Origin of the sequence: Methylobacterium sp. GXS13 (assembly GCF_001455965.1) — a bacterium.
GTDB lineage: Bacteria > Pseudomonadota > Alphaproteobacteria > Rhizobiales > Beijerinckiaceae > Methylobacterium.
The window spans coordinates 1-46,546 of the sequence record NZ_LKKO01000046.1; the positions used below are offsets into that span (position 1 = coordinate 1).

At 69.7% G+C, this 46,546-nt stretch carries 39 protein-coding genes and 2 pseudogenes; 21 read left to right on the forward strand and 20 right to left on the reverse strand.

Translation table 11 applies throughout. From position 1 onward, the window contains the following. Window positions 1-252 precede the first annotated feature (252 nt). Entirely contained in the window at window positions 253-1,005 is a 753-nt protein-coding gene (locus AO398_RS16815; RefSeq protein WP_058193269.1) for a TerB family tellurite resistance protein, read from the forward strand. Window positions 1,006-1,010: 5 nt separating this feature from the next. Here the strand turns inward: AO398_RS16815 and AO398_RS16820 are convergent, their stop codons facing one another. Continuing rightward, the gene (locus AO398_RS16820) at window positions 1,011-1,412 is read right to left on the reverse strand and encodes a type II toxin-antitoxin system VapC family toxin (protein WP_058193270.1); all 402 of its coding nucleotides are present in this window, start codon (window positions 1,410-1,412) and stop codon (window positions 1,011-1,013) included. Further along, entirely contained in the window at window positions 1,409-1,681 is a 273-nt protein-coding gene (locus tag AO398_RS16825; RefSeq protein ID WP_058193271.1) for a hypothetical protein, read from the reverse strand. Before AO398_RS16825 ends, AO398_RS16820 begins: the two co-directional genes overlap by 4 nt. Window positions 1,682-1,801: 120 nt before the next feature. On the opposite strand from AO398_RS16825, the gene AO398_RS16830 reads away from it, so the two are divergent. Then, window positions 1,802-2,560: an N-acetylmuramoyl-L-alanine amidase gene (locus tag AO398_RS16830; RefSeq protein ID WP_058193272.1), complete on the forward strand. Its 759-nt coding sequence runs from the start codon at window positions 1,802-1,804 to the stop codon at window positions 2,558-2,560. A gap of 114 nt (window positions 2,561-2,674) precedes the next feature. Here the strand turns inward: AO398_RS16830 and AO398_RS16835 are convergent, their stop codons facing one another. The 3 genes from AO398_RS16835 to AO398_RS16845 form a co-directional block, all read right to left on the reverse strand. Further along, the gene (locus tag AO398_RS16835) at window positions 2,675-3,706 is read right to left on the reverse strand and encodes a TerC family protein (RefSeq protein ID WP_058193300.1); all 1,032 of its coding nucleotides are present in this window, start codon (window positions 3,704-3,706) and stop codon (window positions 2,675-2,677) included. Window positions 3,707-3,864: 158 nt separating this feature from the next. Then, entirely contained in the window at window positions 3,865-4,185 is a 321-nt protein-coding gene (sugE, locus tag AO398_RS16840; RefSeq protein WP_058193273.1) for a quaternary ammonium compound efflux SMR transporter SugE, read from the reverse strand. Window positions 4,186-4,195: 10 nt separating this feature from the next. Continuing rightward, the gene (locus AO398_RS16845) at window positions 4,196-5,719 is read right to left on the reverse strand and encodes an MDR family MFS transporter (RefSeq protein ID WP_201025788.1); all 1,524 of its coding nucleotides are present in this window, start codon (window positions 5,717-5,719) and stop codon (window positions 4,196-4,198) included. A 272-nt stretch (window positions 5,720-5,991) separates the two neighbouring features. Here AO398_RS16845 and AO398_RS16850 point away from each other — a divergent pair, with 272 nt between their 5' ends. Beyond that, window positions 5,992-7,221, forward strand: coding sequence for a TIGR03862 family flavoprotein (locus AO398_RS16850; protein WP_058193274.1), 1,230 nt, complete (start codon window positions 5,992-5,994; stop codon window positions 7,219-7,221). A gap of 153 nt (window positions 7,222-7,374) precedes the next feature. Here the strand turns inward: AO398_RS16850 and AO398_RS16855 are convergent, their stop codons facing one another. Continuing rightward, entirely contained in the window at window positions 7,375-8,223 is an 849-nt protein-coding gene (locus tag AO398_RS16855) for a collagen-like protein (RefSeq protein ID WP_058193275.1), read from the reverse strand. 231 nt (window positions 8,224-8,454) lie between these two features. Between AO398_RS16855 and AO398_RS16860 the strand changes: the two genes are divergently transcribed. The 4 genes from AO398_RS16860 (at window position 8,455) to AO398_RS16875 (ending at window position 15,418) form a co-directional block, all read left to right on the forward strand. After that, window positions 8,455-9,234, forward strand: a complete 780-nt coding sequence (locus AO398_RS16860) for a hypothetical protein (RefSeq protein WP_058193276.1) — start codon at window positions 8,455-8,457, stop codon at window positions 9,232-9,234. Then, complete coding sequence (locus AO398_RS16865; protein WP_244498808.1) at window positions 9,161-10,714, forward strand: DUF6504 family protein; 1,554 nt, start codon at window positions 9,161-9,163, stop codon at window positions 10,712-10,714. Before AO398_RS16860 ends, AO398_RS16865 begins: the two co-directional genes overlap by 74 nt. Continuing rightward, complete coding sequence (locus tag AO398_RS16870) at window positions 10,711-14,028, forward strand: error-prone DNA polymerase (protein ID WP_058193278.1); 3,318 nt, start codon at window positions 10,711-10,713, stop codon at window positions 14,026-14,028. The genes AO398_RS16865 and AO398_RS16870 overlap by 4 nt, the downstream gene beginning before the upstream one ends. 370 nt (window positions 14,029-14,398) lie before the next feature. Beyond that, window positions 14,399-15,418, forward strand: coding sequence for a helix-turn-helix domain-containing protein (locus AO398_RS16875; protein ID WP_058193279.1), 1,020 nt, complete (start codon window positions 14,399-14,401; stop codon window positions 15,416-15,418). Between the two features lie 226 nt (window positions 15,419-15,644). Here the strand turns inward: AO398_RS16875 and AO398_RS16880 are convergent, their stop codons facing one another. After that, entirely contained in the window at window positions 15,645-16,010 is a 366-nt protein-coding gene (locus AO398_RS16880) for a helix-turn-helix domain-containing protein (protein WP_058193280.1), read from the reverse strand. 105 nt (window positions 16,011-16,115) lie between these two features. Here AO398_RS16880 and AO398_RS16885 point away from each other — a divergent pair, with 105 nt between their 5' ends. The 4 genes from AO398_RS16885 to AO398_RS16900 all read left to right on the forward strand — a co-directional run bounded on the left by AO398_RS16885 (window position 16,116) and on the right by AO398_RS16900 (window position 19,980). Continuing rightward, window positions 16,116-16,862 carry a glucose 1-dehydrogenase gene (locus AO398_RS16885; RefSeq protein WP_058193281.1) on the forward strand — a complete coding sequence of 249 codons (747 nt, stop codon included), beginning with the start codon at window positions 16,116-16,118 and terminating at the stop codon, window positions 16,860-16,862. A gap of 1,041 nt (window positions 16,863-17,903) precedes the next feature. Then, complete coding sequence (locus tag AO398_RS16890) at window positions 17,904-19,025, forward strand: histidine kinase dimerization/phosphoacceptor domain -containing protein (RefSeq protein WP_058193282.1); 1,122 nt, start codon at window positions 17,904-17,906, stop codon at window positions 19,023-19,025. Continuing rightward, window positions 19,022-19,471 carry a response regulator gene (locus AO398_RS16895; RefSeq protein WP_058193283.1) on the forward strand — a complete coding sequence of 150 codons (450 nt, stop codon included), beginning with the start codon at window positions 19,022-19,024 and terminating at the stop codon, window positions 19,469-19,471. The genes AO398_RS16890 and AO398_RS16895 overlap by 4 nt, the downstream gene beginning before the upstream one ends. 44 nt (window positions 19,472-19,515) lie before the next feature. Next, on the forward strand, window positions 19,516-19,980 hold the full coding sequence (locus AO398_RS16900) for a hypothetical protein (protein WP_058193284.1): 465 nt from the start codon (window positions 19,516-19,518) through the stop codon (window positions 19,978-19,980). Between the two features lie 200 nt (window positions 19,981-20,180). Here AO398_RS16900 and fae read toward each other — a convergent pair whose 3' ends face one another. Continuing rightward, window positions 20,181-20,720 carry a formaldehyde-activating enzyme gene (fae, locus tag AO398_RS16905; RefSeq protein WP_007560667.1) on the reverse strand — a complete coding sequence of 180 codons (540 nt, stop codon included), beginning with the start codon at window positions 20,718-20,720 and terminating at the stop codon, window positions 20,181-20,183. Between the two features lie 65 nt (window positions 20,721-20,785). After that, on the reverse strand, window positions 20,786-22,030 hold the full coding sequence (locus AO398_RS16910) for a divalent metal cation transporter (RefSeq protein ID WP_058193285.1): 1,245 nt from the start codon (window positions 22,028-22,030) through the stop codon (window positions 20,786-20,788). Between the two features lie 82 nt (window positions 22,031-22,112). On the opposite strand from AO398_RS16910, the gene AO398_RS16915 reads away from it, so the two are divergent. Continuing rightward, window positions 22,113-22,328: a hypothetical protein gene (locus AO398_RS16915; RefSeq protein WP_058193286.1), complete on the forward strand. Its 216-nt coding sequence runs from the start codon at window positions 22,113-22,115 to the stop codon at window positions 22,326-22,328. A 37-nt stretch (window positions 22,329-22,365) separates the two neighbouring features. On the opposite strand, the gene AO398_RS16920 is transcribed toward AO398_RS16915, so the two are convergent. Then, a complete protein-coding gene (locus tag AO398_RS16920) occupies window positions 22,366-22,818 on the reverse strand; it encodes a hypothetical protein (RefSeq protein WP_058193287.1) in 453 nt (150 codons plus the stop codon). A gap of 171 nt (window positions 22,819-22,989) precedes the next feature. Further along, complete coding sequence (locus AO398_RS16925; RefSeq protein ID WP_058193288.1) at window positions 22,990-23,586, reverse strand: biliverdin-producing heme oxygenase; 597 nt, start codon at window positions 23,584-23,586, stop codon at window positions 22,990-22,992. Between the two features lie 297 nt (window positions 23,587-23,883). On the opposite strand from AO398_RS16925, the gene lexA reads away from it, so the two are divergent. Next, the gene (gene lexA, locus AO398_RS16930; protein WP_058193289.1) at window positions 23,884-24,603 is read left to right on the forward strand and encodes a transcriptional repressor LexA; all 720 of its coding nucleotides are present in this window, start codon (window positions 23,884-23,886) and stop codon (window positions 24,601-24,603) included. Here lexA and AO398_RS16935 read toward each other — a convergent pair. Then, window positions 24,597-26,875, reverse strand: a pseudogene (locus AO398_RS16935) (ComEC/Rec2 family competence protein). The gene lexA and the pseudogene AO398_RS16935 sit on opposite strands and share 7 nt — an antisense overlap. Window positions 26,876-27,058: 183 nt before the next feature. On the opposite strand from AO398_RS16935, the gene gltX reads away from it, so the two are divergent. The 3 genes from gltX to AO398_RS16950 all read left to right on the forward strand — a co-directional run bounded on the left by gltX (window position 27,059) and on the right by AO398_RS16950 (window position 30,958). Further along, window positions 27,059-28,486 (forward strand): glutamate--tRNA ligase, encoded by a 1,428-nt coding sequence (gene gltX / locus AO398_RS16940; protein WP_058193290.1) that lies wholly within the window; start codon window positions 27,059-27,061, stop codon window positions 28,484-28,486. 226 nt (window positions 28,487-28,712) lie between these two features. Further along, window positions 28,713-30,002: a citrate synthase gene (gene gltA, locus AO398_RS16945; protein WP_058193291.1), complete on the forward strand. Its 1,290-nt coding sequence runs from the start codon at window positions 28,713-28,715 to the stop codon at window positions 30,000-30,002. Between the two features lie 74 nt (window positions 30,003-30,076). Beyond that, on the forward strand, window positions 30,077-30,958 hold the full coding sequence (locus AO398_RS16950) for an AlkA N-terminal domain-containing protein (protein ID WP_058193302.1): 882 nt from the start codon (window positions 30,077-30,079) through the stop codon (window positions 30,956-30,958). Window positions 30,959-31,509: 551 nt separating this feature from the next. On the opposite strand, the gene parC is transcribed toward AO398_RS16950, so the two are convergent. Next, entirely contained in the window at window positions 31,510-33,756 is a 2,247-nt protein-coding gene (gene parC / locus AO398_RS16960) for a DNA topoisomerase IV subunit A (RefSeq protein WP_058193293.1), read from the reverse strand. A gap of 209 nt (window positions 33,757-33,965) precedes the next feature. Continuing rightward, window positions 33,966-34,685, reverse strand: coding sequence for a DNA repair protein RecO (recO, locus tag AO398_RS16965; protein ID WP_058193294.1), 720 nt, complete (start codon window positions 34,683-34,685; stop codon window positions 33,966-33,968). Between the two features lie 578 nt (window positions 34,686-35,263). Between recO and AO398_RS16970 the strand changes: the two genes are divergently transcribed. Together AO398_RS16970 and AO398_RS16975 are read left to right on the forward strand one after the other, a co-directional pair. Further along, window positions 35,264-35,611, forward strand: a complete 348-nt coding sequence (locus tag AO398_RS16970; RefSeq protein WP_244498812.1) for a hypothetical protein — start codon at window positions 35,264-35,266, stop codon at window positions 35,609-35,611. 19 nt (window positions 35,612-35,630) lie between these two features. Continuing rightward, on the forward strand, window positions 35,631-36,326 hold the full coding sequence (locus tag AO398_RS16975) for a gamma-glutamylcyclotransferase (protein WP_201025789.1): 696 nt from the start codon (window positions 35,631-35,633) through the stop codon (window positions 36,324-36,326). Window positions 36,327-36,329: 3 nt separating this feature from the next. Here AO398_RS16975 and AO398_RS29075 read toward each other — a convergent pair whose 3' ends face one another. Beyond that, the gene (locus tag AO398_RS29075) at window positions 36,330-36,473 is read right to left on the reverse strand and encodes a hypothetical protein (protein ID WP_007560701.1); all 144 of its coding nucleotides are present in this window, start codon (window positions 36,471-36,473) and stop codon (window positions 36,330-36,332) included. Between the two features lie 175 nt (window positions 36,474-36,648). Between AO398_RS29075 and AO398_RS16980 the strand changes: the two genes are divergently transcribed. After that, a complete protein-coding gene (locus AO398_RS16980; protein WP_058193295.1) occupies window positions 36,649-37,278 on the forward strand; it encodes a hypothetical protein in 630 nt (209 codons plus the stop codon). A 51-nt stretch (window positions 37,279-37,329) separates the two neighbouring features. Here the strand turns inward: AO398_RS16980 and AO398_RS16985 are convergent, their stop codons facing one another. Next, window positions 37,330-38,244: a manganese catalase family protein gene (locus AO398_RS16985; RefSeq protein WP_058193296.1), complete on the reverse strand. Its 915-nt coding sequence runs from the start codon at window positions 38,242-38,244 to the stop codon at window positions 37,330-37,332. A 203-nt stretch (window positions 38,245-38,447) separates the two neighbouring features. Next, complete coding sequence (locus AO398_RS16990) at window positions 38,448-39,194, reverse strand: substrate binding domain-containing protein (RefSeq protein ID WP_244498809.1); 747 nt, start codon at window positions 39,192-39,194, stop codon at window positions 38,448-38,450. 27 nt (window positions 39,195-39,221) lie between these two features. Here AO398_RS16990 and AO398_RS16995 point away from each other — a divergent pair. Then, window positions 39,222-39,545: pseudogene (locus AO398_RS16995) on the forward strand (L,D-transpeptidase); the annotation flags it as partial. 210 nt (window positions 39,546-39,755) lie between these two features. Here AO398_RS16995 and dnaE read toward each other — a convergent pair. Beyond that, window positions 39,756-43,274, reverse strand: coding sequence for a DNA polymerase III subunit alpha (gene dnaE / locus AO398_RS17000; protein WP_058193297.1), 3,519 nt, complete (start codon window positions 43,272-43,274; stop codon window positions 39,756-39,758). 543 nt (window positions 43,275-43,817) lie between these two features. Between dnaE and AO398_RS17005 the strand changes: the two genes are divergently transcribed. Further along, entirely contained in the window at window positions 43,818-45,104 is a 1,287-nt protein-coding gene (locus tag AO398_RS17005) for a nucleotide disphospho-sugar-binding domain-containing protein (RefSeq protein ID WP_244498810.1), read from the forward strand. A gap of 104 nt (window positions 45,105-45,208) precedes the next feature. Here the strand turns inward: AO398_RS17005 and AO398_RS17010 are convergent, their stop codons facing one another. Together AO398_RS17010 and AO398_RS17015 are read right to left on the reverse strand one after the other, a co-directional pair. Continuing rightward, window positions 45,209-45,748, reverse strand: coding sequence for an AAA family ATPase (locus AO398_RS17010; RefSeq protein ID WP_058193299.1), 540 nt, complete (start codon window positions 45,746-45,748; stop codon window positions 45,209-45,211). 117 nt (window positions 45,749-45,865) lie between these two features. Further along, a partial coding sequence (locus AO398_RS17015; RefSeq protein WP_244498811.1) for an ABC transporter ATP-binding protein occupies window positions 45,866-46,546 on the reverse strand: 681 nt, incomplete at its 5' end.

A 46,546-nucleotide genomic window follows, 5' to 3' on the forward strand; every position in this document is an offset into this window, starting at 1 on the left:
CGGCGGCGCCGGCGGCGCCATCGCGGTCGGCTCGACCGCGCCGCGCTGCCCCTACGGCACCTACCGCGACGCCTACGGCAACATCTACTGCCGCTAAAGCGCCCAGAGCGGGGGCCGGGCACGTCCCGGCCCTTCCGCGCCGCCTGAGGAGCGGCTATCCCGGCCCCGGCCGGGCGCGTCCCCGGCGCGGGACGCAAAGCCGTCGACCATGATCGCACCGAGTCCACGATCCCATTCGGGATCGCCCCGCCCATGAGCCAGGAGGCCAAGCCGCAGGGCAAGCCTCAGGGGCCCTGGGGCAAGCTCGGGGGTGCCGAGCTCGGGCTCGCCGTCGGCGGTCCCCTCGGGGCGCTGATCGGCGGCGTCGCCGGCCATTTCCTGGTCGACCGAATCGGCGCACCCTTCGGGCCGACGCCCCGCGACGTGGTGTTCACGACCGGGCTGGTGGCCCTCGCCGCCAAGATGGCCAAGTCCGACGGCGTCGTGCTGCCCTCCGAGGTCGAAGCGTTCGGCCGGGTCGTTCACGTCGAAGACTCGGCGCGGGCTGGCGTCGAGCGCCTGTTCGATTTGGCGAAGAAAACCACCAGCGGCTTCGAAGCCTATGCCCGCCAACTCGCGGCGACCTTCGGCGAGGAGCCTGCCCTCCTCGAGGATGTACTCGACGGCCTGTTCCAGATCGCCGGCGCCGATGGGGCCCTCCACGAGGCCGAGGAGCGCTACCTGCGCGCCGTGTCGGGGATCTTCGGCTTCGACGAGACCGCCTTCCAACGCATCGCGGCTCGGCACGTGCGGCTGCCGGACGACCCCTACGCAGTGCTCGGGCTCGACCGCGACGCCGACGAGGCGGCCGTGAAGGCACGCCACCGGGCGCTGGTGGCCGAGCACCATCCCGACCGGGCGCTCGCCCGGGGCCTCCCGGCCGACGCGGTGACGATCGCCACCAGCCGCCTGGCCGCGATCAATGCGGCCTATGACCGGATCGTGCAGGAGCGGGGGCAGCGGTGAGCACCTCAGGCCGCAGGGTCGGAGCAGGTGACGAGCCGCACCGGATACCGGGGGGCATGCCGATCCTCGGAGACGAACGTCGCGTCTTCACTGATCGCCGGCGCGACGAGCAGGTGATCGAACGGATCGCGATGATCGGGGTGCTTCGGCAGGCTGCTGAGCACCGCAAGATGTGCTGGTTGAATGTCCAATCGGACGAACTGGTCCTGCACGAGGGCTGCATCGATCTCCGCGATATTGGCCTGCAGCTTGCCGATCCGGACCTTGACGACGATTTCCCAGAGCGTGGCGACGCTGACCAGCACGTCGTTGCCGGGATCCGCGATCAGTGCACGCGCTTGGTGCCCAAGAGCGTCGCTGTCACCGAGCCACCAGAGAAGCGCATGCGTGTCGAGCAGGAGCCTCACGGCTCCTCGCCCTGCATCGACGCCAGCACCTCCGGCGGGAGGGTGTCGAAATCGTGGGCCATGCGGATCCGGCCGCGGAGCGTCCCGGGCGTCCGGGCTGCCCGAATCGCTTCAGCGGGCGGTCGAATCTCGGCCAAGACCTCGCCGCGCGCCGTGATCAGGAACGTGTTGCCGTCCCGGGCCTCGCGCAGGAAAGCGTCGAGGTTGCCCCGAAACGTCTTCACGCCGATGCGCCGGGGCGCCGCCTTTTCCCGTACCGGGCCGGCCATCGTCGACCTCCGCTGTTGCCCTGCATGTGGGCGCATCGTCCGAACGCCGTCAATGACGCGTCCGCGCGATCCGGAACTTTCGACGGCGCATCCGGGCGTGAACCATGGCACAAACCGGCCATGACGCTGACCCCGGACAGCCCCCTCGCCCGCCGCGTCGCGCCCTCGCCGAATCATGGCGAGCGCCACGGCCCGCCCCCCAACATGCTGATCCTGCACTATACCGGCATGGAGAGTGGGGCCGCCGCCCTGGCGCGGCTGCGCGATCCGCTGAGCGAGGTTTCGGCCCACTATCTCGTGTTCGAGGATGGCGGCATCGTCCAGATGGTGCCCGAGGCGCGCCGCGCCTGGCACGCGGGCCGGGGCGCCTGGAAGGGCGTCACCGACCTCAATTCCCGTTCGATCGGGATCGAGATCGTCCATCCGGGCCATGCCGGCGGGCTGCCGCCCTACCCGGAGGCGCAGGTCGCCGCGGTGATCGCGCTCGCCCGGGACATCCTGGAACGCTGGCCGATCCCGCCCGAGCGGATCCTGGCCCATTCCGACGTGGCGCCCGAGCGCAAGGAGGATCCGGGCGAGACGTTTCCGTGGGACCGCCTCGCCGCGGAGGGCGTTGGCCACAGCGTGCCGCCGGCCAGCCTGCGGGACGGACGGTTCTTCGCGCAGGGCGATGCCGGACAGCCCGTGGAGGCGCTGCAGGCGATGTTCGCGCTCTACGGCTACGACCTGCCGCTGACCGGTGTCTTCGACGCGCGCACGCATGCGGTCGTCACGGCGTTCCAGCGCCATTTCCGCCAGGCACGGGTGGACGGGGTGGCCGACGCCTCGACCATCACCACCCTGCGCGACCTGATCGCCGCCCTGCCGACACGAGGCTGAAAATCCCGAGGTTTCCAAAGGGCTCTGCCCTTTTGCGGGGTTCGGGGGCGGAGCCCCGAGACACCAGGCTCTGCCCCGGACCCGCAAAGGTCTCGACCCTTTGAAACCTGGACCTCATGCGCGGTGGGCGCCCGCCTCCTGGCGTGCCGAGCCGGAGACCGCCGGGGCCGGGGCGGCGCGGGGGGTGCGCCACAGGCTGTAGAGCACGCCGATCGCCAGCAACGACAGGGTCACCACCAGGGAGACCCAGGGCTGCACGTGGATCAGCCCGAACGTGTCGGCGACCACGATCTTGGCGCCGATGAAGATCAGGATGAAGGCGAGCGCGGTCTTGAGATACGCGAAGCGGTCGACCATCGCGGCGAGCGCGAAATAGAGGGCGCGGAGCCCCAGGATCGCGAAGATGTTGGAGGTGTAGACCACGAACGTGTCGGTGGTGATCGCGAAGATCGCGGGCACACTGTCGACGGCGAAGATCACGTCGGCGCCGTTGACCAGCACCAGAGCAAGGGCCAACGGGGTGAACCACAGGGCCTTCCGGCCGGTGGCCGGATCGGGCCGGCGGATCGCGAAATGCTGGCCATGCAGCTCGGGCGTGACCCGGAAGGTCTTCTTGATCCAGCGCACGATCGCGCTGTTCTGAAAGTCGCCTTCCTCCTCGGGACCCGAGAACAGGATCTTCAGGCCGGCGAAGATCAGGAAGGCGGCAAACAGCGACAGCACCCAGTGGACCTGGTGGACCAGGGCCGCGCCGAGGCCGATCATCAGGCCCCGCAGGAGCACGGCGGCCAGGATCCCCCAGAGCAGGACCCGGTGCTGGGCGGCGCGGGGGATGCCGAGCGCGGCCAGAATCATGGCGATGACGAAGACGTTGTCCATGGACAGCGACTTCTCGACCACGAGGCCGGTGACGTACTCTTCACCCGCCTGAGGCCCGAGATACCACCAGATCCAGCCGCCGAAGGCGAGGCCGAGGGACAAGTAGAAGCCGGTCAGCAGCAGGCTCTCCCGCACGCCGATCTCATGCTCCTTGTCCCGGTGCAGCAGCCCGAGATCGAAGGCGAGCAGGCAGGCGATAAGAACGTGGAAGCCGAGCCACATCCACAATGGCTTGCCGAGCCATTCGACGGTGAGAACGTCCATCATGTGCGGGACCTGATGCTGATTCCGGAAGGAAAGCATCGGCTCCGACATCACGGGCGCTGAACAGCGCCCGCCAGAGGGGCCCGCAGCCGATGGGAGCGAATTAAGCGGGCGAACCGGGCGATTCAAGGGCACGGCCGTGGCGGCCGGCGGACTCCGGCTCAGCTTTCCCCGGAGAGCTTCATCAGTACCAGGCCCGAGACGATCAGCGCCGCCGCAGCGATCCGCAGCGGGCTCGCGCTCTCGCCGAGCATCAGGATGCCGAGCAGGAAGGCGCCGACCGCCCCGATACCGGTCCAGACCGTGTAGGCGGTGCCCAGCGGCAGGCTGCGCATCGCAAAGGCCAGCAGGACGAAGCTGCCGAGAGCGGCCACGACCGTCACGATGCTCGGGATGAGCGCTGTGAAGCCCGCGGAGCGCTTCATCGCGTAGGCCCAGACCACCTCCAGCAGGCCGGCCGCGAGCAGGATCACCCAAGCCAAGATTGGAGCCTCATGTCGGGATCTCGGCGGTCGGCGCGCGGCCGGGCCTCGCCGCGGGACGCTCGCCCAGCGGGCGTTCTTCCATGTAGGCGAGGAACCCGAAGGCCGCCACCAGGCCGAAGCAGGCGGCTAGGAATACCCAGCGGAAGGTCAGGGCGAGCTGCGCGGGATCGCCGCCGCGGATCAGGCTCTCGACATCGTGCCCGGTCCCGGTGGCGCCGCCCAGCACGATCGTCCCGAAGGCGGCCACGATCAGCGCGCCGCCGAGCGAGCGGAAGAAATTCATCGCCGCGGTCGCGATGCCGAGCTGGTGGGGCGCCACCGCGTTCTGGATCGCGATGGTGGAGAGCGGCAGGATCGTCCCGATCCCCATGGAGAGCAGGGCGAACAGCACCTCCATCAGCCAGAACGGCAGCGCCCGCCCCTCCAGGGCGATGACGGCGCAGCAGGCGATGCTGAGGCTCATCATGGCGAGCGGCAGGCGCTTGTAGTGCCGGAACAGCAGCATCGACCGGCCCGAGAGCGTGGCCCCCGTGACGGTGCCGACCATCAGCGGCACCAGGGCCACGCCGGACTCGCTGGCGGTGAGCCCGATCACGCCCTCCAGGAAGATGGGCACGTAGATGGTCAAGCCGATGAAGGTACCCATCGCGAAGCAGGCGGACAGGGTGGCGCTGTAGACCACTCGGTCCTTCAGCACCTCCGTGGGGATCAGCGGCTCGGCCGCCGTGGCGAGCCGGGCCGCGAACCCGCCGCCTAGCACGGCCGCCAGGGCAAGCAGGCCGAGCACCGGAGCGGAGCCCCAGGGATAGCGCACGCCGCCCCAGCTCAGGGCCAGCAACAGGGTGGTCGAGCTCAGCACCAGCAGGACCGCGCCGGGATAGTCCAGCGTGTGGCGGCGCTCGTTGCGCGGCAGCAGCTTCAGCTTGGCGTTGGTCAGCGCGAAGGCGAGAAAGCCGATCGGCAGGTTGATCCAGAAGATCAGCGACCAGTGCAGGTGCTGGGCGAAGAAGCCTCCGAGCAGGGGGCCGGCCACCGAGGCCGCGACGAACACGCCGGCGATCACCACCTGGTAGCGCGCCCGCTCCTTGGGCGCCATGATGTCGGCCAGGATGGTCTGCGACAGGGCGATCAGCCCGCCGCCGCCGATACCCTGGAGGCCCCGGGCGAGCGCTAGGGTCACCATGGTGGGGGCCACCGCGCAGGCGAGCGAGCCGAGCACGAAGGTCGCGATGGCGATCAGCAGCATGATCCGCCGGCCGTGGATGTCGGACAGCTTGCCGTAGAGCGGCGTGACCGCCGTGGAGGCCAGCAGGTAGGCCGTGACGATCCAGGGGAGGTTTGCGGCATCGCCGAGAGCGAGCCCGATGGTCGGCATCGCGGTGGCCACGATGGTCTGGTCGAGGGCCGCGAGCAGCATCGCGGTCATCAGGCCGAACACGATCGCGCGGATCTCGAGGGGGCTGAGGCGCTCCCGGGCGGCGGCGGGGGCTGGCTGCGCCTGGATCCCGGTGACGGCGATGGGAGGGCCCACGTATCTTGACCTTTGGTCCGAGCTGCACGGCCGTCCGCATCCGTGTGGAATGGACAACTCGGCGAGAGGGATAAGTGCGCCGACGGCCCTCGGATACGAAGGTCGTCCATCTCCGCGAGGCGGAGAACGGAGAAGAACCTATCTGTGTCGCATTTTGGTTCCTACAGCTTCACGGGTGAACCTGCACGGCGCGTAGCGCACGCCTTTGCGTCCCGCCTCCTCCCAGCCCTTCCGGCTTGACAGGCAGAGGCGGTCTGCCCCTCTCCAGACGGATGCCGGACGACACACACAACATCGCCCAAGAGGTGACCATCGTGGGCGGCGGGCCGGCCGGGCTGGCTGCGGCCGAGGTGCTGGCGCAGGCCGGCCGTGCGGTCACGGTCTATGACCGGATGCCGTCGGTGGGCCGCAAGCTGCTGATCGCCGGGCGCGGCGGCCTTAACCTCACCCACAGCGAGCCGCGCGCGGATTTCCTGGCCCGCTACCATCCCGCTGGCCATCTCGACGCGGCCATCGCGGCCTTCCCCCCGGAGGCGCTGCGGGATTGGTGCGCGGAACTCGGCGAGCCGACCTTTGTGGGGTCGAGCGGACGGGTGTTCCCGACGAGCTTCAAGGCGTCGCCGCTGCTGCGGGCCTGGCTGACGCGGCTCGACCGGCTCGGCGTCCGGATCCGCACCCGCCACCGGCTGACGGCGATCGCCGAGGGGTCTTTTCATTTCGAGACGCCCGATGGCGCGGTCGAGATCCGGCCCCGGGCAGCCCTGCTGGCGCTCGGTGGGGCGAGCTGGCCGCGGCTCGGCTCGGACGGGCGCTGGGTGCCGCTCCTCGAAGGCCTCGGCGTGGAAGTCGCGCCCTTGGAGCCGGCCAATGCCGGCTTCGCGGTGGCCTGGTCCGACCTGTTCCGCGGGCGGTTCGCCGGCGCGCCGCTCAAGCGGGTGGCACTCGCCTGCGACGGCACGGCCGTGCGGGGCGAGGCGGTGATCACCCAGACCGGGATCGAGGGCGGAGCGGTCTACGCCCTGTCGCGCGTCCTGCGCACGGCGATCACCGCGCGAGGAAGCGCCCGCCTGATCGTCGATCTGCGTCCCGACCTGACCCGGGACGCTCTGGCCCGCCGCCTCGCCGAGGCGCGGCCGGGGGATTCGACTGCGACCCGTCTGCGCAAGGCCGCGGGGCTCTCGCCGGTGGCCGCGGGCCTGCTGCGCGAGGCGGCCGGTGCCCTTCCGGCCGAGCCCGAGGCGCTGGCCGGGCTGATCAAGGCCGCGCCCCTCGACCTCGTCGGCTCGGCTCCGATCGAGCGGGCGATCTCGACGGCCGGCGGGGTGCGCCTCGACGCCCTCGACGGCCGCGCCATGCTGCGCGCCCGCCCGGGCCTGTTCCTGGCCGGCGAGATGCTCGACTGGGAGGCCCCGACCGGCGGCTACCTGCTCCAGGGCGCCTTCGCAGGCGGCCGGGCCGCCGCCGCCGGGATGCTGGACTGGCTGCACGGGCCCGGCGGCTGATCGGGGCCGCTCCTATCGGGTTTCCGATCGTTTGCACGGTGGCGCAGGCTTTAGCCTTCACTTGGGCGTGCAGGCGGAATTCCCCTCGCCCCGCTTGCGGGGAGAGGGGTGAGCCCACGGCCTTCGAGAGGAAGAACGTGCCACCCGCTGCCATCACGGCCGGGTGCAGAACCCGACGATCCCCGAGGCTTCCGCCGGGCAGGTGGCGCCCTCCCCGTCATAGACCGGGGTGCCGGCCTTCAGGCAGTGGGCGGTGACCAGAATCTCCTCGGCCGGGCATGTGACGGTGCAGCCGCCCGCGCAGTCGGACCTGCGCACGGCCCGGAGGGCGGACGCGCCGGCCTCGCCTTTTGGCCCTGCCGCGCCGACCGGGCCGGTCGCGCCCTTGATTCCGACATCGCCCTTGGGGCCTGGCTCACCCCTAGGTCCCGGCTCGCCCTGGACCCCGGCTTCGCCCTTGGGGCCCTGATCCCCTTTGGGACCCTGATCCCCCTTGGGGCCCGGGATGCCCGGAGCGCCCGGCTCACCCTTGGGGGCCTGATCGCCCTTCGGGCCCGGCTCACCCTTCAAACCCGCCTCCCCGGGCGGCCCCGCGGCACCCTGAGGGCCGGGCGGGCCCGGGGGACCCTCGGCGGCGCAGTTGGCGACCACGGCCTCGCGCTCGTCCGGCTCGGCCTTGAGGGTCACCACGCAGGTCGGCGGCCGGTAGGGCACCCGGAAGGTGAAGCGCCCGCGCCGGTCGGCCTGGATCGAGATGTCGTCGTCCAGGACCACGAACGCCCCGGGCTTGCGCACAGAGCCCGAGACTCGCAGGTCGCCGGCCTCGATCCGGGCGTCGTAGACCATGATCGGCTGGCTTGGGACCGGGGCCTGCCGGGGTCTCGGCCTGGCTTGGCGCGGGCGTGGCTCGGAGGATGGGGCGGGGCCGGGATCGGACGGCTGCTGGGCGAAGGCCGCTCCGGAGAGGGCGAGCAGGATCGTCAAGGCGAGGGCTGGGCGCATGCTCGGACCGTGTCCGCCGCGTCTGGCGCGCGGCCACCGACTTGTGGTCCCGGGCCGTGGAGATGGTCAACCGTGGCTTTGGTCGCGGACGGCCCGGCCGATTCCACAGGCGTCCACATTCATCCACAGGCCAAGCCGCTGCCCCAGCGTCCGATTCCGCGACCCCACGGAATCGGTTTGAACATGTTCCTGTTATGTTCCTATCGTCCGGCATGATCGGAGCACGCGGAGATGGGGCCGGACCCTGCGAACCAGACCGGGCGGGATCCCGCTTTGGGAAGCCCCCGGGAGCGGCTGGCGGCCCTGCGGGCGCGCCTCGCGGGTCCGGGCGGCCCGGCGGCGCCGCCCCCGGTCCTGCCGTTGGGACTGCCGGCGATCGACGCACACCTGCCCGGCGGCGGCCTGGCGCTCGGGCCGCCGCACGAGATTGCCCCGATGGAGCCTGCGGACGCCGTCGCGGCCCTGGGTTTCGCCCTGGCGCTCTGTGCCGGCCGGCTTGCCCGGACGCAAGGTGCGGCGCTGATCGCCGCGGCGCCGAACCAGTCCCTGCCCCACGGCCACGGATTGGCCGGTCTCGGCTTCGATCCGGCCCGGTTGCTGCTGCTGGAAGCGGGCGGCGACGCGGAGGTGTTTCGCGCGCTCGAGGCGGCGCTCCACGCCCGGGCCCTGCCGGTGCTGGTCGGCCTCCTGGCGGACGGCCTGCCGTTGAAGCCGGGCCGGCGCCTGCAACTCGCCGCCGAAGGCGACGCGCCGCCGCTCCTGCTGATCCTGCGGCCCGCCGAGGCCGAGCTGCCCAACGGCGCCGCCACCCGCTGGCGGATCGCCTCGGCTCCGGCCGCCCGGGACCGGTTCGGGACCCTGGACAACCCGCGCTGGCAGGCGCGGCTCGAGCGCTGCCGCAACGGCCGCGGCGGCGACTGGCTTCTGGAGTGGGACCATGCCGCGCATCGTCTGCGTCTGCCTGAGCCACTGGCCCGTGACGCGGCTGCGGCGGGCCGGTCTCGCGCCTGACCGGGGCCCGCTCGCGGTGGCGGCCGAGGGGCCCGGTGGCCTGCGGCTCCTTGCCGTCGATCCGGAGGCGTCCGCCCTGGGCTTGAGGCCCGGCGAGCTCCTGGGCCGGGTCCGGGCGCGGGTCGGCGTGCCGATCCAAGTCTACCCCGCCGATGCCGAATCCGATCGGTCCGCGCTCCTGCGGCTCTGCCGGTGGGCGGAGGGCTACGCCCCGGTGGTGGCACCGTTCGGGCCGGCCGAGGCGGCGGACGGGTTTTACGTCGACATCGCCGGGGCGAGCCACCTGCGCGGCGGCGAGGGGCCCCTCGTGTACGATCTGGCCGGGCGTCTGGCGCGGTCGAAGATCCCCGCCCGGATCGCGCTGGCCGACACCCCCGGCGGCGCCTTCGCGCTGGCCCGCTACGGAGCTGCCGACCGGGTGGTCGTGCCCCCCGGTGAGGCCGCCCAGGCCCTGGGGGGGCTGCCCGTGGAGGCCCTGCGCATCCATACCGGCACGGTCTCGGGCCTGCGGCGGCTCGGCCTGCGCCGGGTCGGCGAAGTCGATGCCCTGGCCCGGGGGCCGCTGGCCCGCCGCTTCGGCGAGGCCCTGCTGCTCCGCCTCGATCAGGCGATGGGCCGGCGGCCCGAGCCCGTGGCGCCGCTCACCGAGGAGGCCACGTACCGGGCCGCCCGGGGCTTCCTCGACCCGATCGGCCGGCAATCGGACATTGTGATCACCGCCCGGCTGCTGATGGCGGAGATCGCCCCCCGGCTGGAGCGGGACGGGGTCGGCGCCTTTGCGCTACGCCTCGTGCTGCACCGGGTCGACGGGGTGATGCGCGTCCTCGATCTCGGCCTGTCCCGGCCCGAGCGCTGTCCCGAGCGCGTCGCCGCCCTGGTCGCCCTGCGCCTCGACCAGGCCGGCGCCGGTCTCGATGCCGGCTTCGGCTTCGAGACCGTGGACCTGACCGTCACGGTGACCGGCGCCCTGTCGGCCCGCCAGACGGAGCTCGGCGCGTCGCCCCAAGGGGACGGGATCGGCTTCCTGGCCGATGCCCTGGCACAGCGTCTCGGCCGGCCGCTCCTGCGCCTCGGGGCACAGGCGCGCCACATCCCGGAGCGGGCCGTCCACACCCTCCCGTGGACCGCCGATCCGCCCCCCTGGCCGGACCACCTCCCCTCCCGGCCCCTGGTGCTGTTCCCCCGGGGCGAGGCCGCCCTCGACGTTCTCTCCACGGTGCCGGAGGGACCACCCCGGCGCTTCCTCTGGCGCGCCCGGATCCACCGGGTCGCCCATGCCGAGGGACCCGAGCGGATCGCGGCGGAGTGGTGGCGCGTGCCCGGAACGGCCGCCGATGGGGAGTCCGGCGGAGCCTCCCATCAAGCCCGGGACTATTACCGGGTCGAGTGCGAGGCCGGCCGCAGGCTCTGGCTGTACCGGGACGGGCCGCATGCCCCCGGCCGCCCAGCCGCCTGGTTCGTCCACGGGCTGTTTCCATGACCGGCTCCGCGGAGCCGGGACTCCGGTACGCCGAGCTCGCCCTCACCACGAATTTTTCGTTCCTGCGCGGCGCCTCGCATCCGCAGGAATACGTCGTGCAGGGCGCGGCCTACGGGCTTGCGGCGATCGGGATCGCCGACCGCAACACCGTGGCCGGGGTGGTGCGGGCGCATGCGGCGGCGCAGGCGCTGGAGGCGGAAGGCTTGAAGATCCGCGTCCTGCCCGGCGTGCGCCTCGTCACCGAGGACGGGTTCGAGGCCGTGACCTATCCCGCGGACCGGCAGGCCTGGGGCCGCCTCTGCCTGCTGCTCACCCGGGGCAACCGACGCAGCCGCAAGGGCGAATGCCGCTTCACCTTCGCCGAGATGCTGGAGGCGGCCGAGGGGCAGATGTTCATCGCGATCCCCCCCCCTTGGCCACCAGGCCGGCGCCTGCGCCCCCCGGACGGTTTTTTGGGCCGGCTCGAAGCCTTGGCCGCGGCCGCCCCAGGCCGGACCTGGCTCGGGGCGAGCCACGCGCGGCGCGGCGACGAGCGCCGCCGTCTCGGGTTCCTCGCCGAGCTGGGCGAGCGCCACGGGGCGCCCATGGTCGCGGTCTCGGACGCGCTCTACCACCATCCCGAACGGCGCCCGCTCCAGGACGTGGTGGCCTGCATCCGCGAGGGCTGCCGGATCACGCAAGCCGGCTACCGCCTGGAGGCCAATGCCGAGCGCCACCTGAAGCCGCCGGACGAGATGGCCCGGCTGTTCGCCGACCACCCGGAGGCGCTGGCGAGAACGGTCGAGATCGCCCAGAGCTGCAGCTTCTCCCTCGGGCAGCTGCACTACGAATATCCCGACGAGCCGGTGCCGCCGGGCCGCACGCCGCAGGCATACCTGGAGGAGAAGACTTGGGAGCGGGCGCTCTGGCGCTATGCCGGCGACATCCCGGCCGCGGTCGAGGCGACGCTCCATGAGGAGCTGCGGCTCATCGCAAAGATGGACTACGCCCGCTACTTCCTGACCCTGTTCGACGTGGTCGAGTTCGCCCGGAGCAAGGGGATCCTGTGCCAGGGCCGCGGCTCGGCGGCCAATTCCGCCGTGTGCTTCTGCCTCGGCATCACGGCCGTGGACCCGTCCAAGCACCGGCTGCTGTTCGCCCGGTTCATCTCCGAGAACCGGGGCGAGCCCCCCGACATCGACGTCGATTTCGAGCACGAGCGCCGCGAGGAGGTGATCCAGCACCTCTACGACCGCTACGGCCGGGACCGCGCCGCCCTCTGCGCCACGGTGATCCATTACCGCCCGCGCATGGCGATCCGCGAGGTCGGCAAGGTCCTGGGGCTCACCGAGGACGTGACCGCGGCGATCGCCGACACGGTCTGGGGCTCCTGGGGCAAGGACGTGCCGGACAAACACGTGCGCGAGGCCGGCCTCGACCCCGACAACCCGATGCTCCGGCAGGCCCTCGATCTCGCGCACCAGCTGATCGGCTTTCCCCGGCACCTGTCGCAGCATGTCGGCGGCTTCATCCTGACCCGCGGGCGCCTCGACGAGACCGTGCCGGTGGGCAACGGTGCCATGGCGGACCGCACCTTCATCGAGTGGGACAAGGACGACATCGACGCGATCGGCCTGATGAAGGTTGACGTGCTGGCGCTCGGCATGCTGACCTGCCTCAAGCGCGGCCTCGATTTCCTGGAACGGGACCACGGCGCCTTCTACGAGACCCTCGCCGACCTGCCCCGGGAGGATCCCGACACCTACGCGATGCTGGCGCGTGCCGATTCCGTCGGCGTGTTCCAGGTCGAGAGCCGGGCGCAGATGTCGATGCTGCCCCGCCTCAAGCCCAAGGAATTCTACGACCTCGTCGTGCAGGTGGCGATCGTGCGCCCCGGCCCGATCCAGGGCGACATGGTCCATCCCTACCTGCGGCGGCGGTCGGGACAGGAGCCGGTGGTCTATCCGGCCCCGCATCCGGATCACGGGCCGGCGGACGAGCTGCACGCGGTGCTGCACAAGACCTACGGGGTGCCGCTGTTCCAGGAGCACGCGATGCAGATCGCCATCACGGCCGCCGGCTTCACCCCGGCGGAGGCCGACGGGCTGCGCCGGGCGATGGCGACCTTCCGGCATGTCGGCTCGATCGGCGGCTTCGAGGAAAAATTCGTCGGCGGCATGACCGGCCGCGGCTACCCGGCGGATTTCGCCCAGCGCTGCTTCGCGCAGATCAAGGGCTTCTCCACCTACGGCTTTCCGGAGAGCCACGCGGCGAGCTTCGCGCTCCTGGTCTACGCCTCCGCCTGGATGAAGTGCCGGCACCCGGACGTGTTCCTGGCCGCGATCCTCAACGCCCAGCCGATGGGCTTCTACCAGCCGGCCCAGCTGGTGCGCGACGCCCGCGCCCACGGGGTCGAGGTGCGGGGCGTCTGCGTCAATGCCAGCGCCTGGGACTGCACCCTGGAGCCGGCCGGGGATCCGAAGCGGCACGCGGTGCGCCTCGGCTTGCGACAGGTGAGCGGCCTGCCCGAGGCCGCGATGCACCGGCTCGTCCGGCTGCGCGCCAACGGCTATGCCAGCATCGAGGGCCTGCAGGCGGCCCTGGCCTTGCCGCGCAACGCCCTGGAGCGCCTGGCCGAGGCGGACGCGTTCCGGTCGCTGGGCCTCGACCGGCGCGCCGCCCTGTGGATGGTGCGCACGCTGGAGGGCACCTCCTCCCGCAAGGCCGCCAAGGCGGACGGGACCGAGCGCCGCGGCCATCTCCTCGACGCGCCGCTGCCGCTCTTCGCCTGGCACGCCGATGACGGCCTGTTCCGGCACGAGCCGCAGGTCGACCTGCCGTCCCTGCCCCTGTCCGAGGCGGTGGCCGAGGATTACGCCGCCACCGGCCTGTCGCTCCAGGGGCCCCCGGTCGCGTTCTTCCGGGGCCGGCTGGCCCGGATCGGCGCGATCCCGGCCCGGGCCCATTGCGACCCGGCCCTGCCCCAGGGCGCCCGGGTCACGGTGGCGGGCCTCGTGCTGATCCGCCAGCGGCCGGGCACCGCCAAGGGCGTGGTGTTCCTGACCCTGGAGGACGAGACCGGCATCGCCAACGTGATCATCTGGAAGACGGTGTTCGAGGCCAACCGCCGGGCCGCCATGCAGGCCCGCTTTCTCGCCGTGCGTGGTCGGGTCCAGCGGGCCGAGGGGGTGGTCCATCTGGTCGCCGAGGGGTTTCGCGACCTCACGGAGTCCTTGCGCGACCTGCGCGCCGCCGGGATGCGGCTGCCCCCCGAGACCACGGATTTCGGCGCGCCCCCGGACCGGCGGATGTATCCGAGCCGGGATTTCCATTGAGCGGCCTGCGGGAGGGGCCTCACCGTCCGTACACGTGCCGCGAAGCGATCCGGTGGACGAAATCCGGCGCCTGGTCCCATCCGGTGCCGACCCAACTCGGTCGCTCCAGCGACGGCACGCGCATCCTGAAAGCAGTCCGGCCACGATGCAGGCAACCCCGCCTCGCACCGCGGCCCAGCCGCCCGTCCGTGGTCATGTCGATCGACGTCGGCGCGTTAAAGGCTCATCTGGGGGGCCAAAGCGGTCATTCGCTTCGCTTGCGACGTTTTCGCACTTGGCAGACCGCACAGACGCATTTGGGTTGCCCTATCAAGGTGCCCCTATACAATACTCGTCCTTGAATAAGCTGGCTGATTCAGGATTTGGCTCGTTGAGTGCGGATGACACGACGGCTGAAAAAGGCCTGCCGTACTTCTTTCTGAAGACCTCAGGCCTGCCCCCCGGAGAAGCCTTCGAGCGATGGCGCACGCTCTGTGCGCCGATGTACGAGATCAGTCCGACCACACCATCCGCCCCGCTGCCGTTCGGCAGCAACATCACCTACCAGATCGGCGATCTCGTCACCCAGCGTTCGCTCCTTTCGACCCAGCGGATCCGGCGGGACCGCCGACGCGTCGACGCCGGTCCCGACCACTACATGGTCCAACTCTACCGATCCGGCCGTTTCCAGGGCGATGTCGGCGCCAAAGCGCTCTCGGCGACGCGGGGCACCGTAACCTTCATCGGTCGCCGTCAAGTGCTCGACGGCATGATCGACCGAGCCGACTTCATTGGCATCGCCGTACCCCGCACGCGCCTCCACGGGCTGCCCGTGGAGAAGCAAGACCTGCTCTTCGATGCGGCCCGAAACCGGCTCCTGGCCGCACGCATTCTGGACATCTACCGCCAATTGCCGACGACACGCGCTGATGCGGCTCCCGCTCTCGCCGATGCGTTCGTGGCCCTCCTGCACCGCGTCCTCGATACCTCGCAGGCCTCGGATGTGCTGGAAGGCCGCGAACTCGACGGCGGCCTGTTCGCGCTGGCCAGGACGATCGTGCAGGAACACCTGTCGCGGCCCACCCTATCGCCCGAGTTCATCGCCGGGCGGATGCAGATCTCCCGGACCACACTCTACCGGCTGTTCGAGCCGGAGGGTGGCGTGATGCACTTCGTGCAAGGCCAGCGCTTGGAGGCGGTGCGGGACGCCCTTGCCGATCCGATGGAGAAGCGCACGATCAGCCGGTTGGCCGAGGTGTTCGCTTTCAACACGATCTCGCAGCTCAGCCGCAGCTTCCGCAACCGCTACGGCGTCCCACCCCGGGCTTGGCGCGGTGAGCGCCGGGTGGCCCAACGGATCGGCGCTCAGGGGACGGAGCAACATGTCTGGAAGTGGCTGCGCGAAACGTGATGACCGCATCCGGGTATGACTGACAGGCGCCAGGAGCCGACGCGCGAGGCTGCTCCCGAGATCGGCCAAAGGTCATGACAGTGCGTTGCGCGACGTCCGCTTCGAACCCTTTGGTGCTGGCAAGCGGACCGTCCTGAACCCCCCCGAGCCGCCATGCCGGAAGCGACCCAACCCGGTCGCCGTCGGTGGATCGGAGCATTCTCGGAAGCGGACCTAGGTCGCGTCTTTATCGAGAAGTGCTCGTCTCCGCAGCACGCAAGTCGGGGCCGACGTCTGAAGCATAGGCATTGATGATCCCGGCCAGCAGACCGGGAAAGCGTGCCTCCACCTCGATCCAGCGGGAATGGTTGCGCACCTCGACGCCGTGACGTTCGCTGCGGATCAAACCGGCCTCGCGCAGAACCTTGAAGTGGTTGGACAACGAGGATTTTGGGATGACCCGGTCCCCGACGGCCGAGACGGCTGAACAGGCCTCGACACAGCCAGCCTGCATGATTTTGGCGAAGATGGCCGCGCGGCTCGGATCGGCGAGCGCGTGCAGGATCGCCTCTGGACGCACGTCTTCGATAGCTGGGTGAAACAGGGGTCTCATATTTCGTCCATATGGGGTCTTGAACGACGCTCCGTTAGTTCCGAAGTTCCGAACTATGGGTCAAGGGCTGCCATCCGGGAGCCCCCCATGTCGGAGATAGCACACATGTCGAAGCTTGAGGGCAAGGTCGCCGTCGTGACCGGAGCATCCAAGGGCATCGGTGCGGGGATCGCCAAAGCGTTGGCACAGGAAGGCGCCGCTGTGGTGGTGAACTACGCGTCCAGCAGGGCCGGGGCTGACGCCGTCGTGGCGGCAATCACCTCGGCCGGCGGCAGGGCCATCGCTGTCCAGGGCGACGTGTCCAAAGCCTCTGAGGCGCAGGGTTTGATCGAGGCGGCGGTGCGAGAGTTCGGGCGGCTCGACGTGCTGGTCAACAACTCCGGCATCTACGAGTTTGCGGCGATCGAGGAGGTCACCGAGGAACACTATCGCCGCCAGTTCGACGTCAACGTGCTCGGCATTCTGCTGTCGACGCGAGCGGCCGCGAAGCATCTCGGCGAAGGCGCGAGCATCGTCAACATCTCATCGGCGATCACGCACGTGCATACGCCGGCGGCGGCGGTCTACGCGGGTACGAAGGGCGCGGTGAACGCGATCTCGGGCGTCCTCGCCAATGAGTTGGCCCCGCGCAAGATACGCGTGAACGTGGTCAGCCCCGGCTACGTGGTGACCGAAGGCACCCACACGGCCGGCATCTCTGGCTCGGAGATGGAGGCCGGGATGGTCGCGCACGCGCGGCCCGGCCGCGCCGGCCACCCGGATGACATCGCGGGCGTCGTGACGTTCCTCGCGTCCGATGACGCGCGCTGGCTTACCGGCGAGAACATTACCGCCAGCGGCGGTATCCGCTGATACACAACAACTATACCTGCGCGCACGAGCCAGACAGACTGCGCGCAGGAGCGCAACGCAGGACGAGCGTTGTCGACCTACATCAACCATTCGATAGCGTCTGCTTTGCGGTCTCTCGTACCGGAAGTAGACCTTCGGCTTTCCACCCCGTGCAGACGGGGCCGAGCGTCCGGTTTCACCCACGCTGGTCCCTCCTGCGACGGCGGGACCAGCTGTCGACCCGAATCCGATCCCTTGACAATGTTCCTATTTTGTGCTCATTAGCCGTCACCTGTCCCTCGGTGCTTCGGGCGCGATCCCGCGGCACGCTTCGGGGGTCCGTCCGGGGGCTGACCGGCGGGCTCGGGGGATGGGGCGGTGCCCGCGTCGGTGGCTCTCAGCCGCCATCGCCCCGGGCGGCGAACCGATGCGGGGCGTGTCTCGGATGCGGGCGTGAGGTCGGGCGGCAGTTTGCCCGGCGGGGGCGGAAAAATGCTCCCGCGGCGACCCGGGTCTGGGCTGACCCTGAGCAACTTGCGGACCCGCCCACTACGAGGCGGAGGTCGGGTGAGAGACCACGGCGGTGAATGCGGGTTCCGGGGGCGTCTCGGCTGCGAAGCGGCTTGGCCAATGGTTTGGCCGAAGGCTTGGCCGTGCGGCTTGGGCGCCATGGGCAGTGACCGCTGGCATTGGAGTCGCAGGATCGGGGCGCTGACAAGACATCGCGACGAGAAAGACGGCAGCGGCCGGGGGTGATGCCCGGCCGGTGCCGCGGGTCGCCGCGGGGATCGGATCCCGCGCGTATCTGGCCGACACCTGGGTCCCCGCGGCGTCCCGCGTCCCTCGTGCTGGGTCTCTTGGGCCATGCCCCCGGCGCCGCGAGGCGGGTGGGGACGATGACGCGTGTGCGGGTGCGGCATCCTGTCTGGCGGAATCGCGCTGCAAAATGCACGGCCCCTGAACCCTTCGCGGGAATCGGCCGTTTAGGTCCCGGTCTGCGCGCCCGCAGGCTTGAGCCGATTGCCGGAGGTGACGAACGCCGGGCATGGAAGAGCAGGTTCGATGGAACAGCCCGACGCCTGGCACCAGACCGACCGGCTCGATACCGAACACGGCAAGGGTGATCCGTTCGCCGCCGCAGTCCGCGCCACGCGGATGGCCATGATCATCACCAACCCGCGCCTGCCCGACAACCCGATCGTCTTCGCCAACGACGCGTTCCTGCGGATGAGCGGCTACGAGCGTGCGGACGTGCTCGGCCGCAATTGCCGCTTCCTCCAGGGCGAGCAGACCGATCGCGGCGCCGTGGCGCTGATCCGCGAGGCCGTTCTGGCGCAGCGCGACATCGCCATCGACGTGCTGAACTACCGCAAGGACGGGGCGCCGTTCTGGAATGCCCTGTATCTCAGCCCGGTCGCCAACGAGGCCGGCGAGGTGCTGTTCTTCTTCGCCTCGCAGCTCGACGTCACCGACCGGGTGGATGCGCATCTGCGGGTCCAGCAGGAGAAGGACCATTTCGAGGCCGAGGTCGCCCGCCGGACCCGGGACCTGACCGAGGCCCTGGCGACGCAGACCATGCTGGTCCACGAGGTCGATCACCGGGTCAAGAACAACCTCCAGATGATCGCGGCCCTGCTCGCCATGCAGACCAAGGCGATCACCGACCCCGCGGCGCGCACCGCCATGGAGGCGATGCTGACCCGCGTGGAGGCCCTCGGCACGGTCCACCGCCGGCTCTACCAATCCAACAACGTCGAGCGCTTCGACGTCGCCGAATTCGCCCGCGACCTCGCCACCGACTTGGTCCGCGGCTCGGGCCTCGACCGCATCCGCCTGCACCTGGACCTCGAGACGGTGGAGATCCCGGTCGCCAAGGCCCCGCCGGTGGCGCTGATGATGAACGAGCTGATCACCAATGCGCTCAAGCATGCCTTCCCGGACAACCGGGCCGGCCGGCTGTCCGTGACGGTGGCGCCGGACGAGCGCTACTTCACCATCAAGATCGTCGACGACGGGGTCGGCATGCCGGTGCAGGTCATGGAGCAGCGCTCGTTCGGCAAGCGGCTGATCGGTACCCTGTGCCGTCAGCTCAATGCCAGCATCGCCTGGCAGGCGAACGACCCGGGCACGATCGTCAACGTCCGCTTGCCCCGCGAGATGGCGACCGGTCTGGAGGCCTCATGAGCGAGCCGATGCGCATCCTCGTCGTCGAGGACGAAGCCCTGATCCTGATGCAGATCGAGATGATGCTGGAGGAGGCCGGCTATCGTGTCGTGGGCACCGCCATGACGGCGACCGAGGCTATTGCCCTGGTCCACGAGACCCGGCCCGAACTGGTCCTGATCGATCTGCGCCTCGGCGACGATTCCTCGGGGGTGGACGTGGCGCATGCGGTGCGCGCCATCGGCGGCATCACGGCCGCGTTCATGACCGCCAACGCCCGGGCCCTCTCGGACGACCTGGAGGGCGCCACGGCGGTGATCGCCAAGCCGTTCACCGGCGCAGTGCTGGAGGAATCCCTGGCCTATCTCGAGGATTGCGTCCGCCGGCCGCCCCCGGCCGAGCTGGTGCCGACGGGGATGCGTTTGGCCCCGGCCCTGCTCAAGACCTTCGCCCAGATGCGGGCGTGAAGCCCGCCCTCGACAGACCGACCGCCCTGGCTAGAGTGCCGGCCATGCCACGCTTCGCCGTTCCACGCCCGTTCCTCGCCGCCCTCGCGGGTCTGCTGCTCCTGCCCGGTGCCGCACGGGCGGAACCGTGCGACGACCTCGCCCGCCAGATCGCCGGTGCGATCGGCGGCAAGGTCGGGAAGCGCTCCGGGCCGAGCATCGACATCCGCTTGGCCGGACCGATCCGGTTCGACGTGACCTGCCGGGCCGAGCCGATCGTGCAGGCCACCTCCGCCGAGCCCGCCCCCTCGGCGGCCTTCTTCCGCGACCTTGCGACAGCCTCCGAGATCCTGATCGGCGAGCCGGCCGCCCGGGTCGAGCCGATCATCGCCGACGCCTACCGGACCGCCCTGGCGGAGCGCCGCAAGTCCTTCATCCAGCAAAGCGGCTGGTCGGCCTCCTGCTATACGGACCCCGGCAGCAGCACGACGCGCACCCTCTGCTCGGTCGGGCGCATTCCGCCCCGCTGAGGCCGGCTTGACCGACGCTCTGGCCGGTTCGATCCCGGCGTCAAAGAGCCGGACGGAGTCGACCCTGACGGAGTGACCCGCGGCGCGCGCCGCTCGATCGTCACCAAAGCCTCCGGGCGTTCGTCGTCTCTCGGCCGGGCTCCAAAGATCGGCCGGGCAAAGTCTACGCCCGCACCACGCTGGCGCGGGCGCGGGGCTGATCAATACTCGATCACGTCCTCGAGCGCGTAGTGCTTCACGGTCTTCCGGTTGGCGATCAGTTCGTCCACAGTCGGCTCGCCCTTCAGGGCGCGGGCGATGGCGAGTTTCGTCGCCTCATAGTTCGTCCGGTACAGGTCCTTGCGGTCGAGATTGTCGTCCTCGGCGCAGCGGGGGTCGAGCCAGATCATGATGATCATGCACAGCTCGTCGAGCCCGTCCTTCGGTAGAACGCCCTCGATGATGCAATCCACGATCGCGTCGCCGGTGGCGGCCTGGACGACGCCGCCGAGCAGCTCGACATACTCGGCGGTGTGGATCGTCGCCTTGGTGGTCATCATCGTGGCCGGGCGCACCAGCTGGTTGAGATCGCGCACCACGAACATCCGGGTATGGCCCTGGACCTGCCCCATCATCGAGGCGAAGGCCTGACCCACCGGCCCGCGCACCGAGCCGATCAGCACCTCGGGCATCGCATCGGTGTACTGCCCCTCGGCCGCCAGCACCGTGGCCTCGCCCGTGCGGAACCAGATCTCTTGCATGTGTCGCGACTCCCCGTGTCAGGTCGCCCGGGGGAGACATCATCGGGGCGGCGGCGTCAATCGGTTCAGAGCAGGCCGACCCCGTCGAGGACGCCGACCATGGCGAACGCCACGGTCAGGCCGGACACGCCGTAGACCACCCATTTGTAGGCGCCCCGCACCCGCCGATCCTCCGGAAGGGCCCGCGTGGCCAGCAGGATCAGAAGGCCTAGCGCCAGTGGCAGCAGCAGCGCGTTCATCACCTCCACGGCGATGTTGAGCGCCACGAGATTCGTCACCAGCTCGACGGCGACAGCCCCCGCCACGACCACCAGCGCGAAGGCACCGTAGAAGACCGGCGCCTCGCGGGGCGACTGTTCGAGGGAATGCGGTCGGCCGGTCACGTCGCCGAAGCCCCAGGCAAGCGCCAGCGCGACGACGTTGAGGGCCACAAACGCGGCCGCGACGATGCCCACCCCGAACACCACCTGCCCGAGCCAGGGGCCGAGCGCGGGCGTGAAGGCGCCGGCCAAGTCACCCACGGTCTCCAGGCCGTTCTTGGTCCCCTGCCCGGCCTGACCGATCGTTGCGGCGGCCGCGATCAGGATCGCGCCCATCACGCATTGGGAGACCACGGCCCCCACGAAGGTGTCGAGCCGCGCGTTCCGGGCATGGTCCCAGCCGAGGCCTTTGTCGACGATCGCCGATTGCTGGTAGAAGATCATCCACGGCATGATGACCGCGCCGATATTGGCGGCGATCAGTACCCGGTAGGAGCTGTCCCCGAGGGGGATGTGGGCAAAGGAGGCGACGATGTCGCCCGGGTTCGGCCGGGCCGCGACGGCGAGCCCGATAAAGACGAGTTCGAACAGCCCGACTGCGATCGCCACGACCTCGACGCGCCGGTAGCCCCCGGTGAACACCAGCCCGAGAAGCAGGGCAACGGGCAGTCCGAGGCTTGCGATTCGCGGCACCCCGAACAGGTCGCCGATCCCGGCAATGCCGGAGAACTCGGTGACGATCGCTCCGACCCCGGCGATCACGAGGCCGGTATACGACACCCAGGCCCAGACCGGCCCGTAATGCGCACGGATCAGCTCTCCGTGGCCACGACCGGTCGCGGTCCCCAGGCGGACCGTCAGCTCCTGAACGATGTACAGGATCGGTACGAGCAGGATCTGCAGCAGCAGCAGGGAGTAACCCCACCGGGCACCACTCTGTGCCGCCGTTATGAGGCTGCCGACATCCGTATCGGCGAGCATCACGACGAGACCGGGGCCGGCGGTCTTGAGGAAGGTGGACAGGCGAGGCAGGGAAGCGGCGTTCGGCACGGCTCAGGAACAGTCCCGGGCGAGGGCCGTTCCGGCGGGAGCCTGCGGCGTTTTTTCAGGTCCGGCGGGCGGGAGAGAAGTGATGGCGGAGAGCACGGATCGAGGAGGCGGCTGGAGCCTTCAGGCGAGCGCCGTGCCGGACGGGGTGCGGCTCGAACTGGCCTTGGCCGATCTCGGCGGCGGCCCGGTTACGGCAGCGATCGTGCTGGATCGGTCGGAGGCCCGCGCCTTCGCCCGAGCCCTGCTGGCTGCCGCCCGCGACGCGGCCGAGCGCACCTTTCCCAAGCCCGGCTCTTGACGATCGATCTCAGGCCGGGCGCCGCTGGCCCGGATCCCTATTGGACGAAGCCCGGATTGCGGCCGGGCAATCGCGGCACCACCGTGCCCCGCTTCTCGATTGGCCCGTCGCAGGCATAGGCGAATTCGCTCTTCTGCGGATCGAACACGGTCTCGCCGGTGATCCGGCAATCCTCGCGCACGGTCTCGTCGAGATAGGCACGGGCAGCGGTGCGAAACCGCGTCACCCGGCTTGCCGCCGGATCTGGATCGATCCGCACGTCGCTCAGATTGCAGCCGGCATATTCCCGCAGGGCGTTGGAGACGATCAGCATCCGGCGGATCTGCCGGTTGTCGTAGACTTCGTAGGGTTCCTTGCAGCCGATGGTGACGACCTGCGGCGCGAGTGCGACGTAGTTCCGCGAGATATACGAGAACCCGGTGGTGCAGCCGGCCAGCCCCAGGCCGACGGTCACCAAGCCGATGGGCAGCAGAGCCGCGCGCCGTCGCATCCTCGTCATCCCAAGCCCAATTCCAGCCCCGTCGCGAAGCCGACGCCCGGCGGAAGCACCGTGGTGCATTGAAACGGCCCCGCTTGACCAGTCAATGCGTTTGTCGCCCCGAACGGCTTGGCGCACGCAAGCGGTCCGCGTTGTTGCGACGGGGCGGTGGATGGCGCAGCCTCAGTCGCCGAACGCATCGCCAACCAGACGATGCACGTAACGGAACGCCTCCGTCGCCCCGGCTGCGGCGCGTGCCTCGCCGTCGGCCGCGAGCGCGATCCGGTCGAGGGCCGTCGTGAATTGCCGCCAGTGCAGCCCCCGGCCATCCGGATGCCCGGCGAGGTGGCGGGCGCCGTGGGCCTCTGAAAGGCCGAGCTTCCGGGCTTCCTTGAGCAGGATGGCCGCGCCGAGATTCGAGCCTTCGGCGACATAGAGCCAACCGAGGCCGGCCGCGGGATCGATCGCGTCCCCGCGCAGCCTGGGCTCGTCGAGGACCCGGCCGGTTACGTCGCACAGGTCCTGCGTGATCAGCGCAAGACGGCGCCTTCCGTCGAGATCGGGCAGGACGGGCCCGAGCGCGCCGTCGTGATAGAGCGGATCGACCCGTGCGTGAAAGCGGTATTGAACCTGGAGGAACAGCGCGTACCGCTCGAGGCTCGCGAAAGGCTGGCCCGCCATGACGCGCCGGTCGAGCTGATCATGGGCCGCCGCGGTCGCAGACCGCAGGCGCTTCACGCGGCTGCCTGCTTCGACCGTATCGGATGTTGAAACGTCCATGCGACCCATGTCTTGCATTCGGCACCCGGTCATCCACCGTGGTCGAGGCGCACTCTGCCCAGGTTGAGGGGGCCCTTGCCGTCCGGCGCGAACCTTCATAGCGTCCCGACTATCCGATGCGATTCAGGTCACCGTGAGGCCGACCGGCAGACTGTGTAGGCTCGCGCGTCGGAGCGCCCCGGCCCATCAAGCTTGGCCGGATGAGGCTTGCAGAACACTTGCGGAACGTTTAACGTGTTCGTGATTTGTTTCTGAGGCCGCGTCGATGCGGTCCGCCAAGCCGCGAGTCCCCCGTCGATGCTCACGCGCAAGCAATTGGACCTCCTGCGTTTCATTCAGAGCCGCATGCAGGAATGCGGCGTCCCTCCCTCGTTCGACGAGATGAAGGATGCCCTCGATCTGAAGTCCAAGTCGGGCATCCACCGGCTGATCACGGCCCTGGAGGAGCGCGGCTTCCTGCGGCGCCTGCCGAACCGGGCTCGGGCCATCGAGGTGATCCGCATCCCGGAGAGCCTGTCCCAGCCTGCCGCGCCGCCCGCAGAGCCCCGCCGCTTCACCCCCAGCGTGGTCGAAGGCGGCAAGTCCAAGCTGCCGGCCCAGCCCCCGACAACCCGGATGATCGACGACGGCGGACGCGCCATCTCGATTCCCGTGATGGGCCGGATCGCGGCCGGTACGCCGGTCTCGGCGATCCAGAACCAGAGCCACGCCATCACCATGTCGCCGGACTTCCTGGCCGGTGGCGAGCATTACGCCCTCGAAGTGCGCGGCGACTCGATGGTCGATGCCGGCATCCTCGACGGCGACCTCGTGGTGATCCGCAAGCAGGACACGGCCAACACCGGCGACATCATCGTGGCCTTGATCGACGACGAGGAGGCCACGCTGAAGCGCCTGCGCCGTCGCGGCTCCTCGATCGCCCTGGAGGCCGCCAACCCGGCTTACGAGACCCGCGTTCTGGGTCCCGACCGCGTCCAGATCCAGGGTCGGCTCGTCAGCCTCGTCCGCCGCTACTGAAGGGGCTCGGCCGGGACAGCGCCCGGGGTGGCATCCGCGCCGGCTGCGTCCGGCTCCGCCGGGATCGGGTCGCCGGGGCCGGCAGGCCGCTCCGGGCGCGGCGGCGGTGATGCCCCGGCCGTGGATGAAGGCCGCCACGGCATCGCGCGTCCTTGGCCACTTGCATAGCGTGCCGTGAACCCCGCGTGTTCGGCCCGAAGGGCGACAGCGCCATGGACGGCGAGAACGCGCAGGTCGATCACCAACGGCCCCGTGCAGGTCGGTGGGGCGGCCAGCCGTGTGATCAGCACGGCTGCCCGGGCGCAATCCTCCGCGAAAGCGCGCCGATCGCGGACCAGGGCGACGGCGCGCCCATCCGGCAGGCGCGTGGTGCATCCGAGTCTGTCGCATTGGCCGCCCTTCGCGGCACCGCCAATCACCGCTTTGGCCGGCCGTCCGTCGCCATCCGCCTTCAGCCATTGTTCCAGGACGAAGGCAGAGGGGCTGCCCAGCACCGACAAAGAACCGTTCGGTCCGCGGATCGCTGCGCCGCCACCCTGCCGGTCGATGTAGAGGTCAAAGCGCTTCGGCATCGCGGCGTGGCCGAGCCCGAGCAGGGCGGGCGGCAGGGCGAGCCAGCGCAGTCGTGAGACCAGGAGGGCCGCCAGGAGCAGCCCGGCCGCCAGCAGCGCCAGCGCGCCTGTGCCGAAGGCCGGCAGCACCAGGGTGGCGCGATCGAAGCCTGCGATCCATTCGGAGATCGCCAGCATGCCGCCCACCGCCTGCCCCATCAGCCACCAGACGGGCCGGTCGAGGGCGAAGGGATAGGCCAGGATCCCGATCACCGCCGCGGGCATCACCACCAGCGATACGAGCGGCAGGGTCAGGGCATTGCCGATCAGCCCGAACGGCCGGATCGTCTGGAAATGATAGGTGGCGAACGGCGCGGTGGCGATCTGCGCCATTAGGGTCGTCGCCAGGGTGCCGACCACGGCCGAGAGGCCGGTGCCGACGAGCCGCTCGATCCGCCCTGCCCCAGGGCGGCGGAACAGGCGTCCGTCGATCAGCCGGGCGCAGGCGATCAACCCGGCCACCGCCCCGAACGACATCTGGAAGCTCGGTCCGAGCAGCCCCTCCGGCTCCCGCGCCAGGGCGATCAGGGCGGCCAGCGCGAGGTTGCGCATCGACAGGGCCGGCCGGTCGACCAGGATCGCCCCCAGCATGATCAGGGTCATGATCAGCGAGCGCTCGGCGGCGATGTCCCAGCCCGAGAAGGCGCAATAGGCGGTCACCCCCAGCATCGCGAACCCGGCGGCGATCTTCTTGATCGGCCAGACGAGGGCGCAGAACGGGACCAGAGCCAGGACCGCCCGCACCAGCCAGAACACCACGCCGGCGGCCAGCACCATGTGGAGCCCGGAGATGGAGACGACGTGATAGATGCCCGCGGCCCGGAGCGCGTCGTTGGCGGCCGGTCCGATCAGCCCGCGCTTGCCCGTGACGAGCGCCGCAGCCACCGCCCCGGCCTGGTCGCCCTTGGCCTGCGCGATCCGGCGGGTCAGGGCGTTGCGGGCGTCGTCCAGCAAGGCCGCGAGCCGCAGGCGCAGGGGCGGCGGTGCAGGCGGCTCCCGGACCGTGATCGCGCCGATCAGCGAGCCTACCGCGCCGATGCCCTGGAAATACGCGTCCCGGGCGAAGTCGTAGCCCCCCCCGGCCGCGCCGCCTCGGGGGGCGGCAGCAGCCGCGCGGTGGCCGCGATGAAGTCCCCGGGCCGCAGGGGCGGTGCCTTGCGGAAAGAGACCCGCACCCGGACCGGTCTCGCTGCTGGGGAAAGTCCGGCGAAGCTCTCCGTCCGGATCACCAGGCGGGCGCCGACCTCGCGCTCGTCCAGAGACTCGATCATTCCGGTGAGCGGTCCGATTGTTGTGTGGCTGAGGATCGGGGCGGCCACCTGCGCGACGCGCTAGGTCGCCGCCGCAAAGCCCAGGAAGCCCGCCGTCAGTGCCAGGGTGCCGGCCAGGGCTGCCGGCCGCGCCCCCAGGAACGGGACCGGCGCGGCGGCCAGAGCCGCCCCGATGAGAGGCGCGGCGAGCCACGGCGTTCCGTCCACACCCGCAAAGAATATCAGGATCCCGGCGCCGAACGCCACCGCCAGCCAGGGGAACAGGCGGCGCTGCTCGACCTCCTGGGCGAGACCCTCGGTAAACCACGTGCCCAACGCCGGCACCAAGACGGCACGCGGGCCGACCAGCGCCACCGCGCCGTCCGCCTGCCTCGCGCCGATCCGCCGCATCCGCCAACGCCTCGAACCGAGCGACTCGGCGCCGGCGCAGGATTCTTAACGCACCTATCGGCCCGTGCTACAGCGAGCGCTTCGTGCTACGGGCGCCATTCCGTGCGACGAGCGCTATCTTCGCGCCCTTCTCCGCCTCTTCGCTGCGCCCCTTCGCCCTTCGCCCCCGAACATATCGGCCCGATGTCCTCAGCCGTCGTCACGCGCTTCGCCCCCTCGCCTACCGGCTACCTCCATATCGGCGGAGCCCGGACGGCGTTGTTCAATTGGCTCTACGCCCGCCACACCGGCGGCAAGATGCTGCTGCGCATCGAGGATACCGATCGGGAACGCTCGACCAAGGGCGCGATCGACGCGATCCTCGATGGCCTGTCCTGGCTCGGCCTCGACTGGGACGGGGAAGTGGTCTTCCAGTTCGCCCGGGCCGAGCGCCACCGCGCCGTCGCCGAAGAGCTGCTGGCCGCCGGCCGGGCCTATTACTGCTACGCCTCCGCCGAGGAACTCACGCAGATGCGCGAGACCGCCCGAGCCGAGGGCCGCGCCCCGCGCTACGACGGGCGCTGGCGCGACCGCGACCCGTCCGAGGCCCCCGCCGGGGTCAGGCCGGTGATCCGTCTGCGCGCGCCCATCGAGGGCGAGACGGTTGTTGAGGATGCCGTTCAGGGGCGGGTGACCTGGGCCAACCGCGATCTCGACGACCTCGTGCTGCTGCGCTCGGACGGCACGCCGACCTACATGCTCGCCGTCGTGGTCGACGACCACGACATGGGCGTCACCCAGATCATCCGGGGCGACGATCACCTGACCAACGCCGCCCGCCAGAGCCAGATTTTTTCGGCGCTCGGCTGGGACATTCCCCGCATGGCCCACATCCCGCTGATCCATGGGGCCGACGGAGCGAAGCTGTCGAAGCGCCACGGCGCCCTCGGGGTGGAGGCGTATCGCGATCTCGGCTACCTGCCGGCGGCCCTGCGCAACTACCTGGTGCGTCTGGGCTGGAGCCACGGCGACCAGGAGGTTTTCTCCACCGAGGAGATGGTCTCGGCCTTCGACCTCGGTTCGGTGGGGCGTTCGGCGGCGCGGTTCGACTTTGCGAAGCTCGCCAACCTCAACGGCCTCTACATCCGCGGCAGCGCCGATGTCGATCTCGTGGCGGCGATCGAGACGATCCTGCCCAATGTCGGCCCCGAGCGCGGCCTCTCGGCGCCGCTCCGGCCCGAGCGGAAGGACAAGCTGATCCAGGCCATGCCAGGTCTGAAGGAGCGCGCCAAGACGCTGATCGAACTTCTCGACAGCGCCTATTACCTCACCGCGCAGCGTCTTCTGATACTCGACGACAAGGCCCGGGCGCTCCTGTCCGACGAGGGCCGGGCGCGCCTTGCCGGCGTGCTGCCGGCGCTCGAAGCCCTGCAAGACTGGAGCGCGGCTGCGACCGAGGGCGCGGTGCGCCAGTATGCGGAGACCGCCGGGTGCAAGCTTGGGCAGGTGGCGCAACCCTTACGCGCCGCGCTTACCGGGCGGACCACCTCGCCGCCCCTGTTCGACGTGATGGCCGTACTCGGCCGTGACGAGAGCCTCGCGCGCCTCGGCGATCAGGTGTCGCAGGGCTGATCGAGCGGCCTGGAACTGCGGGCTTCGGCCCGGTTTTCGCTTCGGACTGGATTTCGCTTGGCGATGGGGTCGGGATGTCACCGACCCCGTTGCTGCTGCACTGCCGTTTGGGTAACCCATGGCGCGTGAGCACCCGCAACATAACGCGGCGTGCTCCGGCCCCGGGGTCGCCTCGGGCAGCCCGAGGCCGGCATCCGCCACGTCGCCAGAGAAGGGTCCACGTTCCATGAGCGCATCCAGCACCATCACCGTGGACGGCAAGGAGATCGAACTGCCGGTCAAATCCGGCACGATCGGCCCGGACGTCATCGATATCGGCAAGCTCTACGCCAAGACCGGCGCCTTCACCTTCGACCCGGGCTTCACCTCGACGGCCTCCTGTGAATCGAAAATCACGTACATCGACGGCGATGAGGGCGTGCTGCTCTATCGCGGCTACCCGATCGAGCAGCTCGCCGAGAAGGGCGACTTCCTCGAGACCTGCTACCTGATGCTGTTCGGCACTCTGCCGACCGCCGCCCAGAAGGCCGATTTCGACTACCGGGTCACGCGCCACACCATGGTGCACGACCAGATGAACCGGTTCTTCACCGGCTTCCGCCGCGACGCCCACCCGATGGCCGTGATGGTCGCCTCGGTCGGCGCGCTCTCAGCCTTCTATCACGACTCGACCGACATCACGGACGAGAGCCAGCGGATGATCGCGTCGATCCGCATGATCGCCAAGATGCCGACGCTCGCTGCGATGGCCTACAAGTATTCTATCGGCCAGCCCTTCGTGTATCCGAAGAACGACCTCGACTACACCTCAAACTTCCTGCGGATGTGTTACGCGGTCCCGTGCGAGGAATACGAGGTCAACCCGGTCTTCGCGAAAGCGCTCGACAAGATCTTCATCCTGCACGCCGACCACGAACAGAATGCCTCGACCTCCACTGTGCGGCTCGCCGGCTCGTCCGGCGCGAACCCGTTCGCCTGCATCGCGGCCGGCATCGCCTGCCTGTGGGGGCCGGCCCATGGCGGCGCCAACGAGGCGGCGCTGAAGATGCTGATGGAGATCGGCACGCCCGAGAACGTCGGCAAGTACGTCGCCAAGGCCAAGGACAAGAACGATCCGTTCCGCCTGATGGGCTTCGGCCACCGGGTCTACAAGAACTACGATCCGCGTGCGCGGATCATGCAGAGCACCACGCACCAGGTGCTCAAGGAACTCGGCAAGACCGAGGATCCGCTGCTCCACGTCGCCATGGAGCTGGAGCAGATCGCCCTCAAGGACGAATACTTCATCGAGAAGAAGCTCTACCCGAACATCGATTTCTACTCGGGCATCACCCTCAAGGCGATGGGCTTCCCCACCGACATGTTCACCGTGCTGTTCGCGGTGGCGCGCACGGTCGGCTGGATCGCGCAATGGGCCGAGATGATCGAGGACCCGATGCAGAAGATCGGCCGTCCGCGCCAGCTCTATGTCGGTCCGGCGCAGCGCGACTACGTGCCGGTGGACCAGCGCGGCTGAGCGGGGCCATCGAACCCGACGCGACACCGGGGGCGGCCGCAAGGCCGCCCCTCTCGTTTGCGCAGGCGCCGGGCATTACGCTTCGCCTCCCCTGCCGGTCGCCCTACGATTGGGCGTCGCTGCGCGCCTTCCTGGCGAAGCGGGCGATTCTCGGGGTCGAGGCGGCCGAGCCCTGCGAGCGATCTTATGCGCGCACGGTCTGCATCGGCGGCCAGCCCGGCATCGTCGCGGTCACGTTCGCCGATGACGCACTGCACGCGACGCTTCACGGCCCCGATTCGAGCGCCGGGCCTGAAATTGCCTTGCGCCTGCGCCGCCTGTTCGATTGCGACGCCGACCCGGCGGCGATCGCGGCCTGCCTGTCCCGGGACCCTGCCCTGTCTGACCTGGTCGCAGCCCGGCCCGGATTGCGCCTGCCGGGCGCCTGGGACCCGTTCGAGACCGGCTGCCGGGCGATTCTGGGCCAGCAGGTCTCGGTTGCCACCGCGATCCGGCTCGCCGGCAAGCTGGTCGCGGCCTTCGGGACATCCCTGGCGGAGCCGGCCGGCACCCTGACCCATGTCTTCCCGACGCCGGCGCAGCTGGTCGAGGCCGACGTGGCGCTCGCGCTGAACATGCCCCGCGCCCGCGGCGCGGCGATCCGGGCTCTGGCGGCGGTGGCGCTGGCCGACCCGGACCTGTTCGCCCCGGCCGGGGCCCTGGAGGACGCGGTGCTGCGCTTCACGGCGATCCGCGGGATCGGGCCCTGGACCGCGCAATACATCGCCATGCGGGCGCTCAAGCTGCCGGACGCCCTGCCGGTGGGCGATGTCGGCCTGCTGCGCGCCCTCGAGACCGGTACCGGCCGCCCGAGCCCGGCCGCGCTCCTCGTACGGGCCGAGGCCTGGCGGCCGTTCCGGGCCTACGCGGCCCAGCACCTCTGGGCCGCGGACGAGGCTCTTCCGCGCGAGGGGTGATGCGAGTGATTCTTGCTGATCTCTTGTCTGTTCAAACCGATGATCCATCCGCTTTCGGATTGATCGTCGTTCATACGTAAGAGATCATGGAAGCGTCGGGGATCAAGTCCATTCCCGAGAGCGGCAATGGCGCCGGGTTCCAGGGGCTGAAAACGTGAGCGGCGTAAACGATGACGCTCGACAGCGGCTCGTAGCGAACGAGCGGATCAAGTTTACTGCGACTTGTGCGAACGGGATCGGCGTCGCGATCTTTGCGGTGGGCGGCTTCGCGCCGTTGGTCTCGACGGTCCTTTCAGACCAGCCGCACTTCGCCCCGGTAATCTTCATCATGGCGGTTTGCTGGATCATCATCGGCGCCATACATTTGACCGTACGAAACGCGCTCAGGGACCTTCGCCCATGACGACAGCCCAGATGCTTCTCTTCGTCGCGGTCCCGGCTGGCGGCGCCGTATTGGCCTTTGGCGCACTCTGGCTCAGCCGGCGCGCGCACTGACATTGTGAGCGCCCGGACCAGGACCGCACTCCTGTCCGGCCCGGGCAACACCCCCATCACCGCCCGAACCGCTCGAATTTCGGGAAGCTGCGCGCCATCATCAGGCCGACCTCGCCGCGATGGCCGAGCCATTTCTCCAGCACCGATGCGTTGGCGAGCCGCCCCTCGGATGAGCCGTCCTGCCAGGGCAGGCCTTCGGCCAGGCGGAAGACATGCGCGTCGGTGAGGCCGCCGCTGCGGCAGCGCTGGAGTCGGACGCCCTTGCCGCGGGACAGTTCGGCCACCTCCGAGATCGGGAAGATCAGCAGCAGTTTTTCCGTGTTCACCACCGCCACGTGGTCGCCGTCGGCGGGGACGAGCACCACGGCGGTCGCGTCGCCGTCCAGGCCGAGCACGCCCTTGCCCTTTCGGGTGTTGGCCACCAGCGCGTCGGAGGGCGCCACGAAGCCACGCCCGTCCGAGCCGGCGATCAGCAGCTTGGTCTCCGGCCTGTAGGGCAGCGCCGCCACCACCTCGGTGCCGTCGTCGAGATCGACCATCAGCCGCACCGGATCGCCGAAGCCGCGTCCGCCCGGCAGCTTCGACGCCTCGATGGTGAACACCTTGCCGTTCGAGGCCAGCAGCAGGATCTTCTGGGTGGTCTCGCTCGGGAAGGCGATCTTCAGCCCGTCATCGCCCTTGAACGCAACCCCCGAGAGGTCGGCGACGTGGCCCTTCAGCGCCCGGATCCAACCCTTGTTCGAGACGATCACGGTGATCGGCTCGCGCTCGACCAGGGCGGCGGTGAAGTCGATGCCGCCGACATCCGGCGGGCTCGCGAGCGTTGTCCGGCGCTTGCCGAGCTTGGTCTCGGGCCCGAACGTCTTCTTCACGGCGCGGATCTGCGCCTGGATCGCCTTCCACTGCGCCGGCTCTGAGGCGAGCAGCGCGTCGATCTCGGCCTTCTCGGCGGTGAGCGCGTCGAGTTCCCGCTTCAACTCCATCTCCTCCAGCTTGCGCAAGGAGCGCAGGCGGGTGTCGAGGATCGCGTTGGCCTGGACCTCGGTCAGCTCGAAGCGAGCCATCAGGGCCGGCTTCGGCTCGTCCTCCTCGCGGATGATGCGGATCACCTCGTCGAGGTCGAGATAGACGATCAGCAGGCCGCCCAGGATCTCCAGGCGGCGGTCGATCTGCCCGAGGCGGTAGCGGGAGCGGCGCTGCAGCACCACCCGGCGGTGGTCGACCCATTCCCGCAGGCATTCGGTGAGCCCGATCACCTTCGGTACGAGGCCGCCGACCAGGACGTTGAGGTTGAGCGGGATGCGCGCTTCGAGTTCCGTGAGCCGGAACAGCGATTCCATCAGGATTACCGGATCGACCGTGCGCGAGCGCGGCTCCAGCACCACGCGCACGTCCTCGGCCGATTCGTCGCGCACGTCGGCGAGCAGCGGCAGCTTCTTCTCCTGGAGAAGCTCGGCCATCTTCTCGATCAGCCGGCCCTTCGGGATGCCGTAGGGAATCTCGGTGACGATGATGTTCCAGGTGCCGCGGCCGAGATCCTCCTTGTGCCAGCGGGCGCGGACCCGGAAGGCGCCGCGGCCGGTCCGGTAGGCTTCCGTAATGGACTCGGCCGAATCGACCAGGATGCCGCCGGTCGGGAAGTCCGGCCCCTGGACGAAGCTGTTGAGCTGCGCCGAGGTCGCCCCCGGGTGGTTGATCAGGTAGAGCGCCGCGTCGCACAGCTCGGCCGCGTTGTGCGGCGGGATCGAGGTCGCCATGCCGACCGCGATGCCCTGGCTGCCGTTGGCGAGCAGGTTCGGGAAGGCGGCCGGCAGCACGACCGGCTCCTCCTTCTCGCCGTTGTAGGAGGGGCGGAAATCGACCGTGTCCTCGTCGATCCCGTCGAGCAGAAGCCGGGCGACCTCGGTGAGGCGGGCCTCGGTGTAGCGGTAGGCAGCCGGGCCATCGCCGTCGATGTTGCCGAAATTGCCCTGCCCGTCGACCAGCGGATAGCGCTGCGCGAAGTCCTGGGAGAGCCGCACCAGGGCATCGTAGATCGCCTGATCGCCGTGCGGGTGGAAGTCGCCCATCACGTCGCCGACGATCTTGGCGCATTTCTTATGCGCGGTGTTCGGGTCGAGGCGCAGCAGACGCATCCCGTACAGGATGCGCCGGTGGACGGGCTTCAGCCCGTCGCGAGCATCCGGCAGCGCCCGGTGCATGATCGTGGAGAGCGCATAGGCGAGGTAGCGCTCCTCCAGCGCGGATTTCAGCTCGACGCTCTCGATCCCGTCGCCCGACGGCGGCTCGAAGGGCTGGCCCATGACGGCTCCTTAACGTTTCGACTTCTGTGCCGAATCACGACCTGTCATTCCGGGGCCGCGAAGCGGAGCCCGGAATCCAGACGCGCCGCCGGATCCGGATCGGGCGGACAGCGCCGCATTCCTCCGGTTTGGCATGGCGGCTCTGGATTCCGGGCGCGCCTGCGGCGCCCCGGAATGACAGCCCATGAGGCAAGAACATAGCGCGAACGTTACTCGGCCTCGCGACCGAGCGCAACGAATCGCGCGCGCTCCTCCGGCGCGGTGAGGCCGCGCGGACCCCAGACGTGCCGGTCGAGGAAGTACCCCGTCAAGGTAAACCCTTGGGCAACGCCGTCGGGCCCTGGCAATCCGCCCGCGTGCAGGAAGGTCGGCAGCGCGAGCAACCGATCCCGGAACGGCTCTCCGGCGGAAGCACTGACCGCCCGGCCGCTCTTGGGCGACACGTAGGCCAGAGCGTCGTTGCCCCCGGTGGCCGCGCAGGCGGTGAGATCGAGGCCGAAGCCGAGTTCAGAGAGGATCTCCAGCTCGAACCGCACCATCAGCGGCGGCGCCACGGCCGGGTCGTCGAGATGCGCGATCAGGATGCCCGCCGCCTCGTAGAGCGCCGGATGCGGATCCCGCTCGGGCAGCAGCCTGAGCAAAGCCGCCATGTGGCCGAGCCCGTAGAGGGCGATGCCCGAGCCGATCATCCGCGACAGCTGCGACTCGAGCGGCTCCACAAGATAGGCGCCGAGCCCCTCGTCGAGCCGCGCCCGCCAGGTCAGCCGGACCCGGTTGCCCGGCTGGAGCACCGGCTGCATCCGGCGCGAGCGCCCGCCATGCACGAGGCCGAGATGGCGCCCGTGAGCTTCGGTCATCGCTTCCAGGATGACGCCGCTCTCCCCGTGCCGGCGCAGGCCAAGAACGATCCCGTCATCGATCCACTGCATGCACGGGAGATAAGCATGCCGGGGCCATCTTGGGAGCCATCAAGAGTCTGGAAGATTTTCCGCTCTTAGGGTCAGATCGGAAGGGACGCGAGGTTCCCGGATGTGATTCGTGAATCCGGTCTCATGAGGGGGCGGTTAAGCGGGTCGGACACCTGCCAGGGTATGCCACGATGGCAGATGATCCCTTCGATCGGCGGTGGCTCGGTGCGTCGATTCCCATCGAGCATTGGCATTTCCATCGCCGCCTCTTGGCCCGATACGGGCTCGTCCTCGCGCCGGGCGAGTTCGCACGGATGATGAAGGACATTCGGTCCCGCCGAGCGCTCCTCGTCGAGACACGGCCGAGGAACCGGTGCGTGTTTTCGGTGAGGCTGGGCGCAACGGGGGAGAGAATCTTTGTCGTCATGGTCGGGCTCCGCCTCGTGACCGCGCTGAAGCCGAGTGCGAAGCTGCGTCGGCTGCGGTCAGAGCGGCTCGCTTTGCGGGAGCCCCGCAGCGACGGCGGGGTGGTTTTAAACGCCCGCGCGACGATCGGCGCCGCCCTGGCTCTCACCGTCGCTCTGACCGTCACCGGTGCGCTGGCCGCCCCCGGAAGAGCCAAACCGGCATCCGAGGACGCGCCCTCCCCGGCCTTGAAGCAGCGGATCGCGGCTTTGGCCCTCAAACAGGTCGATTTCGGTTCGGTCTCGCTGCTGCCGGTGCGGTTCGCGGGCAGCCGGCTCGCCGGGCCGATCGAGGATGGCGGCCGGACGCTCTATTGCGTGTCGAGCCGGATGAGCGGCCGCAGCTTCGACAAGCCCGAGCGGCCCAAGGCGGTGATGCGCTACGCCGCCGACCGGCTGGAGGTGATCGACGACGACGAGGTCTGCACCGGCCACCGCAGCCAGCCGTTCCCGGAACTGGACGCTCTGGGCAACGCGCGCTGAAGCCACCGCGTTGAGGGACATGCCTTCGCTGCCAGCGCGCACTCTCGACCTCAGCCTCGACCTGATCGCCCGTGCCCATGCCACGCCGGTCCCGGACGATCCGAGCGCCCTCGACGTGCTGACCGACGCGGCGCTGCGCCCCGGCCTCGACGCGATCACCGCGGGCCGGGAGGGGCACGACATCTGGGTCTTCGCCTACGGCTCGTTGATGTGGCGGCCAGAATTCCCGGTCGCGGAACGCCGGATCGGGACCGTAAGGGGTTTTCACCGCCGGTTCTGCCTGCTCCAGCGCCGGTTCCGCGGCACGCCGGAGCGGCCGGGCTTCGTCCTGGCGCTCGATCGCGGCGGCCTGTGCAAGGGCGTGGCGTTCCGGCTGCCCGGCCTGGAGATCCGCGAGGCGCTGATGCCGGTCTGGCGGCGCGAGATGCGCGGCCGCGGCTACGTCGCGCGCTGGCTGCCGGTGGCGACCGAGACCGGCACCGTCTCGGCGCTCACCTTCCTGGCCAACCGCGCCAACGAGCGCTACGCCGGCCGCCTCTCGGATGCCGAGATCGCGGATAAGATCGCCGCCGCCTGCGGGCATGCCGGCCCGAGCGCCGAGTACCTGTTCCGGACCGTCGAGGCCTGCGAGCGGCTCGGCATCCGCGACCGGCACCTCTGGAACCTCCAGGCCCTGGTGGCCACCCGGCTCAGGGCCTGGGCGCCGGGCGCGTGAGGCTCACGCCCAGGCCCGTTTCATCGCGATGACGACACGGCCGCCCGCCTGCTCCGTATCGGGGTTGCGCGGCTCGCGGATGCCGGGCGCACGCCCGGTGGTGACGTAGACCACGAGGGTGAGGGCGAGGAGGATCTTGATGCGCATCGCGACGCTCAGGGTTGAGCGAGCGTGCATAGGATCGATCGGTTTTTACGGAGTTGCCGCCAAGCTCACAGGTTGTGATTGTGGGCAGTTCCGTCGATCGTGGTGAACGAAAGGTTGCGGCCGCGCCGCGATCGTCTATGCCGCCCGCCCAGGTTTCCCACAGGCGGAGGACAGAATGCGGCTCCGGATCGGCGTGGCTTTGGCGATTCTGGTGGTTGCGGTCGCTGTGCTCGTCGCGGGGCCCTGGCTGCACGGCTTCCGCCTGTCGGATGTTCTGACTGGCGGCACGCCCATCCTGCCTGACGGGTCGCGACCGGTGGCTGGAGCCACGGAGCTTGCCGGTCATGCCACCTTGGGGGCGGGGCAACATCCGGCGACCCTGCGGCTCGCCTGCGATCCGGCTGGATCCGGCCTGTCGGCGATGCTGACAGTGCCCCGCGTCGCGGAGCTTTCAGACATTTTCGATGTCGCCGGCCTACGCGGCGCTGCGAGCACCGCGCCGCTCACCGGAATCCTGGTCTCGAACGCCTCCGGCGTCCGCTCCGCCCGAATGCCGGCGCAGCCTGCCGAAGCCGGTGACCCCGACACGAGCGTCAGCCTCACGGTGGCCGGCGCTCACCGGGGCGAGGATCCGTTGCGCGGCGTCGTCCTCGCCCTGACGCAAGCCGGCACCCGCCTCACTTGGACCCAAACGAGCCCGCGCGCCGGGGATCAGACCCTGACGGCGAGCTTTTTGGTCGCCGACAGCGATGTGGCAGCGTTGAAAACAGCCCTCGGAAGCTGCCTCGCGACGCCGCCGCTGTAGGAGATTGAACCTGGTTCGGCGCCGCTTGAAGCGACGCCGGTCCCAATGGGCTCAGCGGCCCTTCTTGTAGAGCTTGCTGGCGATCTCGAAGATCTCTTCCGGTGCATAATCCGGCGCGAAGGCGCCGTAATTGCCGTCGAGTTCCGGGATCTTGCCGCCCTCGGGCGCGCCGTCGATCACCTCGAGATTGCCCGGCGGGTCGCCCGGCAGCGCGACCTCGTCGTTCGACCAGACGCCGGCAGCTTCCTTATAATCCTCCGGGCTGAAGGTGTAGAGGCGGCGGTGCTTACCCTCGTCGAGGTACTTCTGACACTCGGGCACCCGCGACAGGTCGATGTTCGGAGTCGGCAGCATCTTCTCGATCTCGACGCCGGTCAGCTTTTTCAGGGCCAGCGCGTAGGCATGCGCGTGCAGGGAGCCGCGCACCAGCAGGTAGGCGCAGACTTCCCGGCCGGTCGGCTCGATCATGGTCTCGTAGACCCGCAGCTTGTGAATGCGTGCGCCGCACTCCAAGTGGAAGTTGTGCAGCAGGTCGATGATCAGGTTACCGGTGGTTGTCACCATGTCCATGTTCCAGGACGCGGCGTTCGCGTTCATGGGCATGGCACCGCCGCCATTCGCCAGGAAGCTGCCGGCGAGGCGCACGTCCTGCATCTCGGCGAAGGGCGCCTTCGAGATGTCGACGTCCTTGGCCGGGTTGCCCGGACCGTTGTTCAGCATGGAAATGCCGGTCGAGACCAGCTCAACGTGACCGATCTCTTCGGCGAAAATGCTCGATACGAGGCTATAGAACGGCCGAAGCTTGGTCTTGTTACGGAAATTGAAGCTCTGGAACATGTAGTTCCCGAGGGTCGACATCTCGCCGTACTTGCCACCGAGCAGTTCCTGCAGGGCGGCAGCTGCGTTGGGCTCGGGCTTTTTCGGCTCCGGCAGCTCCGTGAGCAGGCGGTCGATCTTCATGAACATGCAGGTAGCTCCGTTTGCGCGAGGTGCGCATGAGACCTACGAGTGAGGCGCGCACATGTTCCGGCCTGCGACCATGGTTCTTCCGATATCCGGCAAAGAACTTTTCTGATTTTGAAGCGGGGCTGGACGGAAAAACATTGCGAAAACCAAATCTATGATGTGGCAAAGCCTTCCGCGTTATTCTGGCCCGGCAGGCATGCGGGTCAGACGTTCGACTGCATTCCCTCCACGGCGCGGATCCGCGGGACCGCGAAATCGGTGAAGGCGCGCACGGCCGGGCGCATGTGGCGCACCGAGGGGTAGACCAGATAAGCGTCGGTCGAGCGCACCTCGTAGTCCGGGAGCACGCGCACGAGCCGGCCCGTTTCCAGATGGTCGGCGACCAGCAGGTGCTGCACCGGTCCGATCACCCGCCCCGCCAGCAGGGTCGCGACCAGAACTTCGGCACTGTTGGTGCGGAGCACCGGCTGGACCGGGACGGTCAAGGTCTCGCGGCTTCGATGCAGGATCAGGGCGCTGCGGGCATCGACCGCCGCCCGGGTCGTCACGAGATCGCAGGCCGCGAGCTGCTCGGGGGTCTCGATCCCGCCGGCCCGCGCCAGGTAGGCGGGGGCGGCGACCAGGATGCGCCGCACCCATCCGAGCCGGCGGACCACGAGATCCTGGCCCTCCGGCCGACCGTAGCGGAGCGCGAGGTCGTAATCCTCGTGCACGAGGTCGATCACCCGGTCCTCCAGCACCAGATCCACCGTCACCCGCGGGTGCTCGGCCTGGAACGCCGTCACGATCGGATGCAGGTGCTTCACGCCGATGCAGGAGGGGGCGTGCAGGCGCAGCCGGCCCTCGATCGAGTTCCCCTCGGCCCGGGCATCTTCGAGCGCCGCGTCGATCGCGGCGAGCGCTGGCTGGCTCGCTTCATAGAGCCGCTGGCCCTGTGGCGTCGACCGCACCAGCCGGGCGGAGCGTTCCAGCAGCCCACCATCGCCCGCAAGGCCGAATGGCCGCGCTGGACGCCGACGCCCGCGATGATCAAGCGGGAACCCCAGCGCTACGGGCCTGTCGCCGGCGGCCTGCCGGGCGGCGCCGGCAACCCCCTCGGGCCGCGGGCGCTCTATCTCTACCGGGACGGACGGGACACGCTCTACCGGCTGCACGGCACCACGGAACCGCACACCATCGGCACGATGGTGTCCTCGGGCTGCGTGCGCTTCCTGAACCAGGACATCATCGACCTCTACGGCCGCGTGCCGGTGGGTACCCGGGCCGTGGTGCTGACGGCAGGTGGGTCGGCAGCGAGCTAAGCTTGGCTATCCCACTCTCGACCTCATCCTGAGGTGCGTTCGCGAAGCGGACGCCTCGAAGGAGCCCTCCAGGACCAGCTGCGCGATCTGGAGGGCTCCTTCGAGGCTCGCTGCGCTCGCACCTCGGGATGAGGGTAGTGATTGGATATCCATCGATCTCGACGGGCGTTCGATTGAGGTCAGGAGGCTGAACAGACTCCTGGCCCGCCCTCAGCTCACCTCCACCTGCACCACCCCCGGCACGGTCCGGAGCAGGCCGGCGAGCTGGGGTGAGGCCTGGAACTTGCCCGGGAGCCGGATCTCGACCTCGCGGCCGCCGCCGTCGAGCTTGAGGATCAGCGACACCTCGCTCTCCCCCCGCATCGACAGCCGCTGCTGCACCGGCGCGACCCCGCGCGGGTCGCTCAGGTGGATGCGGATGCCTTTCTGGTGGCGGGCGACCGCGTGGTCGAGGGGTTCCGCGGTCAGGATCCGGGCGCGCACGTCCTCGCCTTCCAGGTTCGCTTGGAGCTGGAGCACGAGGGGCCGGCCCGGCTCGAGGATATCGCGGTACTGGCCGAGGCCTTCCGAGAAGATGATCGCCTCGAAATGGGCGGTCCGGTCCGAGAGGGTGACGATGCCCATCTTGTTGCCGGTCTTGGTGCGCCGCTCCGCCCGGTCGAGCACCGAGGCGGCGACCCGGCCGACGCTGCTGGTCCCGGCCCGCACCGAGCGGCAGAAATCGGCCCAGCTCTGCACCCGCAGCTTGTCCAGGAGGTCGCCATACTCGTCGAGGGGGTGGCCCGAGACGAAGAAGCCGATCGCCGTGTATTCGCGCTTGAGGGTGTCGGCCATCGGCCAGACCTCGTGCGGCGGGATCCGCAGGGACACGTCGTCCGCGACCACGCCGCCGAACATGTCGGTGACCCCCGTGGAGGCGGCCTCGGCGGCGCTGGCGGCGAGCTTCATCATCGGCTCTACTGCCGCGAAGGCCCGGGCCCGGTCGGGCTCGATGCAGTCGAGGGCGCCGGCCTGGACCAGACTCTCCAGGGTGCGCTTGTTGATCATCCGCGGGTTGAGCCGGCGGGCCAAGCACGCCAGGTCCTTGAACGGGCGGTCGCCCCGCGCCTCGACCAGCGCCCGCACCGCCTCCCGGCCGACGCCCTTGATGGCGGCGAGCGCGTAGAAGATCTTGCCGTCGCGCACCTCGAACACCTCGCCGGAGGTGTTGATCGAGGGCGGCTCGACCGTGATCTTCAGGCGCTGCGCGTCCTGCCGGAATTCGGCGAGCTTGTCGGTGTTGTCGATGTCGAGCGTCATGGCGGCGGCCAGGAACTCGACCGGGTGGTTCGCCTTGAGGTAGCCGGTCTGGTAGGTCAGCAGGGCGTAAGCCGCCGCGTGGCTCTTGTTGAAGCCGTAATCGGCGAACTTCGCCAGCAGGTCGAAGATCTCGTTGGCCTTGGCCTTGGCCAGCCCGCGCTCGACGCAGCCCTTCAGGAACCGGTCCCGCTGCGCGTCCATCTCGGCGCGGATCTTCTTGCCCATGGCGCGCCGGAGCATGTCGGCCTCGCCGAGCGAGTAGCCGGCCAGGACCTTGGCGATCTCCATCACCTGCTCCTGGTAGACGATGATGCCGAAGGTCTCCTTCAGCATCGGCTCCAGCTTCGGATCCGGGTACCAGGACGCCTCGTTGCCGGCGTCGCGGCCGAGCTTCCGCTCGCAATAGACCGGGATGTTGGCCATCGGGCCCGGCCGGTAGAGGGCGACCAGGGCGATGATGTCCTCGAACCGGTCGGCCTGCATCTCGCAGAGTGCCTTGCGCATGCCGGCGGATTCCACCTGGAACACCCCGACCGTCTCGCCCCGGCCCATCGGCTTGTAAGTATCTTCGTTATCGAGCGGCAGGCTCGCCAGGTCGATCGTGATGCCGCGTTGCTTCAGCAGATCGGTGCAGCACCGCAGCATCGTCAGGGTTTTAAGTCCCAAGAAATCGAACTTCACCAAGCCGGCCTGCTCGACCCACTTCATGTTGAACTGGGTCACCCGCATCCCGGTCTTCGGGTCTCGGTAGAGCGGCACCAGCTCCTCGAGGGGCCGGTCGCCGATCACCACGCCGGCCGCGTGGGTCGAGGCGTGGCGGTGCAGGCCCTCGAGCTTCTTGGCGATGTCGATGAGCCGGGCGACGATCGGCTCTTCCTCCATGGCCTGCTGGAGCTTGGGCTCGCCCTCGATGGCCTGGGCGAGCGTCACCGGGTTGGCCGGGTTCTGCGGCACCAGCTTCGTCAGCTTGTCGACCTGCCCGTAGGGCATCTCCAGCACGCGGCCGACGTCGCGCAGCACGCCGCGGGCGAGCAGCGTACCGAAGGTGATGATCTGCCCGACCTGCCGCTCGCCGTAGCGCTGCTGCACGTAGCGGATCACGCGCTCGCGACCCTCGACGCAGAAGTCGATGTCGAAATCCGGCATCGAGACGCGCTCGGGGTTGAGGAACCGCTCGAACAGCAGGCCGAAGCGGAGCGGGTCGAGGTCGGTGATCAGCAGCGACCACGCCACCAGCGAGCCGGCACCGGAGCCGCGGCCCGGGCCGACCGGGATGTCGTGATCCTTGGCCCACTTGATGAAGTCGGAGACGATCAGAAAGTAGCCCGGGAATTTCATCGTGACGATGACGTCGAGCTCGAAGGCGAGGCGCTTGCGGTAATCGTCCTCCGAGAAGCCCGGCGCCGTGCCGTGCTGCTTCAGCCGCAGCTCCAGCCCGGCCTCGGCCTGGCGGCGCAGCTCGGTCGGCTCGTCGGCCGCCACGGCCTGCACGGGCGCGTCGGCCGCCGCCGCCAGGGCCTCGGCCATGGGCGGGGTCTCGCCCGCCGCCACCGAACCGAAATTCGGCAGGATCGGCTTGCGCGTCCGCGCCCGTACGGCGCAGCGCATGGCGATCTCGACCGTGGCCTGGAGCGCGTCCGGCAGGTCGCCGAACAGCTCGGCCATCTCGGCCCGGGTCTTGAAGGCGTGGTGCGGGGTGACCCGGCGCCGGCGCTCGTCCGAGACCAGCCGCCCGTCCGCGATGGCGAGCAACGCGTCGTGCGCGTCGTAATCGTCGGGCTTGGCGAAGAACGGCTCGTTGGTCGCCGCGATCCCGAGGCCGTGACGGCCGGCGAGGTCGAGGAGTGCCGTCTCGATCCGCCCCTCCTCGGGCGTGCCGTGGCGCTGGATCTCGATATAGAGCCGGTCCTCGCCGAAGGCCGCCTTGAGCTGCCTGAGGCGGCTCAGCGCCAGCTCGGGCCGCCCGGCCCGGAACGCGGCATCGAGGGGACCGGACAGGCCGCCGGTCAGCGCGATTAGGCCGGCGCCGGCCTCGGCCAGGACGGCGGCCTCGACCCGGGGCGCCTCGCCGAGTGCGGTGTCGAAATAGGCCCGGCTCGCCAGCCGCAGCAGGTTGGCGTAGCCGGTCTCGTCCTGGGCCAGCAGCACGACGCCGTGGCTGGTCGGGGCATTGCGCTGGTGCGGGTCCGGGGCCTCGAACGCCACCGAGAGCTGCACGCCGGCGATCGGCTGGACGCCCTCCCCGGCGGCCTTCTCGGAAAACTCCAGCGCGCCGAACAGGTTGTTGGTGTCGGTGAGCGCCAGGGCCGGCTGCCGGTCGGCGACCGCGGCCTTGACCAGGGAGCCGACCTTGAGCGCGCCTTCCAGTAGGGAATAGGACGAATGAACGTGGAGGTGGACGAATCCGACCTCCTTGAGCTGGCGTGGCATGGCCGACCTTGATCCGGGGTCGCCCAACATCCCCGTTCGGCCTTTCCAAGTCGACGTATGGCGACGCCGAACCGGACGATATCCACCGGTCGTGCTCCGGGCGCACCAGTTCGGCCGCCCCCTGTGGACAATCGGCTCCGCGGGGCCGATCGCCTGTGTATAAGCCGTTTTGGGCGGGAACCCGGCGCCGAAACGAAAACGCCGGCTAACGGACCGGTGCCAACGCTATCGCCCAGGCGCCGACCGCCGCGAACAGCATCCCGAACGCCATGAACTCGACCATCCCGGTCAGGACCAACCGCTTCAGCATCGTCGTGCCTCCCGTGTTCGTCCCCCATTATGTTCATGTTTTGTTCTGATGGAAGAGGCCTAGAGGTGTGCGGTGCCTGCGGCTTTAAATCATAGTAAACAAATAGTGGCTTGATGCAGATCAGGCGGGCTGGCATGCCCCCGGTTTATAGGGCTTTCGTTATTTGACCGGCGGGGTCGAAGGAGCAGGCTATTCCCGCGCAACATCTTGCCGGACGGATTCAGGTCGCGCTCGTGGCCATCGGGACGCATGGCGACGTGCTGCCGTTCATCGCGTTGGGGCACAGGCTTCTGGCCCGCGGCCACGGCGTCACGCTGGCGGCACCGGCACCGTTCGAGGCGATGGCGCGCCGCGCCGGCCTCTTCTTCCAGCCCCTCGGCACGGCTGCCGATTACGAGGCCGTGATCGGCCAGCCCGAGCTCTGGCATCCGCGCTGGGGCTTCCGGCCGATGTTCGACTTCGCCATGGGGGTGGCCGAGACGACCTGCCTCTGGCTCGGGGCGACGCGGGCGCGCGGGGTCGAGCAGATCGTGGTCGCCTCGCCGCTGGCTTGGGGGGCGCGGCTTGCGCAGGAGCTCTACGACATCCCGTCCGCCACGCTGCACGTCATGCCGTTCCTGATCGAGAGCCGGTCCGATCCGCCCGGGCTGCCGGGGCTGCCGCTGCCGCGCATCCTGCCGGCGTCATGGCGCGCTTGGCTCAACCAGGGCGCCGATAAGATGGCGGTCGGTCCGTTCACCCTGCCGCCCCTGAACGCGCTGCGTCAGCGCCTGGGTCTCGATCCGGTGATCCGGCTGCGGCACTGGTGGAACAGCCCGACCCGCATGCTGCTGATGTTCCCGGACTGGTACGCCGCGCCCCAGGCGGATTGGCCGGCCCAAGCAGTGCAGCTCGGCTTCCCGCTGGTCGACCGGTTCGGCGACGTACCGGCGATGGCGCCGGAGCTTGAAGCCTTCCTGGCCGCGGGCGACGCGCCGCTCGTGTTCACCTACGGCTCGGCGATGCGCCAGGGCGCCCCGTTCTTCGCGACCGCTTTGGCCATCTGCCGCCGGACGGGCCGACGTGCCGTGCTGCTCGCGCCCCAGGACGGCCAGATTCCGAAGCCGCTGCCCCCCGGGATCATTCAGCTGCCCTACGCGCCCTTGAGCGCGCTGCTGCCGCGCAGCGCGGCGCTGATCCATCACGGCGGTGTCGGCACGGTGGCGCAGGCCCTGGCGGCGGGCATCCCGCAGCTCGTCGTTCCGGTCGCGTTCGACCATTTCGACGAGGGGCGGCGCCTCAAGGACCGGACGCTGGGGGCTACCTTGAGCCGCCGCGCCTTCCGACCGGCCCGGGCTGCCCGGATCCTGGGCCGGCTGCTGAACGATCCGGCGGTGGCGCACGCCTGTGCCCAGGCCAAGGCGCGCATGGCCAAAAGTCCCGACCCGATCATCGCGGCCTGCGACCGCGTCGAGGAACTGGCGTTTCTGGCTGTCGAGCGCGGATCCGCTCCGAAAGCCACGAGGGCCAGCCGCCGTTGAGGGTTTGGTGGGCGTCCGGTGATGGCGCATCGGCCTGTCGATTTCGACGATGCCGAAGCGGTCCGGCCGCTGCGCCGCGTCACGGAAGGGTCCGTTTCAGCCGGTCAACGCAGGTGATGCAGAACGAAATCCGCTCGTTCGACAACACCGACCTTCGGCAGAAGGATCGTTTCGTAGCCGAGGTCGCCGTAGCACGCGAACAGGCGATCATACTCGGCGATCGCACCGTCCAGGTCATACGGGCGCTCCCTGTCGGCGACGTAGATGTCCGGCCAGGGCGGCGCCAGGAACACCTTGGAATGATAGCGTTCGTAAGGCTCCAGCGGGATTGACGCGCCGGTCGCATGCCGGAGGGCTACGACCGCATCGACGAGACTTCGGTCGAAGAAGACCCAGCCGGTCGAGGACGCCGTCTCCTCCCGGTCCCGGGAAGCCATCTCGATCGCCCGCCTGGCGAAGGCTGCGAGATCGACCCAGGGGAGCGCGGTTCCTGCGCCGCGTCGTTCGTCTTCGACGATCCGGCGTCCTGGCTCGGGGACGGTCGGAAATCCGCGGCGCGCGAGTTCGGCCAACAGGGTGGACTTGCCCCCGCCCGAGCATCCGGAGAGCACCACATGGTGTCGCCCTGCGAGATCGTTGCTCATGGCGTCCGCTTTCGTGGATGCACAAACAGGGCCGGAGAGGCAGATGGCTTCTCGGCAGCTCAGCCTCGCCGACTGCTTCGGCGATACCGACCGTTCAAGCCGCAACGTGCGCCGCGCTCACTCCAGCGGCGTGATCAACCCATCCCGGATCGTCACCCGGCGGTCCATGCGGGCGGCGAGATCGAGGTTATGGGTGGCGACCAGCGCGGCGAGGCCCGAGGCCCGCACCAGCGACATCAGCACCGAGAAGACGTGGCCGGCGGTGCCGGGATCGAGATTGCCGGTGGGCTCGTCGGCCAGCAGCAGCCGCGGACCGTTGGCCACCGCCCGGGCAATGGCGACGCGCTGCTGCTCGCCCCCCGACAGCTCGGCCGGGCGATGCGGCAGGCGGTCCTTGAGGCCGAGGAAGCTCAAGAGCTCGGTGGCCCGCGCCTTGGCCTCCGCCCGGCCGAGGCCGCGGATGAGCTGCGGCATCACCACGTTCTCGAGCGCCGAGAATTCCGGCAGCAGATGGTGGAACTGGTAGACGAAGCCCATCTCCTCGCGGCGCAGGCGGGGGCGCCCGACGTCCGGCATCGCGGCGGGGGGGCGCCCGCCGGTATAGACCTCCCCCCCCTCCGGCCGCCCCAGCAGACCCGCGGGGGGGCGGGGGGTCGCCTTGCCGGCGGCCGCGGGGGGCACCAGCGCCCCCCCGCCCCCCGGGCAGGACGGGGGGTCGGGCCCGGGGCGGGTGGCCCAGGGGCCCCCGGCCGGCGGGGTGGGGGGGCCCGCGCGGGGGGAGGAGCCGGGCCGGGCCCG

Excerpts from the sequence above, each read along its gene's own strand:
- AO398_RS16815 (WP_058193269.1), top strand. The coding sequence starts at position 253 with ATGAGCCAGGAGGCCAAGCCGCAGGGCAAGCCTCAGGGGCCCTGGGGC.
- AO398_RS16825 (WP_058193271.1), bottom strand. The coding sequence starts at position 1,681 with ATGGCCGGCCCGGTACGGGAAAAGGCGGCGCCCCGGCGCATCGGCGTG.
- AO398_RS16830 (WP_058193272.1), top strand. The coding sequence starts at position 1,802 with ATGACGCTGACCCCGGACAGCCCCCTCGCCCGCCGCGTCGCGCCCTCG.
- AO398_RS16835 (WP_058193300.1), bottom strand. The coding sequence starts at position 3,706 with ATGATGGACGTTCTCACCGTCGAATGGCTCGGCAAGCCATTGTGGATG.
- AO398_RS16850 (WP_058193274.1), top strand. The coding sequence starts at position 5,992 with ATGCCGGACGACACACACAACATCGCCCAAGAGGTGACCATCGTGGGC.
- AO398_RS16855 (WP_058193275.1), bottom strand. The coding sequence starts at position 8,223 with ATGCGCCCAGCCCTCGCCTTGACGATCCTGCTCGCCCTCTCCGGAGCG.
- AO398_RS16860 (WP_058193276.1), top strand. The coding sequence starts at position 8,455 with ATGGGGCCGGACCCTGCGAACCAGACCGGGCGGGATCCCGCTTTGGGA.
- AO398_RS16865 (WP_244498808.1), top strand. The coding sequence starts at position 9,161 with ATGCCGCGCATCGTCTGCGTCTGCCTGAGCCACTGGCCCGTGACGCGG.
- AO398_RS16870 (WP_058193278.1), top strand. The coding sequence starts at position 10,711 with ATGACCGGCTCCGCGGAGCCGGGACTCCGGTACGCCGAGCTCGCCCTC.
- AO398_RS16880 (WP_058193280.1), bottom strand. The coding sequence starts at position 16,010 with ATGAGACCCCTGTTTCACCCAGCTATCGAAGACGTGCGTCCAGAGGCG.
- AO398_RS16885 (WP_058193281.1), top strand. The coding sequence starts at position 16,116 with ATGTCGAAGCTTGAGGGCAAGGTCGCCGTCGTGACCGGAGCATCCAAG.
- AO398_RS16890 (WP_058193282.1), top strand. The coding sequence starts at position 17,904 with ATGGAACAGCCCGACGCCTGGCACCAGACCGACCGGCTCGATACCGAA.
- AO398_RS16895 (WP_058193283.1), top strand. The coding sequence starts at position 19,022 with ATGAGCGAGCCGATGCGCATCCTCGTCGTCGAGGACGAAGCCCTGATC.
- AO398_RS16900 (WP_058193284.1), top strand. The coding sequence starts at position 19,516 with ATGCCACGCTTCGCCGTTCCACGCCCGTTCCTCGCCGCCCTCGCGGGT.
- fae (WP_007560667.1), bottom strand. The coding sequence starts at position 20,720 with ATGCAAGAGATCTGGTTCCGCACGGGCGAGGCCACGGTGCTGGCGGCC.
- AO398_RS16915 (WP_058193286.1), top strand. The coding sequence starts at position 22,113 with ATGGCGGAGAGCACGGATCGAGGAGGCGGCTGGAGCCTTCAGGCGAGC.
- AO398_RS16920 (WP_058193287.1), bottom strand. The coding sequence starts at position 22,818 with ATGCGACGGCGCGCGGCTCTGCTGCCCATCGGCTTGGTGACCGTCGGC.
- AO398_RS16925 (WP_058193288.1), bottom strand. The coding sequence starts at position 23,586 with ATGGACGTTTCAACATCCGATACGGTCGAAGCAGGCAGCCGCGTGAAG.
- lexA (WP_058193289.1), top strand. The coding sequence starts at position 23,884 with ATGCTCACGCGCAAGCAATTGGACCTCCTGCGTTTCATTCAGAGCCGC.
- gltX (WP_058193290.1), top strand. The coding sequence starts at position 27,059 with ATGTCCTCAGCCGTCGTCACGCGCTTCGCCCCCTCGCCTACCGGCTAC.
- gltA (WP_058193291.1), top strand. The coding sequence starts at position 28,713 with ATGAGCGCATCCAGCACCATCACCGTGGACGGCAAGGAGATCGAACTG.
- parC (WP_058193293.1), bottom strand. The coding sequence starts at position 33,756 with ATGGGCCAGCCCTTCGAGCCGCCGTCGGGCGACGGGATCGAGAGCGTC.
- recO (WP_058193294.1), bottom strand. The coding sequence starts at position 34,685 with ATGCAGTGGATCGATGACGGGATCGTTCTTGGCCTGCGCCGGCACGGG.
- AO398_RS16975 (WP_201025789.1), top strand. The coding sequence starts at position 35,631 with ATGCCTTCGCTGCCAGCGCGCACTCTCGACCTCAGCCTCGACCTGATC.
- AO398_RS29075 (WP_007560701.1), bottom strand. The coding sequence starts at position 36,473 with ATGCGCATCAAGATCCTCCTCGCCCTCACCCTCGTGGTCTACGTCACC.
- AO398_RS16980 (WP_058193295.1), top strand. The coding sequence starts at position 36,649 with ATGCGGCTCCGGATCGGCGTGGCTTTGGCGATTCTGGTGGTTGCGGTC.
- AO398_RS16985 (WP_058193296.1), bottom strand. The coding sequence starts at position 38,244 with ATGTTCATGAAGATCGACCGCCTGCTCACGGAGCTGCCGGAGCCGAAA.
- dnaE (WP_058193297.1), bottom strand. The coding sequence starts at position 43,274 with ATGCCACGCCAGCTCAAGGAGGTCGGATTCGTCCACCTCCACGTTCAT.
- AO398_RS17010 (WP_058193299.1), bottom strand. The coding sequence starts at position 45,748 with ATGAGCAACGATCTCGCAGGGCGACACCATGTGGTGCTCTCCGGATGC.